Consider the following 57,671-nt stretch of genomic DNA (forward strand, 5'->3'; position numbering starts at 1 on the left):
TGTATTGAATCCTTTCATTCTATTATCAAACGTGAATGGCTCAATCGTTTTAAAATTCGCGATTATAAGCAGGCATACCAGTTGATTTTTGAATATCTGGAAGCTTTCTACAATACGAAACGAATTCATAGCCATTGCAACTATATGTCGCCAAACGAATTCGAACGAGTGTATGAAAGAACACACACTGAGGCTGAGCTTCTGGCAGGTTAAAATGGGGAGAATTTTCTCATTTTAACTTGTACTAAATCTTGACATAGGACCAGGCGTATTCAATTTGATTCCGTGATGGTATGGGAACTGTAGAAGCGATTTTCTACAGTTCCTTTTATGAAAGGAGAAAAGTCAGATGGCAAAAAGATACGATTCGAAGCATCGTCTGCTTCGTACAGGAGAATCTGAGAGAGCAGATGGATATTATACATACCGCTGGACTTCCAGATCGGGGAAAAGAAACAGTGTAACAGCAGGAACATTGGAAGAATTACGTGAGAAAGAAAACGAAATCCAAAGGGACGTATCAGATGGGATTCGGGCAGATGCTAAGAATGTGACATTAAATAATTTGTATGAGCTGTGGAGAGGGTTGAAGAGAAATCTTAAGGAGAATACTTTCTCCAATTACTGTTATATGTATGAACAGTTTGTCGCTGATAATATTGGAATGCTTCCGGTGACGAAATTAAAACGATCTGATATAAAGGCTTTTTATAATATGCTTGCAGATACAAGAGGGTTAAAGATAGCTACCATTGATAATATCCATTACGACGAATTATAAGAGATTGTAATGATAAACAGTTTCTGAAAGAGAAAAAGAATCTCGTCTTACTTCCAAATTTTACTTGTCACTCACTCAGACATACGTTTACAACACGCCTGGTAGAAGCAGGAGTAAATATTAAAGTGATCCAGAACCTGTGCGGTCATAGCAGAAGCGATGTGACACTGGATATATATACGACGGTAACAAAAGAACTGAAACAGGCAGAGTTTGATGATTTCCAGAAAAAACTGAAAGAAAAGAAGCAGGAATGGAAAAACAGGCAGGAAGAGGATGCGTAATCCTCTTCTTTGGTTTGTCGAAAAATTCTCATTGCGTATTTATGGACAATACGATTATAATGAATGTATAGGAAAAAGGCGGAATATTTTCATAAAAATAGGAGTAATAAAAGAATGAGCGTGCAGACAGATTGTGAAATGTTAGCTGTTCAGGCAATGGAAGCATATGCCAGAAAATACCACGTTTCAGGAAATGATGTGGTTGAGTTATTTCATGAAAATCAAGTTTTTGAAAAGATGATGATTCAGCATGAATACCTTCATCAAATAAGTTTTGAAGAAGTATTTGAGTATGTAGAGAAAATTATCATGGAAGGTTCAAAGGAATTGGTAGTTTATCATGGAAGCTGCTATGAATTTGAAAATATAGATCTTAATAAGTCTCATAATAGAAGAGATTTTGGAAAAGGTTTTTATACTACGATTTTACAATCACAGTCAAAAGAATGGGGATATAGACTTTCATTAAGAGAAAAAAAGAAGAAGTATTTCGTTTATGAATATTTGTTTGAAGAAAATTCTGTATTAAATGTGAAAAGATTTGATGCCTTGAGTGAAGAGTGGCTGGAATTTATTAAAGAAAATAGAAGTAAAGGTGGATTACAGCACAATTATGATGTAGTAATTGGTCCAGTTGCAGATGATAATACAATGGAGACTGTTCAGTTGTATATAGCAAATATTTTGACAGCATCAGAAGCAGTGGAAAGATTACGGTATAATAAAGTAAATAATCAGGTGTCATTTCATACAGAAAAAGCATTACAGTATTTACAGTTGATAAGGAGGACTTCCTATGCCAGAAATGATTTATAGTTTTAATGGAAAAGATATCACTATGAATGTGTGTATACAAATCAGGGATGTATTAAAATTATTGCAACAACATTTTCATATCAGCTTTGAAGAGGCAGCATTGAAATTTTATAAGTCCGAAACGTATAAGACATTGCAGGAAACAGAAAATGGATTGTGGGCAGAATCGGCAGAATATATAGCTGACAGGTATTATGAGGAAGCCGAAAGTAATCCAGTTGCCGTTTAAGGAGAGACTGATATGTGCAAGACGATGCAGGTAATTGTAGATAGAGAACGTGATGATGCAGAAGTAGCCAGAAGTAAAAAAATTGCATGGAATATGTGGAAGAACGGAGAGCATGAGCTGGATAAAATTGCAGAAACCACATTGCTGTCTGCTGAGCAGGTACGAGAGGCTATTACACGAAAATAGGTGAAGTGGTCTTGTACCAATCATGTACCAATTTTGTACCAATCCATAAAAAATATTATAGAAATATAAAGAAGTGTGTAAGCTTGACAAATTTAAAAAGTACAGAAAAACAGGCATTTGTGGGAGCGAGTAGGGATATATAAAGAGATATTCTGACAATCCCTACAATGAAGTCCCTGGATGCTGATAAGAAAGCTTCTAAGGCAACAAACAGCACTTCTGAAGCAGCACCGGAGAAAGAAGAAGTGATCGATTTCTCCAAGGTAAAAGTTGAGCCTTTATTCGAAGAATTTGTAGATTTCGATACTTTCAGCAAGTCTGATTTCAGAGCTGTAAAGGTAAAAGCATGTGAAGCTGTTAAGAAATCCAAGAAGCTTCTTCAGTTTACTCTGGATGACGGAACAGGCACAGATCGTACCATTTTAAGCGGTATTCACGCTTATTACGAGCCAGAAGAACTGGTAGGCAAAACACTGGTCGCTATCACAAACCTGCCGTCAAGAGCTATGATGGGAATTGATTCCTGTGGTATGCTGTTATCTGCAATCCATGAGGAAGAGGGAGAAGAAAAACTTCATCTTCTGATGGTTGATAACCACATTCCGGCTGGTGCGAAGTTATACCGCTGATTAACCAAAAGGTCAAATGAATTGAGCCGATACGATTGGAACTTTAAAGAAAAGTTCTGAAATGTGTCGGCTTTTTTATTTTCACAAAATTCGGTTCAGAGGATTTTTGAAAAACAGACGGAACGGAAAGCATCCCGGAAAGAGTTTTTCGGAAAGAATTTCGGAAAACTGTTCTTTTATTATATTGGGAAAATATTTTGGATAATAAGATGGTTTTATAGGGATAAAAGTAAGGGTATAATTATTGCACAAAAAAGCAAAGTAAAATATATGCAATATATACAAAATAATTATAATGAAAAAAGAATAAATATACAATATAAACAAGATGTCCTTATGTGACAGATGTGTTATCTTTATATGACAGGGAATAAAGCATTAAAATGCTATACTGATTCCTGTAATCGGGGAAAACGTAAAGGAGAAAAAATGAGCTCATACATTTTCGAAACAGTAGATTATGATAAGAAATATCCGGCTAATGTTTTTGTTACACATATAGGAAACAGCCAGTTTCACTGGCACTATGAATATGAAATCTGCCTTGTTCTGAAAGGCAGTATTAAGATCATTTATGATTCTGAACCTACAGTATATCATGAAAATGAAATTGTACTTATCAATTCAAGGGTGGTTCATAGTGTGCAGAGTGAAGAAGATAATTTGTGTGTATTCATACAGCTGGATCCTGTGCTATTTCAGGAGAATGGAAAAGATACAGGGAGCATCCGGTACTTTTATCTGGACAGTGTACGAAATGAGTTAGAACCATATAAACCCTATGAGGAGTTTGCAGAAAGAGTTGCAATGATTGCATACGAAACGCTGGATGATCAGGAAAATGGGTATTTTCGTGGCAGAGCAGAAATTTATACATTGATAGCTGATCTGATTGAATATGTGGAATATGTTATTCACTCGAATGTACAGGCTTCAGAAAATGAAATGGATCTGGTAATGAAATTCTTCGATTATATTAAGGAGCATCTTCAAATGGAAGAGGTTCTTCAAAATGCGGTAAAAGAATTAGGCGTAAGTCAGAAAACAATGCTCCGATATTTAAAAAAGCATATAGGAATATCTGCAAAAGAAGTTCTGGATATACAGAGAGTAACTATGGCAAAACATTATTTATCGGAAACAGATAAGCCGGTTGATTATATTATTGACTGTTGCGGATTTGGCTCAGAAAAAACATTTTATCGTATATTTAAAAAAGAGACAATGATGACTCCGGCTGAATACAGAAATAAAATTTCCAGACAGCGTGGAGATAAAAAGAAAAAGCAGGGGTATCTTTCATTTGACAGACAGGAAACACAGAGACTGTTAAGAGGGCTGCTTAATAAGAATTAGACAGGCAGGAGGAATGAAAATGCCAGGAAGCACGAAAACACAGCGAATGCAATATACGGAAAAGGCCCAATCCATAGTGGAGTCACTTACTTTGGAAGAAAAGGTGTCTTTGATGAGTGGAACAATGACATTCGAAGAAGTTCGTGGAGCAATAAAGAAAAGAACACAGGAACATTATAATCAGTTTCCGTATCCGGCAGGAGGAATTGCAAAAAAGCATGTTTCTCCGGTTTTGTTTGTTGATGGACCGAGAGGTGTGGTTTGTGGCAATGGAAGAAGTACTGCATTTCCGGTGTCGATGTTAAGAGGCGCAACATTTGATACAGAACTGGAAGAAAGAATTGGAGAAGCAATTGGAGAAGAGGTACTTGCCTATGGCGGTAATCTTTTTGGAGGTGTGTGTATAAACCTTCCATATAATCCAGGTTGGGGACGAAGCCAGGAAACATATGGGGAAGACTCTTTTCAGCTGGGAGAAATGGGAGCTGCACTTGTAAGGGGCGTACAGAAAAAGGGCGTAATGGCATGTGTGAAGCATTTTGCCTTTAATCAGATGGAAAATGCAAGGTTCACGGTTGATATTACAGCAGATAAAAGGACAGAAAGAGAAGTTTTTCTTCCACATTTTAAGAAGGCTGTTGATGCGGGGGCTGCGTGCGTTATGAGCGCGTATAATTCCTATCAGGGTAAGATCTGTGGACATAATGAATACCTTCTGAATCAGATTCTGAAAAAAGAGTGGGATTTTGATGGATTCATAATGAGCGATTTTGTGTGGGGTGTAAAAGATACAGTCGAGTCGGTGAATGGTGGACAGACAATGGAAATGCCGAATACAAAATATTTTGGAGAAAATCTTGTGAAAGCCGTGAAAGCAGGAAAAGTATCGGAATCTGTGATTGATGATGCTGCATTGAGAATCGTAAGAACTGTGTTGGCTTTTACTGACGGACAAAGTAAAGCAGACAGAAGAAAAATTGGATGCAGAGAACATGTAGAACTGGCACTGGAAGCGGCAAGAGAGGGAATTACACTTATAAAAAATAATGAAAATGTATTGCCTTTAAACAAAAAGGATACACATAAACTTCTGGTTTTAGGAAGACTTGCAAATAAAGAAAATACTGGTGACAGAGGAACCAGTCAGGTCTATCCGAAGCATGTTGTGACAATACTTGAGGGGCTTATTAAAAATTGTCCTGACACAGAAGTAATTTATTACCCCGGAAAAAATATTAAGCACAGTAAAAAAATGGCGAGAGAGGCAGATGCAGTAATATTTGTTGCCGGATATGATTATCGTGATGAAGGGGAATTCGTAGCACAGGATAAGGAAGATGTTTTTACCGGAGGTGTTGGAGGCGACAGAAGAAATGGTTTGAGCATTCACAGCGAAGAACAGGAGCTGATTACAGAGGTTGGACCGGAAAATATAAGGTCAGCAGTTGTTCTGATCGGAGGAAATACGATTATGCTGGATTCCTGGAGTGATAAAGTAAATGCGATTCTTTTTGGATATTATCCGGGAATGAAGGGCGGACAGGCTGTAGCTGAAATTTTGTTCGGAGATATAAATCCCGGTGGAAAACTTCCGTTTACAATTCCACAGAAAGAAGAACATCTGACAGAAATAGACTGGAATACGGAGCATCAGAAATATGATTATTTTCATGGATACAGAAAACTGGAAAAGGAAAACCATATTCCGGCAGTACCATTTGGGTTTGGATTAAGCTATACACAGTTTGAAGTAGAAAAACCACAGGTTTGGAAAGAAAAAGACCAGATCTGTGTGTGTGCGGAGATAAAAAACAGTGGACACAGAGCAGGAAGTGAGGTACTTCAACTCTATGTTGGATTTAAAAATTCAAAAATAAAAAGAGACATCAAAGCATTAAAAGGCTTTAAAAGAGTATGGCTGGAACCGGGTGAGAGAAGAATTGTAACGATATCCTGCCCGATAGAAGAACTAAAATGGTACAATGAAAACACTGGAGAATTTGAACTGGAACATATGAATTATGAGATTTATATCGGAACCAGCAGTGCAGACAAAGATTTATGCAAAACGTCAATTGATGTGTGACGATTTACATATAAAAACGAAAGAGAGGGATTGAGAATGAAATCATCGACAAACGTACAGGAAACACCTTTGTATCAGCGGTCGAAATATCGTAAGATCATGCTTCTTACGGCGATTCTGCTTTTAGGTGTACTGGACCAGGCACCATCCGTAGTCAACTCAACAATACCGGCTATGACAGAAGCATTTAGCGGGCATGCGCTTTCACTGATTGAATCTATAACAACGATTGTAAATCTGTTTGTTACGATTTTTGTATTAGTCAGTGGATTTCTTGTAAACAAAATTGGACAGAAACAGACTGCATTACTTGGTATTATAATTGCAGCTGTATCTTCAATCGTACCTGTATTTTCAACTAATTTTTATGTAGTACTGGGATCACGTGCAGTACTTGGAGTTGGTATCGGACTTTCCAATGCTCTTGCAGCAAGTCTTCTGAGTGCATTCTTTAAAGGTAATGAGCTGGCAAAATATATGGGCTGGAGAACAGCTGCCGGCGGAATCGGAACTTCTCTTATGACAATGGCAGCAGGTCAGCTTCTTAAGATCAGCTGGCATATGTCCTATCTTGTATATATACTGTTTATACCTACTTTATTACTGTTCATTTTCTTTGTTCCTGAACCGGAAAAATATGGAATTTTTGTTCAGAAAGAAGAAAAGAAAGCAACAGCAAAAGAAGCAGATGGAACCGGCAAATTTGCAGGACTTGGTACGGTGCTTGCACTGGCAGTATTATTCTTCTTTTTCCTTGTAGGCGCAACTATTTTTGGTACAAAGCTTGCACAGATCTTTGTTGCAAAAAATATCGGAACTGCATCAGAGGCAAGTGTTGTTGCCAGTATCTTCACATTATCCCAGATGTTCGGTGGAATGCTTTTTGGATATTGCTATAAACATTTCGGAACAAAAATGCTTCCTGTAACAATCTTATTGAGAGGTCTTCCTCTGCTGGTAATCGGTGTAGTGAGCAGCAAAATGCTGATTGGTTTGATGGCCGTTGTATTTGGACTTGCTGGTGGAATGACAGTTTCTTTGATCTTTATGACAGTAAGTACTGTTATCACACCTAAAAATGCGACATTATATAATGCAATTCCAATGGTAGGCTCTAACCTTGGTGCGTTCTGTGCACCATTTATTGCAGGATATATGGGAAGTGCACCGGATACAGCTATGAGAAATGCAGGATGGATGTATGTTGTAATGTCCATAATCGTTATCATAGTTCTTACTGTTGTATCAGCAAAGAGAAAGGATAAATAAGTATGTTTCAGGTGAAAAATGACAGGATCTATAAAGATGGAAAACCATTCTTCTATTTCGCAGATACCTGCTGGAGCGCATTTACCAATATTTCCATGGATGACTGGAGATATTATGTGGATTACCGGAATAAGCAGGGATTTAACTGTATTCAGATTAATATTCTGAAACAGTGGGATTCGAGTGGTGATGAACTGAACCTGTATCCATTTCCGATAAAAAAAGAAGGGGAATGGAGAGGTGCACATTTTGAATTTGACTATTCTACGATCAATGAAAAATATTTTGATGCAGCAGAAGAAAAACTGAAGGTGCTTAAAGAGTATGGAATGACACCGGTTCTTGTACTGTTATGGGGAAATTATGTACCTGGTACATGGGAATCCAAGTTTACGAATAACAATCTTTTTCCGTATGAGTATCTTGAAAATTATACAGCATATGCAGTAAAAAGATTTAAGAAGTATGAGCCGATTTATTTCATAAGTGGCGATACGGATTTTCCGGAAGAAGAAACAGTGAAATATTATAAAAAAGTATTTGATGTAGCCAAATCAGTGGATCAGGATGCATTATATACATTTCATATCTGTGGTGAAAGCAGGGAAATTCCGGAGGAGCTTAAAGAAAAAGCAGATTTCTTTACATACCAGTCCGGACATTTTATTCCGGGACAGCATTTTGCATATGATATTCCGAAAGCAATGCGTGGGGAAGGATACTCAAAGCCAATAATCAACACAGAACCTTGCTATGAGCAGATTGCAGCACCGGGAAAAATCCGTTTCACGAACCGTGATGTAAGAAGAGCGGCATGGCAGTCTGTACTTTCCGGAGCAACTGCAGGAGTGACCTACGGAGCACATGGAGTGTGGAGCTGGCACCATCATGGTCAGAGTTTTGATTCTTTTATCCGAAAAGGAGCAGGCTTTGCGTTACCATTTGACTGGCATAATGCATTGCATTTTAAAGGTGCTGATGATATGCATTACCTGAAAGAGAGCTTTGAGGAATTTTTTCCGGAAGACTGCATTCCAGATTATGATGTGATATTAAATGATATGGAAGAAATCCGCTGTGCACATGATGCTGATAAATATGTGATTTATGTGCCTACGAATGTAGAACTGGATGTATCTGTGCTGGGAATTGATAAAGAAAAATATACGGTAGAAGTAATAGATCTTCAGACAAGGAAAAAATACCAGGGACAGTGGAAGGAAGATACAACAAAACTTCGGCTTCTTTCCTGCTATGAGGATGCTTTGGTCGTTTTGCGAAAACAGCAATAAAAATGAGGGATAAATAATGAAGCATTTTACAGAAAAGATAGGTGAAAATGGTGCTGAAGCAGTATTTTATCTGCATGAACCAAGTGATGAGATGGCACCGGATAAGAAATACCCTGCAATGGTTATTATACCTGGAGGAGCTTATATGTGGGTTTCCGACAGAATTGGTATTATTGGTTTTTCAGCTGGTGGAAATCTGGCCGGTCAGCTTTCTGTATTCTGGAAAAAAAGAATGGCTTGAAAAGGAAACGGGATATTCAGCAGAAATGATGAAACCGAACATTGCAGTTCTGGCATATCCTATGCTTAACTGTGTAAAAGCTTCAGAAAGATCTGCAATTAATACCTGGGTGAATCGCGCCATGCTTGGAAACGAGGTAACAGAAGAACGTCTGAAGACAGTTTCACCTGTGTATCAGGTAAACAAGGATGTTCCACAGACGTTTATCTGGCATACAACAGAAGATACTTTTGTTCCGGTTGAAAATTTGCTGAAGTATGTAACGGAACTCCAGAAATATCATGTTCCATATGAGCTGCACATTTATCAGAAAGGAGAGCATGGATTTGCTTTAGGTGATGAGCGGACAGATTCCATGCCAGATCATAGTCAGGTGAATGAACAGGGAGCAACGTGGTTGAATCTGTCTTTGGGATGGATGAAGCAGATTGGTTTTATGAAATAAATAAAAGTTTATCAGGACATTTCTCTACAGAGACAGGACGCTGGAGAAATGTCCTTTTTGATTTGTAAATCTGCTGGAGAGATAGCCTTGCTTTTACTGTCTTATCACGTTATACTAATGGGACATATATTTAATAAATGGGAGGATTTTACAAATGAAAATTGCAGCAACATACGATAACGGAAGTATTTTCCAGCACTTTGGAAAAACAGAGTTTTTCAAGGTTTACGAAGTGAAGGACAATAAGATTGTTTCCAGCGAAGTGATCGGATCTAATGGAACAGGTCATGGAGCATTGGCCGGGCTTCTTGCAGAGCGGGGGATTCAGGTTCTTATCTGTGGTGGAATCGGCGGAGGTGCACAGGCGGCACTTGCAGAGGCCGGAATTGAATTATGCTCCGGTGCACAGGGCGATGCAGACGCAGCAGTAGAGGCCTATCTTAAGGGCGAACTGGAATCTACAGGAGTAAACTGTGATCATCATCACGAAGAAGGTCATTCCTGCGGAAACCACGAGGAAGGTCACTCCTGCGGAGGACATGAAGAGGGTCATTCCTGTGGCAGCGGTTGTGGCGGATGCGGCTCAAAACCTGCGATCACAGGACCAAATGTTGGAAAAACATGCCGCACTCATTACAGAGGAACCTTCAATGATGGAACACAGTTTGATTCTTCCTATGACCGTGGACAGCCACTGGAATTCATCTGTGGAGCAGGACAGATGATCAAAGGCTTTGATGCTGCAGTTGCAAACATGGAAGTCGGTCAGGTAGTAGATGTACATCTGATGCCGGAGGAGGCTTATGGTATGCCGGATCCGACCGCAATCTTTACGCTTGACATTGAGCAGCTTCCGGGCTCTGAGGATCTTACAGTAGGACAGCAGGTATATCTGTCCAACCAGTATGGTCAGCCGTTCCCTGTAAAAGTAGCAGCCAAGGATGAAAAAACGATCACCTTTGATGCCAACCATGAGATGGCTGGTAAAGAGCTGAATTTCCGTATTGAATTAGTAGAAGTAAAATAAAAAATGACAGATCATAGAGCGCAGCATGAGATCATATCCAGCAATAAAGACATTGATATCCGCTTTTATCTTTCCGTAGATGAAGGTGGTTACGTAGGACCGCACTGGCACAGCAGTCTTGAGATCATTTACATGCTGGAAGGAGATATGCAGGTAAAATGTGAGGAGACAGAAGAAGAGGTACGGGCGGGAGATATCAGCATTATCAACTCCGGAGAGATTCATTCTTTCCGTAGCAAAAAAAATAAAGCTCTGGTTCTGCAGATTCCGGACCCGCTTCTGGAGAAATTTATTCCGGAGTATGCGTCCATACGTTTCCGTGCAGACTCACATCCTGTGAGAGAAGCAGAGATAACGAGGCTGGACAGACTGAAAAAAATCTGTTATGACATGTACATTGTATATGAGATCCAGCCGGAGGGGTATCTTCTGAAATTTAACAGTCTTCTGTATGATCTTCTCTACATGCTGCTTCATTCCTATTCTGAGAAGACACCGGGAAAGGAAGCAGTCCGAAATAACAAAAACAGAGAACAGATCAAAAGCATTCTGCGTTATCTGGATCAAAATCATGACCGGCATGTGACTGTACAGGAAACAGCCGGTCATTTTGGATATAATGCCGATTATCTTTCAAGGATGCTGAAAAAGCAGATCGGTTTTACTGCAACGGAATATCTTTATGAGATACGGATGGATCATATTTACAGGGATCTGCTGAACACAGAGGACTATGTGAACGAGATATTTCTGCGCCATGGATGCAGCAATTATAAGGTCGCAATGCGCTGGTTCAGAGAACGGTATCAGTGTACGCCGACCCAGGCTCGAAAGAACGCAGCCGATAAAAAACTCATGATAAAGACCCGCAAACTTATCTGAAAACTGCCGGCGAAGAAGCGAGAATGCCTGTATTGATAAAAAGTCGGAAATATACCTATAATTTGTAGATTTAACGCCTGATCAGATAAAAAAATATCTGATATAATAAAGCTCACGATGAATAATGTAAATCATGAAACCGATTAAAAGCTATAAAACATAAAAAAGGAGCAGGGCGATGAAATTTACAGAAGGATACTGGGAAAAAAGCGAACGTGCAAATGCTTCTCATGCAATGCAGGCATTTACTGTAGAAAAAATTCCTCACGGAATGCGTATGGTATCACCATTTCATATGATAACAGATCGTGCAGGTGCATTGGACGTAGGAACGATCACAACAGAATTTACAGCGATCCGCAAAGATGTGATCAGCGTGAGAAGCTGGCATTTCGAAGGCTATGAAAAAAAAGAGCCACGTTTTGATCTGAACAGGGATATGCAGGATGTTGATGTGCAGATCAATGAAAAAGAAGCAGTTATGACTGCAGGAAGAATGCAGGTATGCATAGACAGAGAGCATTTTCTTATCACTTATAAGGCAGACGGTAAAGTCCTGACAACCTGTGGATACCGCAATCTGGGCTATATGCAGTATGATAAAAAGTATCAGACCAAATTCCCGTTGGAGAATTATATGGCAGCAGATTTCACACCATATATGGCAACAGAGCTGTCCCTGGATCCGGGCGAATGTGTTTACGGACTTGGTGAAAGATTTTCTGCATTTGTAAAAAACGGTCAGGTCGTAGACTGCTGGAACGAGGATGGAGGAACAGCTTCCCAGATTTCCTACAAAAACATTCCGTTTTATATGACAAACAAGAATTATGGTGTTCTGGTAGATCATACAGATAATGTATCCTTTGAGGTTGCAAGTGAAAAAGTCGAGTATGTCGGATTTTCAGTAAAAGGTGAAGAAATCCGCTATGAAGTGATCTGCGGAGATACTATGAAAGATGTGATCCGTACTTATACAGACCTTACCGGAAAACCGGCACTTCCGCCGAAATGGTCCTTTGGTCTGTGGCTGACAACTTCCTTTAAGACCAACTATGATGAAGAGACAACGAGCTCCTTTATCAATGGAATGGCAGAAAGAGATCTTCCTCTGGAAGTATTCCATTTTGACTGCTTCTGGATGAAAGAATTCCATTGGTGCGATTTTGAGTGGGATGACCGTATTTTTCCGGATGTAAAAGGAATGCTAAAGCGTTATAAAGAAAAAGGACTGAAGATCTGTGTATGGATCAATCCGTATATTGCACAGGGAACTGCATTTTTCCGTGAAGGAGTGGAGAAGGGCTATCTTCTTAAACGTGCAGACGGAATGGGCGTGAAACAGGTCGACAACTGGCAGCCGGGAATGGGACTGGTAGATTTTACCAATCCGGAGGCAAAAAGCTGGTATGTTGCAAAGCTGAAAACCCTTCTTGATATGGGGGTTGACTGCTTTAAGACAGATTTCGGTGAGAGAATTCCTGTAGATGTAGTTTATCATGACGGATCAGATCCATGGTGCATGCATAACTATTACACGAAGCTTTACAATGAGGCTGTGTTCAATCTTCTGAAAGAAGAAAGAGGAGAGGGAGAGGCAGTTCTTTTTGCAAGAAGTGCAACAGTAGGCGGTCAGCAGTTCCCGGTACACTGGGGCGGTGACAGCTCTGCATCTTATATTTCCATGGCAGAAAGCCTGCGAGGTGGCCTGTCCTTTACTATGTCCGGTTTTTCATTCTGGAGCCATGATATCGGAGGTTTTGAAAAAACAGCAAGTCCGGATGTATATAAGAGATGGCTGCAGTTTGGTCTTCTGTCCACACACAGCAGGCTTCATGGATCCGAGAGCTATCGTGTACCGTGGGTATTTGATGAGGAAGCCGTAGATGTATGCCGTAAATTTACAAAACTGAAGCTGCGTCTGATGCCATATATCTATCAGATGGCTGTGAAATCTCACAAAACCGGAATTCCGTCTATGCGTTCCATGGTAATGGAATTTGAGACGGATCCGGCAGTAAAATATCTGGATATGCAGTATATGCTTGGAGACAGTATTCTGGTGGCACCGATCTTTTCGGCGGATGGAACCGTAGAGTATTATCTGCCGGATGGAACCTGGACTCATCTTCTGAGCGGAGAGGTAAAACAGGGCGGACGCTGGTATAAAGAGACATATGATTTCATGTCCCTGCCAGTATATGTAAGAGAAAATACGCTTCTTGCGATCGGTTCAAATGAAAAGACTGCAGATTATGACTATGCAGATGGCGTACAGATCCAGGTTTATGAACTGAAAGAGGGCGCAGAAGCACAGTGCAGTGTTCCGGAGAAGGACGGCGAAGCAGCACTGGAGATCAGGGCAGCACGTAAAGATGGAAAACTGGTTCTGGAAAGCACCGGAAAGAATACGAATATGACATATCTTCTCAGAAATGTACATACTGCAGAGAAGATTGAAGGCGCGGAGATCGCAGAAGATGCAGAGGCAGGAATCGTGCTTCGTCCGACCGCTGATCGTGTAGTAATTGGATAAAAAGCAGGCTGTAAAGCTATAAAGTAAAAATGGTGATCATGTCCGGAAAGGTCTGGACGGTCACCATTTTTTTACATATAAAAAACAGACTTGTGTAACTGGGAAAAAATACGCATAATGGAAGACAGCAGAATGAACATCGCAGAGGAGACAATTTTTTAATGAAGATATCCATGATACCTTATGGATTGCTGTCCGGTTTTATGGACAGTAAGGAAATACGGATAATAGAGATTGGCGAAGATGGATTTGTATTTCGGATAGCAGAAGAATGTCCTGAGCCGGAGCAATTTCGGATCTGTTTTTATGATATGAAGAATTCCTGTTATCGGAAAGTGGAGATTCGGGAATTTAAGCTTGAGGAAGTTGATGGAAAGAACGGTTGTGGGTATGGGAAAGAGTCGAATATATTTTACAGGGAATACCTGGTGAAGGTGGAACAGAAGGATTATGCAAATGAGGTTCTGCGTCTGGCCGGAGAATACAGCCGTTATATCCGTCTGAAGCTGACCGGAGATGACGGCGAGCTTTCCAAAGCCCTGACAGGTTATCCGTCTGAGCTGGATGAGATACATTGTGAGAGTCTTGAGCAACAGAAGAAGCTGTGGTTTTCGCAGGGTGGAAATGTTGAAAATCTCTCTGAGCCAGAGGGCAGACGGGAATGTGCAGGAAACGATGCAAAGAACAGTAATCCATGTGGACCAGAAGCTGACCCGAAGAAAAAAGAACTGGAATTTGCCGTAGAACTGAACGGTACTTTCATGTATGAGCAGTATTTAACGAATTCTCTTACAGATTTCATGGCATTTTACCGTCAGCAGAATCATCTTGAGCACGGCTGGATTTCCGACTGGATGCCGGGACGGCTTTACATTGGAAATCAGTTTTGTCATAATCTGTTTCCGGAAGAAAAACAGCTTTTTTGCATTATGGATAAGATGTATTCGGAAGGTCTGGCTATTACGCTGGCGTTTTCGTATATCCGGGAATTTATGATTCCTTCTGTTGAAAAGCTTCTGGAAAAAGTGGATAACTGGTGTCAGAATCATGGGGAAGATGTGGAAATCGTGGTTAATGACTGGGCGATGGCTCAGATAATTCATGGAAAATATCAATATCTCTGTCCGACTTTTGGGACACTTCTCAATAAGCGAAAAAAAGATCCGCGGATAAAGTACAAATCTGGGGACACTGGTCTGTTTGAAAATAACAGTCTCAATGCAGGTTTCTATCGGGAATTTCTGGCAAAAGAGTTCAATATCCACAGGTATGAATGGGAAGCTTGCGGTTATCCACAGGAATTTCCACCAGGAAAAAATAGTCTTCATCTGCCCTTTTATCAGACCAATACCTCACAGTATTGTCCTCTATATGCTCTGTGTACAACTGGGGATCGTGGAAAACAGCACCTTGCAGATCACTGTCCGGGTTTCTGTGAAAAATATGCGCTGCTGTATCCGGAGCATCTGAAGATGGCTGGCAGGTATAACTCGCTGATGAGTGTGGATAAGACTTTGTTGGAAGCACCGGAGATGTGGAAAAATATAAAAGGTGTAAAACCGGACAGAATCGTGATAAATTTGTAAGAGGCGGTGTTGACGTGAAATGCAAAGCAGAATATATATTAAGGCAAATGCAATCGATTGTGTTGAGTGATTTTTAAAGTGACATAATATAATCGAAAGAAAGAAGAGAGAAATATATGAAGATTACAGCAGGCCTGGGTTCCATAGATGAATATGAGCGTTTTGTCCGGGCAGGGGCAGATGAATTTTTCTGCGGGTATGTGCCGTTTTTCTGGGCAGAAAAATATGGAACAGTGATGCCGCTGAACCGCAGGGAAGTGCTCTGCTACAATGTGCAGCTCGGTGCTTACAGTGAACTTGAGATTCTTTCCCGGATGGTTGAAAAATATAAAAAACCGGTACATCTGACCTTTAATTCATTGTATTATCTTCCTGAACAGTATCCGGAAATTGCTTCGATCATAGAGCGGTGCATGAAGCTGGGATTCCAAAGTTATATTATTGCGGATCCAGCTTTACTTGTTTATCTGAAAAAAATAGGAATTTTCTGTGAAATTCATCTGAGTGGTGAGACTGGGGAAGTGAACAGTCAGATGGTAAAAGCATTCCAGCGTTTTCCGCTGAAAAGAGTGATTTTTCACCGGAAAAATACGTTTGCTGATATGCAGTCCGTTATTGCGGAACAGAGAGCCAATGAGAGAAAAAATGGGATCAGTCCGGAAATGGGAATGGAATTCGAAGCTTTTGTGCTGAATGAAATGTGCCAGTTTACAGGTGCTTTCTGCAATTCCCTGCACTGTGATGAGATGGGCTATCTTTGCAGAGTTCCGTACTGGCTGGGGACGGTACATGAAAAGGATTCTGTTCCGGAGAATATGAAACGTTTGCAGGAAGAAACATGGGAAAAAGAGACGGATCCGTCAGCGTATGATGAGGACGGATATCTCTGCGGAGAGAGCGGTTGCGGTTTATGTGCACTGTATCAGCTGAAAAAAGCGGGAATTACGCATCTTAAATTAGTTGGCCGTGGAAATTATACGGAGCATATGGAAAAGGATATCCGGAATCTGAGGAAGGCACTGGATATTCTGGACGCAGCGGAAGATGAGCGGGATTTTCAGTGTACGATAAAGCGGACATTGTTTCCGAATGGATGTAGTGGACAGTGCTATTATCCGATGTGATGTAAATATAAAAAGGAAAAGAGAGAAAAAATGAGATTTGAACATGTAAAAAGAGAAGAGGCGGACACAGTCCTTAAATTATACCGGTCATTACTGGGAACACCCTACTGTGTATGGACAACTGATTATCCGTCAGAAAAAGAAGTAGAATTTGATCTTTCCAGAGATGCATTATTTTGTATGAGAGATGATGACGGAACGATTGCCGGAGTGATTTCCATAGATGATGATCCTAACGTGGAATGTCTGACATGCTGGTCTGAAACGCTGGTTCCGTCAGCGGAAGTCTCCCGGGTAGGTGTCAGCGGAGATTATCAGAATCGGGGAATTGCAAGAGCCCTGCTTACCGGTGTGATGGCAGAGCTGAAATGCCAGGGGTATAAAGCTGTACACCTTTTAGTTGCAAAAGATAATGTAAAGGCTTTGCGCTCCTATGATAAGCTGCATTTCAATAATGTAGGGGAATGTGAATTATGGGGGCATATGTACTGGTGCTATGAAAAAGCACTGGTTAAATTCTCCGGCAGCTGTCCCGTTCAATCAGATGATGCGGCACAATGATCTTCGTAGCCGGAAGATTCGGGTTTTCGATATGGCTGATCATCTGTGTGGCTGCTTCCGTTCCCAGCTGTGCAGAATTGATATCAATAGAAGTCAGCTGCGGAGACGTCAGTCTGGCAAACAGCGAGTTATTAAAGGAAATGATAGACAGATCTTCCGGTATGGAAATTCCGGCTTCCATACAGATCCGTTCCAGGGAAAGTGCCAGGATGTCATCACTTACCAGCATGGCGGTAGGACGGTCATCGCCGGAAAGCAGTGTTCGAAGCTGCTGAAATTCCCGCTGGGAGGCATCGGGCACTTCGATGCAGTATTCAAGCCGGATAGTCAGTCCGTGACCTGCCAGTGCTGCCAGATAACCGGTTTTTCGATCTGCGGAAAAGACCAGAGAATCCTCAACGCCAAGGTAGGCGATCTTTCTGTGACCAAGTGCATAAAGATATTCCGTTGCCTCCTGGCCTGCCAGAAAGTTATCGTTATCAATATAGATCGTATGATTGGTGTACTGCGCTGGTTTTCCGATCAGAATGTAAAGCAGCCCTTTATTAAAAAGAAAATCGATCACAGGATCGTCGACGCGGGAATACAGCACGATAAATCCGTCAGCCTTGCCGCTTCTGGACATGGAACGAACTGCATTCAGGATCTCATCCTCATTCTGACCGGTAACAATGGTGCTGATATACTGATGTGCGTTGCAGTAATGACTGATTCCACGGATGGCCTCCAGGTAAAAAGAATTCTCATAGGTTTCCTTTGGTGAGGGAGGCAGAATAATACCGATAGAACGGGAATTCTGTGTCGCCAGGTTGCTGGCCTGGAAATTCGGTTCATAGCCAAGCTCTGCCATGGCACGGCGTACACGTTCCTTAGTCTCTTCACTGATAGATGGATTGTTCTTGCAGGTTCTGGAAACGGTGGAAGGTGATACTCCCGCCAGTGCTGCAACGTCCTTGATTGTTACTGCCATAAAGCTGCCTCCTGTAGATTATGTGGAGAAAATATCCGCGAGTGTCTCTGCTAATGAGAATATTGTAGTTCATAACTGCAAGCCTGTCAAACATATTGCGTAAATTGTTGCATGAATTTATACGAAGCTGATTGGATCAACAGGTAGAATATCTGCATAATCAACAGTAAAAATGCACAAAAACCGTATGCTGAAATTGTGATAAAAGTAGAAATACAAAAAATCAATTGCGTTTTACGCAAAATAAACATATAATTCATGCAAACGGTTGCATTAAGAATGCACAGAAATTGCAGCAAAGATGAAAAAGAAAATGGAGGATTTGTAATGAGCAGCGAAAAAGAAAAAAGCCCGTCAGTTGTATACGCACCGCTGACAGGAAAAGCAGTGCCGCTCGATCAGGTTCCGGATCCGGTATTTTCCGGGAAGGTTCTTGGTGACGGAATTGCGATCATTCCGGAGGACGGCAGGATCGTAAGCCCTGTGGATGGACAGATAGAATCTGTTGCAGAGACAGGACATGCCTATGGCTTTTCCACGGAAGATGGTCTGGAACTGCTGGTACACGTAGGACTGGAGACCGTATCTCTGAAAGGAGAATGCTTCAAGGTTCATGTGAAAGAAGGCGACCAGGTAAAAAAAGGTGATCTGGTAGCAGAAGTGGATCTTGTATATCTAGCAGAGAAAAATATCAATCCGATCACACCGGTTCTGATCTGTTCCGATCTGGACGATCAGGAGATGAAATGTGCGGAAGGCGCAGTGGAAGCTGGAAAAACAGCTGTGCTTATGCTTACTGGGAAATCTGAGAGTGCAGCAGCCAAAACAGCAGCTTCTGCAGCTGAAACAGAAGCTCCGGCAGCAGAAAAAACACAGTCAGTCAAAGCATCCGACACCGCAGTTTCTTCCGGCGAAACGAAGAAAGAAAAGAAAAAATTTAGTTTCAACTTCGATTTTCTTCAGAAACTTGGAAAAGTACTGATGACAGTTATCGCAGTTATGCCGGCAGCAGGACTGATGATCAGTATCGGTAAGCTGGTACAGATGGCAGGCGCAGATGTTTCCATGATCCTGACCGTAGGAACAACCATGGAAAACATCGGATGGGCGATCATCAATAACCTGCATATCCTGTTTGCGATCGCGATTGGTGGTTCCTGGGCGAAGGAACGTGCAGGTGGTGCTTTTGCAGCATTGATCACCTTTATTCTGATCAACCAGATCACAGGATCTGTTTTTGGAGTTACCTCTGCAATGCTGAATGATGCAGATGCTGTAACCCATACACTTTTTGGAAAAGAGATTCTTGTAAACGGCTACTTTACTTCTGTATTAGGAATGCCAGCCCTGAATATGGGTGTTTTTGTCGGTATCATCTCCGGTTTTGTCGGCGGTGTGATCTACAATAAATATTATAATTACCGTAAACTTCCAGATGCGTTATCTTTCTTTAACGGAAAACGTTTTGTACCGATGGTATGTATTCTCTGGTCTGTGATCATTTCCCTGATCCTGGCAGTTGTATGGCCGGTCGTACAGTCCGGAATCAATGCTTTTGGTGTGTGGATCGCCAATTCTTCTGATACATCACCGATCCTTGCACCGTTTGTATATGGAACCCTGGAGCGTCTGCTGCTTCCGTTCGGACTGCACCACATGCTTACGATTCCGATGAACTATACATCTTTTGGCGGAACTTATACGATCGCAACAGGAATCAATGCAGGAAAAGAAGTATTCGGACAGGATCCGCTGTGGCTTGCATGGGTAACAGACCTTATCAATTACAAAGATGCAGGAAATATGGCAGCATATAAAAACTTGCTCACAACAGTAACACCGGCACGTTTCAAGGTTGGTCAGATGATCGGTGCGACAGGACTTCTTCTTGGTATCGCACTTGCCATGTACCGCAGAGTTAATGCAGACAAAAAGAGCAAATACCGTTCCATGTTTTTCTCAACAGTACTTGCTGTATTCCTTACAGGCGTAACTGAGCCGCTGGAATTCATGTTCATGTTCTGTGCCCTGCCGCTTTATATTGTATATGCGATCCTTCAGGGATGTGCATTCGCAATGGCAGGAATCATTCATCTGCGAGTACACTCTTTCGGAAATCTGGAGTTTATCACACGAATTCCGATGAGTCTGAAAGCAGGCCTTGCAGGAGATGTGATCAATTTTGTGATCTGCGTGATCGCGTTCTTTATCATCGGATATTTTGTGGCATATTTCATGATCGGAAAATTCAAGTTCGCAACACCTGGAAGACTTGGAAATTATACAGACGGCAATGATGATGACGGAGATACCACTTCAACAGCTTCCGGGGATACAAAAACATCCGGTGGAAATTCACAGGCAGAGCGCATTATCGCACTTCTCGGCGGAAGAGAAAACATTGTTCTCGTAGATGCCTGCATGACAAGACTTCGTGTAACAGTCAAAGATCTGGACAAGGTTGCGGAGCTTCCGGCATGGAAAGCAGAAGGCGCACTTGGCCTGATTAAAAAGGACAACGGAATCCAGGCGGTATACGGACCGAAAGCCGATGTACTGAAATCAGATATCAACGATATTTTATAAAAGAAAAGCAGGGACTTGATTGAGCAGCCTGATTTTGATTTGCAATAGTTGGAGGCGCAAACATAAATGAAACTTATGACATTAAATACTCACAGCCTGGTAGAGCCGGACTATGCGAGCAAAACAAGAAAATTTGCACAGGTGATCCAGAAAGAACTTCCGGATATTGTGGCACTTCAGGAGGTCAATCAGAGCCAGAGTGCCAGTGTACTTCCGGATGTGATGCTTCCGGGGTATGTACGCTGCATAGGATTTGACCGCCAGATCCGAAGTGACAATTACGCCATGATCCTGGCGGAAATCCTCCGGGGAATGGATTGCTATTATTACTGGACCTGGATTTCCGCAAAAACAGGCTACGGTAAATATGATGAGGGAATGGCTCTCCTCACCAGAAAGCCGATCGAGCGAATCCGTCAGCATCTCATTAGCAGAACGGATGATTACGAAAACTGGAAAACAAGAAAGATGCTGGGTGTTCAGGTCCAGGGCTGTCCGGACTGGTTTTTCACGGTTCACATGGGATGGTGGAACGATGAGGAAGAACCGTTCAGAGGTCAGTGGGATTCTATGGAAGAGTTTTTCCGGAGCTATCGCAAAAAGGATTCGACGATCTGGCTCATGGGTGATTTCAACAGCCCGGATAACGTGAAAGGTCAGGGCTACGAGCTTGTATGTAACAGTGGCTGGCAGGATTCCTGGAAAGCTGCGGAAACAAAGGACGAAGGATTTACCGTGGAAAAAGAGATTGATGGATGGCGTGACAGTGACACAGGTAAAGCAGAGCAGAAGACCGACAGGATGAGACTTGATTATATTTTCAGCAGTGAAAAACGAAAGATTCTCACTTCGGAAGTAATCTGTAACGGAAAAAAATATCCGGTGGTTTCCGACCATTGTGGAGTTATGATCACAACAGGGCAGAAAATGCCAGATAAACAGAACTAATATTTAAAAAGCATGCAGAGCAGTATAAGGAGACAATAATTATGAATGAAAGAGCAGCTGGCATATTGATGCCGATCACAAGCCTGCCGTCAGAGTATGGCATCGGATGTTTTTCCCAGAGTGCATATGATTTTGTGGACTGGTTGAAAGCAGCAGGACAGAGCTACTGGCAGATCCTTCCACTTGGACCGACAAGTTATGGAGATTCACCGTATCAGTCATTTTCCACATTTGCAGGAAATCCGTATTTTATCAGCCTGAAAGCACTGGTGGAAGAAGGCGTTCTTGACAAAGCTGACTGCGATAAGGTCAACTGGGGAAAAAGAGCGGACAGTGTAGATTACGAGAAGATCTACAAAGGACGCTACAAGCTTCTTCGAAAAGCCTATGAAAACAGCAACATCAGCGAGAATCCGGACTATCAGAGATTTGTTGCGGAAAACAGCTGGTGGCTTTCTGACTACGCGCTTTTTATGGCAGTAAAGGATCAGTTCGGCGGTGTTGAGTGGACAAAATGGGCAGAGGATATCCGCCTTCGCTGGGCAAATGCCATGGACTACTATCGCAGAGAATTATATTTTGATATTGAATTCCAGCAGTATATGCAGTTTAAATTCTATGAGCAGTGGATGAAACTGAAAAAATATGCCAATGAAAAAGGCATCCAGATCATCGGAGATATCCCGATCTATGTAGCTATGGACAGCGCAGATACCTGGGCGCATCCGGAGCTTTTCCAGCTGGATGAAGAGAACGTGCCGGTTGCAGTAGCCGGTTGTCCGCCAGACGGATTTTCTGCAACAGGACAGCTGTGGGGAAATCCTTTGTATCGCTGGGATTATCACAGAAACACAGGATATCAGTGGTGGCTTTCCAGACTGAGCTATGTGTTCCGGCTTTATGATGTAGTAAGAATTGACCACTTCCGTGGCTTTGATGAATATTTTTCTATTCCGTATGGTGCAGAGAACGCCATTGGCGGTCACTGGGAAAAAGGTCCGGGAATCGATCTGTTCCGCAAGGTAGAGCAGGCGCTTGGCTGGAAACAGGTTATTGCGGAGGATCTTGGTTACGTGACAGATTCTGTCCGCCAGCTTGTTCATGACAGTGGCTTTCCGGGAATGAAGGTTCTGGAGTTTGCTTTTGACTCCAGGGATTCCGGATGTGCGAATGATTACCTTCCACACAACTATCCGGAAAACAGTGTAGCTTATACCGGAACGCATGACAATGAGACGATCGTCGGATGGTGGAAGAGCATTACGGCAAAAGAGCGTAAGCTTGCCAGAGATTATCTCTGCGATAACTGTACACCGGATAAGGATCTGTATAAATGCTTTATCAGCCTGGTTATGCGAAGCAGCGCAAAGCTTTGTGTGATCCCGATGCAGGATTACATGGGGCTGGATAACAGCTGCCGGATGAACCAGCCGTCCACAGTAGGAAAGAACTGGAAATGGCGTATCCGCAGGAGGGAGCTTACCATGAAGCTCCAGAAAGAAATTCACGGTATGGCACTTCGTTACGGACGTATGAACTGGTCTGAATAAAGGAATTGTCTGCGAGGGATATTCCGTTTAAACGGGACGTGGAAGAGAGTGGAAAGATTAAGGATAGAATCGCACTTTTTTGTGTGATATAATGCTGTTCTGTAAAGGCAGCTGTCAGTAAAAGGGGAGGCTGACAGCTGCCTTTTTCGTGCAAAAGTTTTTTTATACAAAGGGGAAAATTATGACAGGTAAAACACACGCAGCAGTGGGACTTGGAACGGTGCTGGCCATAACACAGCCGTCTACAGTTTCCGGGATGATACTCGCAGCCGGAACAGGAATGCTGGGGGCACTGATCAGTGATATTGATGTGGGAACATCGAAATCGCATAAAGATGCAGACAGGATCACATTGATCGCGGTTCTGCTTGTAGCGGCTGAGATCGCACTGAATTATTTTTATGGTTTTTCCGTGTGGGAAAAGATACGGAATGACCAGTCTATGGCACCGGTAGCTATGGGAATCATTATTTTCATAGCTGTATGCGCCTTCGGCAAAAATCAGCCGCACAGATCCTTTATGCATTCGATCATGGCTATGGCGATTTTGAGTGCGGCGATATCCATGATATCTGTGAAGCTGGTGCTTTATTTTGTGATCGGTTTTGCATCGCATCTTGTACTGGACTGTTTCAACCGAAAAAGAGTCCGGCTTCTGTATCCGCTGCCGGGCGGGATCGCTCTGGATCTCTGCAAGGCAGGAGGTTTCGTGGATTCCATGCTTTTTAAGCTGGGATCGGTAGCTGTGATCTTTGAGATCGTATATCTGGCGGTCAGAATGGGAGAGAGCTGGAAGATATTCCAGATGTAGAAAAGAATACGGGATAAATAAAAAATGAGGCAGAAATTCCAAAGAGCAGGAATTCTGTCTCATTTTTTAACCGAATATCAGATTAACTTATTTATTTCTGCGGATCTTGCAGGCGCATGCTGTGTAAAGAACATCGGTAGAAGAGTTCAGTGCTGTTTCGCAGGAATCCTGGATCACACCTACGATGAAGCCTACACCAACAACCTGCATGGCAACGTCATTCGGAATTCCGAAAAGGCTGCATGCCATTGGAATCAGAAGAAGAGAACCACCGGCAACTCCGGAAGCACCTGCCGCACTTGCAGCAGCCAGGATGCAGAGAATCAGAGCTGTAGGGAAATCTACACTGATGCCAAGTGTGTTTGCAGCGGCCAGAGCCATGATGGAAATGGTGATTGCTGCACCACCCATGTTGATGGTGGCACCAAGTGGAATGGAGATGGAGTAAGTATCTTCGTCAAGTCCGAGATTTTTACAGAGCTCCATGTTTACCGGGATGTTGGCAGCAGAGCTTCTTGTGAAGAACGCTGTCAGTCCGCTGTCCTTCAGGCAGCGCAGAACCAGTGGATATGGATTCTGGCGTGTGCAGAGGAAGGTAACGATCGGGTTCAGCACAAGGGCTACAAACAGCATGGTTCCAACCAGTACGCAGATCAGACGGCCATAGCTTAACAGTACGCTAAGTCCCTGCTCGGAAATGGTTGTAAAGATCAGACCCATGATACCGAACGGAGCAAGATTGATGATCCATCTAACTGCGGTTGAGGTTGCATCGGAAATATTTTCGATAACTGTTTTTGTGGTTCCGCTTGCAGCTTTCAGTGCGATACCGAAGATGATCGCCCATGCAAGGATACCGATATAGTTGGCGTTTACAAGTGCGTCAACCGGGTTTGAAACGATGTTCATAAGGAGGTTTTTGAGAACCTCGGAAACACCGCTTGGCGGAGTGATGTCGGAAGTGTTAGTATTCTCGGAAAAAGTCAGCATGATCGGGAACAGACGGCTGGAAAGAACCGCTGCCAGTGCTGAAAGTACATTTCCCAGAAGGTACAGTACAACGACGAATTTCATGTTTGTTTTCTGGCCTTTTCCCATGTGGCACAGAGAACTCATTACCAGGAAGAACACCAGAAGCGGAGCAATTCCACGGAGAGCACCGACAAACAGATCACCGAGAATGGAGATCACAGAAGCCTGTGGAATCGCAAGTCCGAGGATGATACCAACGATCAGTCCGCAGATGATACGCTTGATCAGGTTGATGCTGTTCCATTTTTGAATCAGGTTTTTCATAAACTTTTTCCTCTTTCCTATTGTATGGGAGTGCTTTTTCTGGGGTAGTAATACTGCATCACGGAAAAGCACAGTATAATCATTATATACATTTGTGTCCGCCTTGTAAAGACAAATGTACATATATGTGAAAATTTATGAAAGATTTTCCATAAAATAACAGCCCAGAGTGGATTTTGATATTCCTCAATGGGCTGTATATCTGTAAATGTAACTGTGCTGTTATCCGGATCACGCTGACACTTTAAGCTTCTTAAAGCTGACAGCGAAGAATAATACTTCTGCAAATCCGGTAATTCCCCAGGAAAAGATGTAGAGAAGATACAGGGCAGATATGGTCTGGAAATGCGCGAACACTGTATAGATCCAGATAATACGGAACACGCAGGAGCCGAGGATAACGATAATGGTCGGCGGGATGCTTTTTCCGATACCACGGGAAGCTGCAATACTGCCATCCATGAAACAGCTGAATGCATAGCTGAATCCCATGATCCCGATCCTCTGCATTCCGGCATCGATAACTGCAGGTTCTGTGGCAAAAAGTGACAGGAACTGCCGGCCGAAAACAAGAAGCAGCCCGCCTAAGGCTGCACCGGCGATAAAAGCGTATGTAAGGCTGATTCCATAGGATTTGAGCATTCGTTTTTTGTTTCCGGCACCCCAGTTCTGACCGATAAAGCTTGCACAGGCTGTATAAAAGGCAAACATCACATTATAGATCAGAGAATCTGCGTTGGCAGCAGCGGCATTTCCGGAAACCGTGACTGCATCGAAGGAATTGACACCGGCCTGCACGAACAGGTTGGCGATGGCAAAAATTCCGTTCTGCAGGCCTGTCGGGATACCAAGCATCAGCACGGCTTTGCAGGCGTTTGGGTGAAAACGGAGCTTGCTCAGGGATACCTTGCAGTCGTCTTTTCGCCGGAACAGATGGAGCATGACCAGAGTGGCAGATACATAAAGAGAAATCGCACTGGCAGTTGCCACACCTGCGGCAGCCATATGACAGACGATAACGAAAAACAGGTTCAGAAGAACATTGATCACTCCGGCAATGGAAAGATAGATCAGTGGTCGTTTTGTATCTCCGCGGGCACTTAATACGCCGTTACCGAAATTGTATACGGCCATGGCCGGCATACCAAGTGAGTAGATCTTCATATATAAAATAGCCTGGTCGATCAGTTCCGGCTTGGTATTCATCATGGACAGCATCTGTCCGGAAAACAGAAGACAGACGACACAGACCAGAAGTCCTGCGATGGCACAGAGAAGAAGAGATGTATGGATCGTTTCTTCGGTACCTTTTCTGTTTTCGGCACCAAGCTCGTGGGCTACACGAACATTGACTCCTGCACCCATTCCGATCAGGATTCCGGTAAATAAAGTGACCAGCAGAGTTGTGGAACCCACAGCTCCAAGTGCCATGTAATCTGCAAATCGCCCCACAACCGCAACATCACTTAAGTTAAAAAGAACCTCCAATACCTGGGACCCCATCAGGGGAAGGCTGAAGAGGAGGATATTTTTCCAGAGAGAGCCGGAGGTCATCTCAATGGAAGACGTTTTCTTTTTTTTATTTTCACACATAGTTTACCTCATAAAAATTATAAAAAATTCCTTCATCCAAGGTATACAATACTATGTTGGAATAGGTTTGTAAAGAGGGGAAAATAGCTCTTTTACCAGGCGCAGAGGTTTGTTTTTATTTATAGATTCTACATTGATTTCAGTACGAACAATGATATAATAAATGAGAGCAATAAGAAAGTATTTTCAGAAATATTGGAAATATAAAATACAGCAGACTAAGGAGGAACTCAATACAATGAAAATCGGAAATGATATTTATTATGTAGGAGTAAACGACCATCAGGTAGATCTGTTCGAGGGACAGTATGTAGTGCCAAACGGAATGTCCTATAATTCCTACGTGATCAAAGATGAGAAGATCGCAGTTATGGATACCGTAGATGCCAACTTCGCAGAAGAGTGGCTTGGAAAAGTAGCAGAAGTTCTGGATGGCGCGAAACCGGATTATCTTGTAGTTCAGCATATGGAGCCGGACCATGCCGCAAACATTGAGAATTTCATGAAAGCATACCCGGATACAACTGTTGTTGCCAACACAAAAACCTTCACCATGATGGAGAATTTCTTCCGTGGAATGGATCTGGAAGGAAAGAAACATATTGTAGCAAATGGTGACACCCTGACACTTGGAAAACATGTCCTTACTTTCGTATTTGCACCGATGGTTCACTGGCCGGAGGTTATGGTTACATATGACAGCACAGATAAGGTTCTGTTTTCAGCAGACGGCTTCGGCAAATTTGGAGCTCTTGATGTAGAAGAGGACTGGGACTGCGAAGCACGCCGCTATTACATCGGAATCGTCGGAAAATATGGTCCGCAGGTACAGAAGCTTCTCAAAGCAGCAGCAACTCTGGATATCCAGACTATCTGCCCGCTCCACGGACCGGTCCTTACCGAGAATCTTGGACATTATCTGGAGAAATATGATATCTGGTCTTCTTATAAAGTAGAGAGTGAAGGTGTAATGATCGCCTACACATCTGTATACGGACATACAAAGAAAGCAGCAGAGCTTCTTGCACAGAAGCTGGAAGAAAAGGGCTGCCCGAAGGTTGTTGTCTGCGATCTTGCAAGAGAAGACATGGCAGAGGCAGTGGAGGACGCTTTCCGCTACGGAAAGCTGGTACTGGCCAGCATTACATACAACGGAGAAGCATTCCCGTTTATGCGTACATTTATCGAGAACCTGACAGAACGTAATTACCAGAACCGCACCATCGGCCTCATTGAGAACGGAAGCTGGGCACCGACAGCAGCCAAAGTCATGAAAGGAATGTTCGAGAAGAGCAAAAATATCACATGGCTTGAGAACAATGTAAAGATCATGTCCTCTCTCAGCGATGAGAATGTGGCAGAGATCGATGCAATGGCAGAGGAGCTCTGCAAGTAATTTCTGAATGTCAGAACAGCTTATAAAAAATAAAGATATAACATAATAAAAAGACGTGGACCCGGGTCGATATGTTCGTTCATTTACTGAGTTGTTAATGAAAGAAATATATCGATCCGTAAGGTCACGTCTTTTTTATTTACCGAGCAACAGTTACATCCTCTTACACCACATAAATCCATAAGCCGGAAGCTCCACGTCCTTAAGCTCCAGAGTCTGGTCTGTGATCAGATCGCGGAAAGTTCCCTCCTCCTGCATCCAGGCAGTTTTTTTACTGTCACTGAAGTTGAAGATTCCGATAAAGCGGTCATCTCCCTTCTGACGGAGGATACAGAGAATACTGTCATCATGAACATCGTATGTATATACATCACAGTCTTTATCAAAAACAGATTCCTGGCTGCGGATCTGCTCCATGCGGTCCAGAGTCTGGAAGATCTGTCCTTCAACGGAGGATTTGGATTTTCTTTTTCCGGCAAGCTCCCACTGGAAAGCACCACGGTGGATATAGCGGGAATCTGCAGCCTTATCAGGATCCTCTTTATAGGAATAATCATTGAGACGGCCAATTTCATCGGAGCTGTAAAGCATCGGGATTCCGGACTGGGTAAGCATATATGCGTGAAGCATCAGATCCTCACGGATACCTCTGTTCAGTTTCTCGTCATCTTTTTCAAAAAGAGCAGCCTCGATTCCGCACATGGAAGCAGTGGTTCCGCAGAAGCGGGCATCCTGAGTTACCGGGTCATCATTATAGAGCTCTCCGCGGCTGTCGCTTCCCGGATGCTTTCCTGTAAAGAAATCATTCAGGTAACGCTTATGAGATGGCTCATCCATGCCCCATTCTTTCAGAGTGGCAAAATCAAGTCCCCAGCCGATATCGTCATGGCAGCGGAGATAATTCAGGAAGGTGTACTGCTTCGGAAGGCTGTTTACAATATCCATCTGTTTTTTCAGAAGGCGGATATCACGGGTGGCGATGCTGTTCCAGGTAGTGGCCATAGTTGTTACGTTGTAGAGCATATGGCATTCCGGTTTTTCTACGGTACCAAAATACGGAACAACTTTTTCAGGCTCCATAACAACCTCCCCAAGAAGAACAACACTTGGGCAGACGATCTCGGCGATCATACGCATCATACGGACGATGGTGTGAACCTGTTTCAGGTTACGGCAGGGAGTTCCCAGTTCCTTCCAGATGTACGGAACCGCATCAATACGGATCACATCCATTCCCTGGTTTGCGAGGAACAGGAAGTTGTACATCATCTCATTGAATACACGCGGATTTCTGTAGTTCAGATCCCACTGGTACGGATAAAAGGTAGTCATGACATAGTGGCCGATGTCCGGAAGCCAGGTAAAGTTTCCCGGAGCAGTGGTTGGGAATACCTGTGGTACGGTTTTTTCGTACTTGTCCGGGATCTCACGGTTATTGTAGAAGAAGTAGCGGCTCATATATTCGCCGTCACCCTGGCGTGCTTTTTTGGCCCACTCATGATCCTCGGAAGTGTGGTTCATAACAAAATCCATACACAGGTTCATTCCGTTTTTGTGGCATTTATCTGCAAGTGCAGCCAGATCCTCCATGGTACCAAGGTCCGGGCGGACTTTGCGGAAGTCGGCTACTGCGTAACCACCGTCGGAACGACCCTTCGGGGTATCAAGGAACGGCATCAGATGAAGACAGTTCACGTTGCATTCCTTAAGATATGGAAGCTTGGCAGAAACTCCCTTGATGTTGCCGGCAAAATTGTCAATATAGAGCATCATGCCAAGCATATCCTTCTGGCGAAACCAGTCCGGATTTTTTTCTCTTTCCAGGTCGCGGTTTTTGAGCGCGCGGCGACGTGCTGTAAAATACTGATACATCTGGTCGCAGAGCTCTGCAAACATATCGTCATTGTGATAAAGCTCTGTGTACAGCCATCGAAGCTCGTCGTGATGATGGTTTAAACGTTCCTGAAAAATTTCCTGATCTTTTTTCATGATTTCCTCCCTGAATAGATATTTATAGATGCCGGGAAACCTGTAAAATATTTCCCGGCGGTAATGGTTATCTGACATTTTTCCACAGAATTATAGCATGAAGTTTCCGGTACATGAATATACGGGTTGTTATGGAATATGGAAAAATGTTGTAAGTATTTTCAGTCTCCTGTTGTCTGTCGTCGTATCAGAACCGGAGTGATCTTTTTGTGGATCGGTTTTTGAAGCGGTGCCGGTTTTCTTTTCTTCATTTCGTTCATCTGTTCCACAAGCAGTTCCATGGTAGTCTGTGCGATCACATCAATCTGCTGTCCAATAGTAGTGATCGGGATGATGGACTCCGCAGCAATGGGTGAATTATCGAATCCGATGATCTGATATTCATCCGGCAGACAGTTGTATTTCTGGAAGATCAGATTGAGAAATATATTTGCGTAAGTATCATTGGATAAAAATATGCCTTTTTTCTGACCGGAATATTTACTGTCAATATCCTGAAAGATCACACGCATCTGTTCAAAAAGCTCCTGATAGGAATCACCGGAAACATTAAGGTTCAGTTCATAAGGAACATGATATTCCCGGCATGTTTCCTCAAAGGCACGGATACGGTCGTAAGCCGGAATATTCTCAGGTACATGGACATTGATGTGGATCAGTACATCACACTGATTACGTATCAGCAGAGAAGTAGCCTGCATGCTGCCCATGTAATTGTCTGTTGTAACGCTGCATATATGTTCTGCTTCACGTTCAATGGCGATCACAGGAATATTATAGGAAGCCAGTTTTTCAGAGGAAAGAGTATGGCTGAGAACAATAAGTCCTTCAATCTTATAAGCCATCAGCTCGTCCAGATACTGCATTTCTTTCTCCGGGCCGCCATCACTGACAAAAACCAGAAATTTGTAATGATAATCGGAGTAACTTCGAAGAAGCTGTGTCAGCATTTCGGAATAATAATGAAGATAAAGGTTTGGGACAATGATCCCTACAAATTCGCTTTTTCCATTGGCAAGAACCCTGGCAAGCTTGTTTTTTCTGTAGCCGAGCTCATCAAGGGCTTTTGCGATCTTTTCCTGATTTTCCAGGGTCAGAGAATCCGGATGATTGAAATATCTGGAGATCGTAGTCTTGGAAAAACCAGTGTATTCTGCAATATCGGCAAATGTTACCTGTTTTTTAGCCATAAAAAAATAGTCTCCTTTTAACAGCAGAAAGTTATGATACGGAATGCAGATGTGATCATATAAGAGAAATCTGCAGACCGTACAGGATAATTGGATTGATGTAATTAAGTATAACAATACAGACGTTAAATAGCAATAAAAAAATAACCAGTTAAGTTACCGGTAACTTTTCTTGAATAAATTAACAAAAAAGGTTGACAGAAGCTATGTCATATAGTAGTATCAAATTATAAAGTAACCGGTTACTTTACCGGTTACTAAACAAGAACGAAAGAACAAAAACGGGAGGAAAAGAGAATGAAAAAAGGTTCTGCGAAAGCTGTTCCGGCAGGAAAAAGAACTGCTGCAGAAAAGCTTCAGTATGTGAAAAAGAACTGGCAGCTGTATGTGTTTTTTCTGCTGCCTGCACTTCTTCTGACGATCATCTTCAAATACGTGCCCATGGGTGGCGTACTGATCGCTTTTGAGGATTACAATGTCATTGATGGTGTATTTGGAAGCAAATGGGTAGGACTGGAATACTTCCGGAGATTTCTGGCATCACCGGATTTTATGAATTATCTTGTGAACACTCTGAAACTGAGTATTTACGGACTACTGTGGGGATTTCCGATTCCGATCATCCTGGCACTTCTTCTGAATCAGATCCGGAGAGCCGGGATCAGGAAAAAAATTCAGCTTCTGATCTATGCGCCGAATTTTATTTCCGTTATCGTACTCTGTGGTATGGTTCGTATGTTTCTTTCACCGGTAGGTCCGCTGAATAAACTGATCGGTTCCGATGCCAACTGGATGACTATGCCGGCAGCATTTCGTACCATTTACATAGCCAGCGGAATCTGGCAGACAGCCGGATGGGCATCCATTATGTATACTGCAGCACTTGCCAATGCAAGTAAGGATCTGGAAGAGGCAGCAGTGGTGGATGGAGCAAATATCCTGCAGCAGATCTGGTATGTACAGCTTCCGGCTATTAAAAACATCATTGTGATCCAGTTTATCCTTCAGGCCGGAAATATTATGAGCATTGGTTTTGAAAAAGCATATGCACTGCAGACAGATATGAACCTTCCTGCATCTGAGATTCTTTCTACTTATGTATACAGAATCGGTCTTCTGAATGGAGACTATGGATATTCTACAGCAGTGGGGCTGTTTAATTCAGTGATCAATGTAATTCTTTTGATCTTTGTAAACTGGGTAGTCAAGAAACTGAATGACGGAGAGGGATTATAGGAGGTGCTGTTATGGCAAAAGCAAAGAAAAAGAAATATTCGGCATCTGACAAAGCCATTTTAGGAATCGGATACGTACTTCTGGGTGCATTTGTACTTTCCATTCTGGTTCCGCTTTTATATGTTGTGATCGCATCCTTTATGGATCCGAATGTGCTGAACAGCCAGGGAATCAGCTTTGATGTGCGGAAGTGGACGATCGATGCGTACCGCAGAGTTCTTGAAAATAATATGATCTGGAGAGGCTTTGCAAACTCATTTTTTTATTCCCTGGTGTTTACCATTATTTCAGTTCTGGTAACTCTGCTGGCAGCATATCCAATGTCCAAGAAAGAATTTGTGGGAAGAAATTTCTTCAATGTTATTTTTCTCATTACCATGTTTTTCGGTGGAGGAATGATCCCGACTTTTATCCTGATCAATCAGCTGCATCTGGTAAATACAATCTGGGCAATCCTGCTTCCGGGTGCGTTTAATGTCTGGAACATGATCCTTGCCAGAACCTATTATCAGTCTATCCCTAAGGAACTCAGAGAGGCATCTGCCATTGACGGTGCCACGGAAATCGAGCATTTTTTCAAGATTATGATGCCGGTATGCAAACCGATCATCGCAGTGCTTGCACTGTGGTCCTTTGTAGGAATGTGGAACAGTTATTTTGACGCTATGATTTATTTGAATGATGCGAAACTGCAGCCATTGCAGCTGGTACTTCGTTCCATTCTTGTACAGAATACACCGCAGCCCGGAATGATCGCAGATATCCAGAGTACTGCACAGATGGCAAAGGTAGCGGAACTTCTGAAATATGCTACGATCATTGTATCAAGTTTACCGCTTCTGATCATGTATCCATTCTTCCAGAAATATTTTGACCAGGGCATTATGGTTGGTTCTGTAAAAGGCTGATGACAGGAGGTTGATAATGATGAAAAAAAGAATGAAGGCATTATTGGCAATCGGGCTTTCTGCAATTATAATGGTATGCAGTGCCGGATGTGGAAATGGAAAAGAACACATGAAAGCAGAAATAGATCCGGATATCCCGGTGGAAGATGTGTCATTTCCTCTGAAAGAAAAAGCAGAGCTGTCTTTTATTACCAGTGCACCTGCAACATCTACACAGGAACCTAATGAAAGAACGATTTTTAAAAGACTGGAAAAGCAGACCAATGTCCACATTGACTGGACCTGTTTTGTATCGGATCAGTTTAATGACAAAAAAAATCTGGCACTGGCACAGTTCGGAAATCTTCCGGATGGACTTTTTAACGCAGGGATGAGTGATTATGATCTTCTTCGTTATGCCAAACAGGGAATCATTATTCCGGTAGAAAATCTCATTGATAAATACATGCCGAATCTTAAGGCTGTATTTGAAAAATACCCGGAATACAGAACAATGTGTACAGCACCGGACGGACATATTTATTCTTTCCCATGGATCGAGCAGCTTGGTGCGGGGAAAGAAGCCATTCAGGCAATTGGAGATATTCCCTACATTAATAAAAAATGGCTGGATTATCTGAAGCTGGACGTTCCGACTACAACTGAGGAACTGGAACAGGTTCTGATCGCTTTCCGCGACAATGCAGATAAACTGGAAAAGAAATTCAACATTGAGGGTGGTGTGATCCCGATGTCCTTTATCATCAATAATGGTGATCAGGATCCTGCAATTCTCATCAACGGATTCGGAGAAGGATATGGTGACACCGGTGATCATTTTGCAGTAAAAGATGATGGAACCGTTATTTATACAACTGTACAGGAAGGCTATAAAGAAGGTATTCAGTGGCTCCATCAGCTGGTAGAAGAAAAGCTGGTGGATCCGGAGGCTTTTACCCAGGAATGGTCAACTTATGTTGCAAAAGGTAAGAACCACAGATATGGTCTGTGTTTCACCTGGGATATTGCAAATATTGATAACAATGAAGATTATGTAATGCTCCCGGCGCTGGCCGGTCCGGATGGTCTTGTAAATATCACAAGACAGAATAACAGTGAAACCAGCGGCTTTGACAGAGGACGCTGCGTTCTGACTACAAGCTGTCGGAATACGGCACTGGCAGCAGCATGGATCGATCAGATGTATGCACCGATCCAGTCTCCGCAGAATAACTGGGGTACTTACGGGGAAAAAGATTCATTTAATATCTTTGAGATGTCCGAGAATACAGAAGGTGGTCAGATGCTGAAGCATATGGATCTGGGAGATACATCTCCGGTAGAGGTTCGTGAAGCACAGTCTGTAAACGGACCGTTGGCAATACTTAACGAGTATTACGATGTATATGTAACAGAGCCGGCAGATGCAAAATGGCGTCTCGACAATATGCACGAAACATATCTTAAGGATATGAACAGTAAATATGTGTATCCGAATGTATTTATGAGTATTGATGATACCAATAAGGTATCTCAGTACGACACAGATATCAAGAAGTATGCGGAACAGAAAAAAGCAGACTGGATCCTGAATGGCGGCATCGAAAAAGAATGGGATTCCTATCTGAAAAAGATGGAGAAGTATGGACTGTCTGATTATCTGGCGATCAAACAGAAATATTTTGACCAGTATCAGAAGTCTCTTAGTGAGACAGAGAAATAAAAACAGAAAAAGATACCGGTCAGAAACATAAAAAAGAAAGAGAGAGCAGAGTATGAGTGAAAAACTTGAAAAAGCACGTCTTTATGAAATAGAGGAAGCAAAAAATATCCCGCAGGAAGAGAAACCGGCCTTTCATGTATCTGCACCGGTTGGCTGGATCAATGATCCCAATGGATTTTCTGTTTTTAAAGGAAAGGTACATCTTTTTTACCAGTATCATCCTTACAGCCGTGACTGGGGCCCTATGCACTGGGGCCACAGTGTGACGGAGGATATGATCAGATGGGAGCAGCTTCCTACAGCGCTTGCACCGGATCAGGAATATGATCGAGAGGGATGCTTTTCCGGAAGTGCTATTGAAGCGGATGGAAAACAGGCTTTGATCTACACAGGAGTTACAACAGAAAAGCTGCCTGATGGAAAAGAAGAAGTCCGGCAGAATCAGTGCCTTGCCTGGGGTGACGGAAAAGATTATGTAAAGGCAGAGAAAAATCCGATAGTCACCGGGGATATGCTTCCGGAGAAATGCAGCAGAGTTGATTTCCGTGATCCGAAGGTATGGGAAGATAACGGAACATACCATATGCTCGTAGGATGCCGCAGCGAAGAAATTCCTGGACAGGTAGTTCTGTTTTCCAGTAAAGATCTGAAAGAATGGAAATTTGAAACAATTCTTGCGGAGAACTCCACAGGAGAAATCGGTGTTATGTGGGAATGCCCCGATTTCTTTCCGCTCGGGGATAAACATGTGCTGATCTGTTCTCCGCAGCATATGCGGGCAAAAGGGTATGAGTTTCATAATGGACATAATTCCCTGTATTTTACGGGAGATTATGACAGCGAAAAACATACATTTGAAAAAGACGCACCGGTAAGTCTGGACTACGGACTTGATTTTTATGCGCCGCAGACAACCCTTCTTCCAGATGGAAGAAGAGTGATGATCGCCTGGATGAAATCCTGGGATAGCTGTGTGATCAAGGAAAAGCAGAGATGGCAGGGAATGATGACTCTTCCGAGAGAGCTAGAATATCGTGACGGAAAAATCTGGCAGAAGCCGGTCCGGGAAATTGAGAATTATCGGAAAAACCGTTGCTGTTATGAGAATGTAAAAGTGGGTGAGAGCTTAAGCCTTGAAGGCGTCCGTGGCCGAATGATCGATCTGACTGTGGAACTGCAGAACGCAGATGGCATCATGGATGGAAGCAGGAACTCCGGAAATCCAAATCAGGAAGCATTGGATGTGTACAATGAGTTCCGGATCGAGCTTGCACGCAATGAAGAATATACAACGGTCTTTACCTATGATCGAAAAAGACAGATACTGGAGATCGACAGAACCTGGAGCGGGGTGCAGCGTGATGTTATATGTACAAGAAAGTTCCAGATCACAGATGACAGACAAAATCTGAAGCTGCGTTTTATCCTGGATCGAAGTTCCATAGAGCTTTTTATCAATGATGGAAGCAAAACTGCGACTACCGTGATCCCAACACCAGTGGAAGCAGATGAGATTCTGTTTCACAGTGACGGAAATGCTGTGATCCAGGTTGAGAAATATGATATTGTGTTGTAGAAGCCTCTCAAATATTGACAATTTCTCTATTTTTGTATAACATAGGGGAAGTTGCTTACGCCGGGTCAGGAGCTGTGTATGTCTCCTGATCCGGCATATATTTACAGGAGAGGAACACAGGAATGTTTTATCAGTTAAAAATCACAAGAAAAGGAACGAAACCGCCGGTATGGAGACGCTGTACTGTTGCGGCTGACGTTACATTTGCAAGAATGGCAGCCATGCTTGAGAAACTGGTTCAGTATCCGGCAGGCAGCCTATATGAGATTGAATTTTTTCAGAAAAAAGTACAGATCCGTGAGAATGGTGACGGAGAAGCAAAGAATAATTTCACATTATTAAATGCAGGCGAGACAGAGACTGCGGAGCTTATGGATTCCGAGAAATGGTTTACTTTCCGTCAGTATGGTGCGGATAAGGAAGCCCCGGAATACAGAGTTGACATTGAGAAGAAAGATGAGGGAACAGCAGAAGCTCCTTCTATTGTAAAAGAAGTAAAGGGTGAGGATGATCCGTACTGGACAGAGACACCGGAGCTGGAATGCACTGCAGCAGTTGAAACTGAGGCGGAAACAGTCAAAGCATCGGAAGACATTGCTGCAACAGTAGCAGCAGTAGAGGCAGCAGCCAGAGCTGCAAAAGCAGATGAGGCAGCCACAGGCAGCAGAAGAAATCCTACAGTAAAAGATTTCCTTATGTCCTATCGTAAAGAAGACCTTCTCAGCATTGCAGGCGAGCTTGGACTTCACTGCAAGGGAATGGAACAGGAAGAGATTGCCGCAAAGGTTGCCGCAGAGGTTCTTAAACCGGAGGTTATGAAAGCAAACTTCCTCGTAGCAGACGATCAGGAGGTACTGGCTTTTGAGGCAGCTATTCAGAGAAAATGCTTCCATGTTGCAGAGGATGAGTGGAATACGTTAGAATGGCTGAACGATATGGGCTACCTTGTTTCCTACAGTGATGATTACGCAGAAGTTCCGGCAGAGGTTGTAGCTGTTTACGATCAGATCAATACACCGGAGTTCCAGACACTTCGCAGCCAGGTAAACTGGCTGAAGGATTGCCTTATTATGGTAAGCTATCTGTATGTATCTGCACCGGCGAAGACAGTATATGAGATGTTTAAGCAGAGAAAAGGCTTTGACATCGGATATGACAGCTTCATCGAGCTGTATCATACCATTCCGGAGAAGGCCTGTATCTGTGAGCTTGCGGAGGATCAGCTGATCCTGAAATCCGCACTGGTCAATAACATCTACAAGGATATCGAGAGACGTCAGGGTGGACGGAAATTCTATATTCCGTCTGTAGATGAGATCCTAGATTATTCCGAAAACGGGTATCCGACAAAATCTGCTTCTTACCAGAGACTGGGCAGATTCCTGCTGGATGAGATGAAGGTTTCCGATGCAGTGAAGGATCAGGTACTGTTCTTTATTTACAAAGAATGCTCCATGGATGGCAGAATGTCAGCGATCATGGAAAACCTGAACCAGAAGGGGATCCAGTTTAACGATGAGCAGCTTGAGAAATTTACAAAGCTGATCATGGAGGCAAACAATAACACAAGAATGCTGGAATTCCGCGGTTACACACCGAATGAGATCTCAGGAGCAGTATGGCCGTTTGCCACAGGCAAGCCGCACACTGCAATGCCGAACAGCTTTGTGCCGACAGCAATGCCGATGCAGCCGGCATCTGCAAGAAAAATCTACCCGAACGATCCGTGTCCGTGCGGAAGCGGTAAGAAATATAAGAAGTGCTGTGGAAGAAGATAATTCTGCAGAAAATTTACAGTGGTTCCGGAGCTGATACAGCTGAGTTTTTGAGATAGTATCGCCGGGATATCATACGAATTAATATAAGACAGTTCGTTTGTACCATCCTGTCTATAAATAAAACCAGGGCTGAAGAAGATGTGAGAATCAGGGCAGACTCGTGGCGGGTCTGCCTTTTTTTACTTTAACCGAATCACGGCCGGTAATACCGGCTTTTTTATGTTATAGGAAATTACTCCGTAATGTTCCTATAACATAAAAAAGCCCTCCGGGCAGGATCGCACTGCGACGGAGAGGAATAATGTCGCTGAAGCGACCCGTCGCAGGCGGAGAATCCTGCAAGCAGGATTCTTTCTTATTTATGGAATATCGGGATGGTGTGACAGATCCAGAAGGAGGAAAAAAATTATGTATCAGTTAAAAACAGAAGCAGATTTTGATTCTGCACATTTTCTGTCCGGTTACACCGGCAAATGTTCCAACATCCATGGCCATCGCTGGCATGTGGAGATTGAGATCGAAAGCCGGAAGCTGGAGAAAAACGGCCAGGAGCGAGGGATGCTGTTAGACTTCGGAGATCTGAAAAAGGATCTTCGAGAGCTGGCAGATTCCATGGATCACACGCTGATCTATGAAGAAAATACATTACGTCCGAAAACGCTGGAAGCACTGGATGAGGAAGGCTTTCATCTGGTGAAGGTTCCCTTTCGCCCTACAGCAGAGAATTTTTCAGAGTATTTTTTCAGGAAAATGGAAGAAAAGGGCTATCCTGTAAAAAGAGCTGTTGTTTACGAAACACCAAATAACTGTGCAGCTTACCGGGAAACGGAAGAAGAAACGGAGGCGGTATGGCTATGAGTACCTATCAGGTTGTAGAGAAATTTGTCAGCATCAACGGAGAGGGCAGACGGGCAGGAGAGCTTGCCGCTTTTATCCGGTTTAAGGGCTGCAATCTTCAGTGTAGCTATTGTGATACCAGCTGGGCAAATGAGCCGGGGTGTGAAAGTGAAAGGCTGACAAAAGAAGAGATTCTTTCCTGGATCCGCGAGGCAGGTGTAAAAAATGTGACACTTACAGGTGGGGAACCACTTTTGCGGAAAGGGATGGAGGAGCTGATCGAGGCAATCCTGGAGGATCCATCCCAGCGGGTGGAGATTGAGACCAATGGAAGCGTAGATCTGAAGCCTTATCATATATTAAAAAAACGTCCGTCCTTTACCATGGATTATAAAACACCGGACAGCGGCATGGAAAAAGAGATGCTCCTTTCCAATCTGGAGCTTCTGGGCAGTGAGGATACGCTGAAATTCGTGGTCAGCAGCCGCAGAGATATGGAAAAAGCCCTGGAAATCCTGGAAAAGTACAGGCTGGTCGGAAAAACGGCAGTTTATTTCAGCCCTGTATTTGGCAGGATCCAGCCGGTGGAGATCGTGGATTTCCTTATGGAAAAAAAGCTCAACGATGTAAAGCTTCAGATCCAGCTTCATAAGGTGATCTGGGACCCGCAGAAACGGGGAGTATGACAGGAAAACATATCACAATATAACAAGAAATACCGCAGAAAAGGAGAACGCTATGAAAGCACTTGTACTTGCAAGCGGCGGTGTGGATTCCACCACCTGCCTGGGGCTTGCCGTAAACAAATATGGAAAAGAGAATGTAATTGCATTAACAGTAGCTTACGGACAGAAGCACACAAAAGAAATCGAGGCTGCCAGAAAAACAGCAGAATATTACGGAGTGGAGCATCTTTATCTGGATCTGGAGCCAATCTTCCGGTACAGTGACTGCTCGCTGCTGAAGCATTCAGACAGAGAGATCCCGCACGAAAGCTATGCAGAGCAGCTGAAGGAAACCGATGGCTCACCGGTTTCAACCTATGTGCCGTTCCGGAACGGATTGTTTCTTTCCTCGGCAGCAAGTATTGCGCTGTCAAAAAACTGCAGTGTGATCTATTACGGAGCACATGCGGATGATGCAGCCGGAAATGCATATCCGGACTGCAGCAGTGCGTTTCACAATGCGATCAACGAGGCGATCTATCAGGGAAGCGGCGGCCAGCTGAAGGTTGAGGCGCCTTTTGTCAGCTGCACAAAGGCAGAGGTCGTAAAAACCGGCCTGGAGCTGAATGTTCCTTATGAACTGACCTGGAGCTGTTACGAAGGCGGCGAAAAGCCCTGCGGTGTGTGTGGAACCTGTATTGACAGAGCAGAGGCATTCCGTCTCAATGGAGTGAAGGACCCGGCACTTGACAGATAGATCGGATCAAAAATATCCGTTTGACCATAGAAAGGGAAAAAATATGAGCAGAGAAAACCTGGAAAAAGAAGGGATCACCCTTCTCGGAAATCAGAAAGTAAAATATCCGGACAATTATGCTCCGGAGGTACTGGAAACATTTTTGAACAAGCACCCGGACAACGATTACTTTGTAAAATTTAACTGCCCGGAATTTACAAGCCTTTGTCCCATTACCGGACAGCCGGATTTCGCGACGATCACGATATCTTACGTACCCGGTGAAAAAATGGTGGAGAGCAAATCTCTGAAGCTGTATCTTTTCAGCTTCCGCAATCACGGAGATTTTCATGAGGATTGCGTGAACATCATTATGAAGGATCTGATCCGTCTTATGGATCCGAAATACATTGAGGTCTGGGGAAAATTTACGCCGAGAGGCGGCATTTCCATTGATCCCTACTGCAATTACGGAAAGGCCGGAACCAGATGGGAGGAGATTGCCTGGAAACGCCTTGCAGAGCATGACATGTACCCGGAAAAGATCGATAACCGGTAGAAAAACAAAAAGTCCCTGTTTTCACTGCGAAAAGCAATGAAAGCAGGGACTTTTTGTTTAGTGTGCCTGACAGCGTAGGTTTATCTTTATGACAGCCGGATGCACTCCGATTCTGTGTCAAACAGATCAGCGATCACATCGTGCACGGTTTCGATCTTATCTGCCATATAGGCCTTTGCTCCGCAGAACAGCAGGCCGTTTTCCACGTCGCCCTTTACGGCGGCGATCAGCTTGTCTGTAATGCAGTAAGGGATCTCGCCGGGGGAACATTTGGCAAGGCAGCGGTGGCATGGGCTGTGTGGGATTTTTTCACCGGCCATGACGTGCTGCATGAAGGGATTCATAATGGCACGTCCCGGCATACCTACCGGGCTTTTTACAATGGCAATGTCGTCCTTTGCGGCGTGGATCAGGGATTCTTTCAGCCGGATGTCTGCGTCACATTCTTCCGTTGGGATAAAACGGGTGGCGACCTGAACGCCGTCCACACCAAGATCAAGGACATGCTTTACATCCTCGTGCGTGGCGATGCCGCCGGCAGCTACTACAGGAATTTCCGTGCCGAATTTTGCGGCATAGCTTTTTACAGTCTGGACGATCTTTCGGATCTCATTGTCGTAGGCTTCCGGTGTATAGGAATCCAGCTCTTCTTTGTGGAAGCCCAGATGACCGCCTGCCTGGGGACCTTCGATCACCACAAGGTCTGCAGTGCGCTTGTACTTTCTTTCCCAGTATTTCAGGATAACCTTTGCAGATTTGTCTGTTGAGACAATGGGGGCGATCTTTGTTTTGCTTCCGCTGACAAGAGCAGGGAGCTCTGTAGGAAGTCCTGCACCGGAGATGATCAGGTCAGCGCCGGCATGGACAGCGGCTTTTACATGAGATGCGTACTCCTTCAGCGCAACCATGATGTTGTAGCCGATGATACCGTCAGGAGAAATCCTGCGTGCTTTTTTCATCTCGGACAGGATAGCCCGCTGGTTGGCTTCCTCGGTATTCTGGTCGAAATCTTTTTCCCGGTAGCCGATCTGAGCGGTGGAAATGATTCCGATCCCGCCTTCCTTTGCAACGGTGCCTGCCAGACGGCCAAGGCTGATGCCTACACCCATTCCACCCTGGATCAGGGGAAATCTCGTAAGTTTATCACCGATTTTAAAATTCTTCATAATGATCAGATCCTCACATTCATTTGCGTTCTTTAAATGATTTTAATGTAAAATAGTTTTGTTATCAAAGTATATCATAACAGGGGAATTTGTCAATGTATATGTAGGAAGGTTGGCTCAGGGAGATGTGGTGATTTGTCGGTATAGCTTTTCGGAATAAGAAAAGGGTGAGCTGGCAGCATTACGCTGTGTAGTCTCACCCTTTTTATGTGTGATGAAATCTTAAACTGTAAAGCAGTAAACTGTAGCTGAACTCCGTTTGGCAAAATCAGAATTTAAACAGATTCAGACCGATCTCTTCGCTGAACTCACGACCGATTTCTCCGTCGATCACCTGGATCTGGATCTCGGCGGTAGCACTGATGATGGCACGGTTCAGATGACCGCCGTGTACAAGACCTTCTTCGTCACCGGCTGCGATATGGAGATGAAGATAAACGTCACTGTCTTTGCGGGTAACGGTACCGGTAAGAGAAACAATCTCATAAGCTCCCTGAAACTGAATAGAGTGGTATTCCTTTGTTACGGTGTTGTATACACCTGCAGTGAAATCATTGATGGCACCAAGGCCTGTTACCTGTGCAAGGCGGATGTTCTCTTTCTCTGCAACCTTGCCGATCTCCTCCAGGATCTCTTCCTTCGGATCAAGTCGAAGATAGATCGTGTTTCCAAAACGTCTGTATTCCATGATAAAAAACCTCCCTGTAAATTTTTTGATTTTCCCATTGTCTGAGTATGATTCCAGTATAATACATTCCTGTTTTTATTCAATAGTTACATTAATCAGATCACAGCACTTACAGAAATTACTGCATCATGCTCAGTCCAACTTCTTTTTAATTTATAAATTCTGGAATTGCTATAGGTGTATTTTTCACATGTTCAGATTTTTTACATGAAAAAAAGGACTAAACCGATGAAAATATTGAATTCATATTTTCAGCGGCTTTTTTTATAATGATTTCCATAAAGAACGGAATGTAAGAAACTGAAAACTGTCAGCAGGGAAAGGGTGAAGGTATGAAAAAAAGATTCGGACAGATGATCAAGGTAAAACCGGAAAAGCTTGCCGAGTACAAGAAATGGCATGCGAATCCGATGCCTGGTGTAAATGAGATGATCAAAGAATGCAATCTCAAGAATTATTCGATTTACAGCAGGGGCGATTATCTTTTTACATATTTTGAGTATGATGGCGAGGACTTTGATGCAGATATGGCGAAGATGGCAGCAGATCCGGCGACACAGAGATGGTGGGACGTTGTAAAACCTCTGATGGAACCTCTTGCTGACAGAGCAGAAGGTGATTTCTGGTCAGATATGGAAGAAATTTATCACTTAGATTGACAAGCAAAAGCAGTAAATATGGAGGAAAAAAAGACATGAACAGTAGAGAGAGATTTATCGCGACAGTAGAGAGAAAACCGGTAGACAGACCAGCCTGCTGGCTTGGAGATCCTACACCGGAGGCTGTTCCGGCACTTTGCGATTACTATCATGTAGATAATATCAAAGAACTGAAAAAAGTATGCGGAGATGATTTCTATGCTGTAGAGATCCCGTACAAATCACCGACATGCTCTGCGATCTTTGCAGCATTCGACTGGTACATGAATGGAAGTAATGTAGATACCGAGCACAGAACACTGACAGCAGACGGATGCTTTGCACAGTGCGAGGATCTTGAGGATGTGGAAGCAGTAAACTTCCCATGGCCGGATCCGGAGCTTTATATTGATCCGGAAGAGTGCCGCCGCCTTGTTGATGAGGCCCCGGATGATAAAGTTGTTATGGGTATGCTCTGGGCATGCCACTTCCAGGATACCTGCGCTGCATTCGGAATGCAGACCTGTCTTATGAACATGGTAGCAGAGCCTGAGATGGTACATTATGTAGATGATCATATTGTAGATTTTTATCTGAAAGCTCTTAAGATTTTCCTTGAGGCAACAAAAGGTAAAGTACAGGCAATCCTCATCGGTGATGATGTAGGAAGTCAGAGAGGCCTGATGATCAGCCCGGCTCTTATCAGCGAGTTCGTTATTCCCGGAGCAAAGAAACTTATCGATCTGGCACACAGCTATGGCGTAAAAGTTGTATATCATTCCTGCGGATCTATTGTTGAAGCTATACCGCTTCTCATTGAGGCTGGCGTTGACGTTATTCATCCGATCCAGGCACTTGCAGCAGGTATGGATCCTGCAAATCTGAAAGATAAATTCGAAGGAAAAATCTCCTTCTGCGGCGGTGTTGATACACAGGATCTTCTTCCAAACGGCACACCGGAGCAGGTAGCAGCAAAGGTTAAAGAACTTCGTACCTACTTCCCGACAGGGCTTATCGTTTCCCCGAGCCATGAGGGATTACAGCCGGACGTTCCGCCAAGCAATATCAAGGCACTGTTTGACGAAGCAACCAAGATCTACGAATAGGGAGGAAGAAAAATATGATCATTATCGGAGAAAAAATCAACGGTTCCATTCCTTCTGTTGCAGAGGCTATTGCAAAAAGAGATGCGGAGTTTATCAAAGACCGTGCAAGAAAACAGGCAGAAGCCGGAGCGACTTTTATTGACTGCTGTGCATCCGTACCGGAGGAAGAGGAAGTAGAAACACTGAAATGGATGATCGACTGTATCCAGGAAGTTACGGATCTTCCGATATCTGTAGACAGTCCAAGTGCTGATGTACTGATCCAGGCTTATAAATTCTGTAAACGTCCGGGACTTTTCAATTCTGTATCCGGCGAGGGTGACAAGATCGACAAGATTTTCCCTGTTATGGCACAGGAAGAAAATAAAGGATGGGAAGTTATCGCTCTTCTCAGTGACGATACCGGAATTCCGAAAAATGCAGCAGACAGACTTCGCGTATTTGATAAGATCATGGCAAAAGCCAAAGAATACGGAATCGCTCCATCCAGGATCCACATTGATCCGCTGGTAGAGATGCTTTGTACATCTGAGAATGGAATTGAGACAAATATCGAAGTTATCACTTCTGTTCGTGAGCAGTATCCGTCCATTCACATTACAGCAGCGATCAGCAACATTTCTTTTAACCTGCCGGTTCGTAAGCTGATCAACCTTGGGTTTATGGTACTGGCTATGAATGCCGGACTGGACAGTGGAATCCTTGATCCGACAAACAGAGACATGCTTGGTCTTATTTATGCAACAGAAGCTCTTCTTGGAGAAGATGACTACTGTATGGAGTACATCGGAGCATACAGAGAGGGACTGATCGGTCCTGTAAAAAAATAACTGATCAATAATATAAGATCCCTTTAGGTGTGCAGAGCCTGCGGAGAACTCTGCACATGAATCCCATAAAAATATGCGGCAGAAGCTGGTATGAGTGCAGAGGAACAGCAGACTGACCGCAACGAATAAAAAAATATTTGGAGGTAGAAACAATGTCAAAAATCGAAGAAGTTGCAAAATTAGTAGAAATCGGTAAAGCGAAACTGGTAGGAAAAGCAGTGCAGGAAGCTCTTGATGAAGGCTGCGATCCACAGGAAATCTTAAATAAAGGTATGATCGATGCCATGGCTGTTGTAGGTGAGAAGTTCAAAAATAATGAGATCTTCGTACCTGAGATGCTGGTAGCAGCAAGAGCCATGAAAAAAGGTGTTGAAGTTCTGAAACCGCATCTTGCATCCGGAGCTACAGGCGTAAAGGGTAAACTTATCATTGCAACAGTAGCAGGAGACCTTCATGATATCGGCAAAAACCTTGTTGCCATGATGATCGAGAGTGCAGGTTTCGAGGTTATCGACCTTGGTGTTGACGTTTCCAATGACAAGATCATCGAGTGCTACAGAGAGAACCCGGATACAAAGATCATCGCTCTTTCTGCCCTTCTTACAACAACAATGCCTGCACTTCGTGATGCCGTAGATGCACTGAATAAATCTGATTTCAGAAGCAATATCAAGGTTATGGTCGGTGGAGCACCGATCACCCAGGAGTTTGCAGATGAGATCGGAGCAGACGGATATTCCGAGGATGCTGCAAGTGCTGCAACACTGGCTAATCAGCTGATCGGAGCATAATGAAATCCGACAGGGCAATAAAAGTAATACATACTTAGTTATAACAACCAACCGCTTATGATAAACCTATGCCATCAGGGATACCGCATGATGCAGAAAGAGATTCTGCACGTGCGGCATCCCTTTTGGAGTTTCTGAAAGGGATCATCACATAGGAACAGGACGGCAGAGGTGACGGAGCTATATAAAAAACCGGTACAGGATAATTATCCTGCACCGGTATATCCAACAGATATGAAATTTAATTTTATCTTCTTGCATCTTCAACAGCTTTGTACATTGCCATGATGTTCTGTGGTGGAACATCGCCGAGGATGTTGTGCTCCTGGTTGAATACGAATCCGCCATCCTGGAAGAAGACATCGATCATGCGTCTGCAATAATCGTAAACCTCTTTTTCGGTTCCCATGTTCAGAATTTTCCTGGTGTTGCAGCCGCCACCCCAGAAGGTGATATCTTTGCCATATTCCTGTTTCAGTTTCGCAGGATCCATGTTAGCTGCAGAAGTCTGAACCGGATTAAGAATATCGAAGCCGGCTTCTGCCAGATCACCGATCACTGGGAAAATGGAACCACAGGAATGAAGGAAAGTCTTCATGCTGCTGTGTTTATGTACATACTCATTGATCTTGGTATGATACGGCTTGAATAAGGTGCGGTACTTTTCCAGGGACATGAACATGTTGTTGTTCATTCCAAGGTCATCACCGAAGCGGACGATATCTACGATGCCATCCAGATATTTGCAGGTGTTTTCCAGGTTTTTCAGGTGACGCTCAAGAAGCTGATCGTTCAGGGCGAGAACCTGTTCCGGTTCCTCATAGATATCCATGAGATAGTTTTCCATTCGGCGAAGGAAAGTTCCCCATTCAAAGAAGTTACATCCGCAGGTAATCATAAGTGCGCGGTCTGTACTGTTCTTTAATACAAGACATCTTTCGCGAAGCGTTTCCCAGAAATGCTTTTCATTGGAATGATCCCATGGGCTGTGCACCATGGCACTCCAGATGACTTTTCCCATTTCCTTATCCAGATCCTTATAGTTCTCCGGATAATCTTCTTTATATGGGAAGTACTGCTGGTCAAAGCACATGCCGCCGTTTGGCATCTTCGCGATGAGAGTACCCTCGCAGTCAAAATATTCATAGGAGCCGTCCTTGTTATGTCTCGGCCTGAACCAGCTTGGCCACTGTGCGGCAACTCCGTTGGAAAGAGTTACATCGTACCAGTCAGAGTCTTCTGTGTTGAACACACGACCAACATCAAGAACATCTGCTCCGATGATATCAAGTACCTGGATCTCAGGCTGTGCAACCTGCTGGACAACATCATAAATACGGTTGTGTCCGGTTTTGATTCCGAGATAATCTTTTAATTTCCCGTAAGCCATACCGCTGATTCCGGCGCTTACGTTGCTTCCCAGATCCATAGGAAGCGAATCTGGATTCTGATGATTGATCGATGCCATTACACGTTCTCTTGGTGTCATTTTCATATATATTACCTCCTGTTTTCTTTTAAGTATTCGCCTTTTATACGTACATTATGAGAAAAAAAAGAGCAGCTTTCAATAAGGATACCAGAATAAAAATCTAAACGTTTTACTACAAAATTTACTGAATTACGAAAGGCACACAATGATCACATTAAAAGATGTTGCACAGGAAGCAGGTGTATCCATAGCTACTGTTTCCTGTGCATTAAGCGGAAAAAAAGCAGTGCGTCCGGAAACCTACGCGCGGATTATGGATGCAGTGGAGAAGCTGAAATATATTCCAAATTATTCAGCCAGAAATCTGAAAAAGAAAGCCAGCAATATGGTGAGCGTACTTCTTCCGGGAATGCGGAGCCAGTTTTATGCAGGTCTTTTTGACGGGATTTCTTCCTGCCTGCAGTCACAGGGATATTCGATCAATATTGCTTTTTCCAATGATTCGGCGGATGTGGAGTGTACAAAGATCGATGAATTTATCACGCAGAATTCCGCAGGTCTTATCATAATGACGGCACAGCCCGGAAATACTGCTTTTTTTCAGAACCACATCATGGACTATCAGATTCCGACGGTTTTTGTTGAGAGAGAACCGGATTCGATCTGCTGTAATTATGTGGGATTCCGGCATTATGATACATTTTACGGTGTTGTCAGCCAGCTGCTGGAAAAGGGGTATCGGGATATTGGTATTGCATGCGGCCCGCTGGAATTTTCCTCCGAGAGAAGCTATGTTCAGGCATGCAGGGACATTATGGAAGCAGAAGGAGAAATACTGGCACCGGATCGGATCTGCGAGACGAATTTTACAAGGGAAGACGCTTTTAACAGTTTTATGAAATATTTTTCAAAAAATCCGCCGGAGGTATTGCTTTCTACAAGTCGTGAGATCACATATGGAATCCAGACAGCAATGGAATACTGTGGTCTTCGTACACCGGAGGATGTGGTCCTGATCAGCTGTTCCGAAGAATCCTGGATCAATATCAGCCAGAATGACGGCGTGCTCAAGCTTTCCAGAAACAGTACAAGTCTGGGAGAGGAGGCCGCAAAGATACTTCTGAAAAATATTCAGAATCCGGGACTGTATGAGCAGACGATCCGGGAGATTGATTTTTCTGAAAAAAGCAGAAAGCTGAATCTTCCACCGAAGATGAAAAAACAGAACAGTTCGCACAGGACAGCTTTTAAGGAAAAAATACGTTTTCTTGCAGTGGACAATCCTACGATCCGTGCGCTGCAGCTGCTGACCGGACATTTCGAAGAAGAAACAGGAATCGGAGTGGAGTTTCACTGTGTTCCGCAGGACCAGCTTTTTTCCATGATATCAGATTCTACAGATGCACTGACGCAGGCGTATGATTTTTATACGTATGACGTTCCCTGGCTGGAATATATGGTTCAGAATATGTGTCTTGCGGATATTTCTTCTTTTATAGAAAGTGATGATTTCCGGAAAGAGAAATTTTTTCAGACAGGTTTTCGGAACTGTCAGGTGAACGGACGATATTTCGGAATTCCGGTCATCGGAGGAATCCAGCTGCTTTTTTATCGGAAGGATCTGTTTGAAAGCAGAGAGCTTCAGGCAGAGTATCAGAAGCGAAGCCTGTTTTCTCTGCGTGCACCAAGAACGTGGAAGGAGTTTAATGATGTAGCTGCCTTTTTTACCAGGGAAAAAAATCCCTCCTCGCCGACAGTATATGGAGCTTCTTTTGCGGGAGCGATCGATGAGGAGCTGGCACCGGAGATCCTGATCCGTTTGTGGGCATGTGGCGGAAGTCTGTGGGATAATTATCACAGACCGACCTTTCATACAAAAGAGAACAGGATGGCTTTTGAGAGTATTCTGCAGACAATTGGTTACATACCACAGCAGGACATGAACCGGTCTATTACGCAGACAGTAGATGATTTCTGTGCGGGACGGACGGCTATGCTGATCACATATTCGGAGTTTGCCTATGGAATTAACCGTCGGGTGAAGGAGAATGTCTCCGGCCGTGTTGCCGCCAGTATGATTCCCGGAAAAACTCCGGCCAGTGTGGGCTGGAATCTGGGACTGAATCCCTTTTCCACACACAGAGATGCAGTGTTTCAGTTCTTTTCCTGGCTGTGCAGCAGTGACACGAACCTGTATCTGACGATCCTGAACGGAGCGTCTGCATCCATGGAACCGTATCATAACAGTGAGCTGTTGAAGCTGTATCCGTGGCTGTCCAGCACAGAAGAAAGTCTTCACCATTCAAGAAGACGGAACAGCCCGTACCGGAAAAACCGGCTGATCATTCCAGTGGAGCAGATCGAAAGAATTCTGTGCCAGGCACTGCGTAGCGTATATCAGGGAAACACTTCGATAGAAGAGGCCTTAAGAGAAGCCCAGAAAGAAGCAGATCATCTGTTTCGCATGTATGGGTATCCGACGGTCCATGAGATTTTTCGGAAATGACTGGCCTGAGCACTGGGATTTTTTTTGCACAGAAAAAACCAGAAAACAACAAAGCATATGGTAGAAATACATATACTAACGGACGAAATAATTGAACCATTTGTGAAAATATAGTATAATCAACGAAAAACCACGAAAATACACAGGAAAAACACACAAAAACCATATAAAACAAAAATGATAAAAGACACGATTCTGAACCTGTGCAGAAACGGAAGAGATTAAATGTTCCGGTACAGGGAGCGTGCATGGATGGGGAGGGGAAAATGTATACACTTCTGATAGCAGATGATGAACCGCTGATCCGCAACGGTGTAAAAAAAATCATCGACTGGGAATCATTAGGATTCTCAAAGATTTTTCTGGCGGAGGATGGTCAGGAGGCACTGGATATCATACGGAAAAACCATGTGGATCTTGTTCTTACAGATATTGTAATGCCATTTATGGACGGCCTGGAGCTGACCGAGATTCTTTCCAGGGAATATCCGCAGATACATGTTGTGATCCTCACCGGACATGAGGATTTTCAGTATGCACAGAAATCAGTGGGGCTTGGGGTAAAAAACTACATTCTCAAGCCAATCGGAGCAGAAAGCCTGTACAAAGAAATGAAGGAGATCTGCGAAAAGCTTCATATAGAAAACAGCCAGAGACAGTATGTGCAGTCCATGAAAAACCAGCTTCGACAGAGTCTGCCGGTATTACAGGAGCAGACCCTGAACAAGATCGTCTGTTCCGCAGACCGGAATCTGAAGCTTTATCTGGAACGGGCAAAAAGTCTTCAGCTTGATCTGAGCCAGGGACCTTATGAGATCGGGGTCATGGATCTTGATATGGAGGATATTTCAGGAACCGATTACGATCTTTATCTGTTCGCAGCCAGAAATATTGCGAAGGAATGTCTGGGAAACGATCATTATGTTTTTGAAGATGGAAAGGACAGAATCGTGATCCTGTGCCGGTGCAGAAAGCTGGATGTAGATACGCATGATCTCATTTACGATGTACTCTGCGTTATTCAGAAATCCATCTATAATACGGTTCGTCTGAAAACAACCTGTGCACTGGGAACAAGTGCCGAAAGCGTGGAGGAGCTGAATCAGGCATACCGGAATGCGAAGAAAGCGCTGGAGTGCAAATACTCGCTGGGAAGTAATAATGTTTATGATATTGAAGATCTGAATTATCTGGAGAGATCTTTTTATTATCCACACCAGGAGCTTCATCGCCTGACAAAAAGCATCATGATCGGAAACACGGAAGAGATCGAAAAGGCAGTACATGCTGTGTTTCACGTAAACGGAAAGGACGGTTCTCTTTCCGGAAAAAACGTTAAGGTTATCTATATGGAAGCAATGAACTCCCTTCTTCGGGAGCTGGCGGGTCTGAAGGAGGTTCCGGATGAAATGTGGAACAGAGGCTTTACCCTTTATCAGGAATTTGACAAGTACAGCTCACTGAAGGAGCTGGAGGACGGGCTGATCCGGTTTGCCTGCGATATCCGCGACCAGATGAATTCCGCACAGACAAACAGCGGAATGCAGGTAATTGACAAAGTAAAGGATTACGTAATGAAAAATTACAGAAATGCAGAGATATCCCTTACGTCAGCAGCAGAATTTGCATCTGTCAGCACTGGGTATTTAAGCGGGCTTTTTAAAAAAGAAGCAGGAACAAATTTTGTAAAATATCTCACAGATGTCCGAATGGAAAAATCCATGCAGCTGCTTCGTTCCACAGATATGAAAACCTACGAGATCGCTTATGAGACAGGCTTTTCCAATCCTCATTATTTCAGCGTTTCTTTCAAAAAATATACCGGAATGTCTCCTTCTGAATTCCGTGCAAAGGAGTAGACCATGAAAAAAAATCAGAAAAACAGCCTGAAGAACCGTGCGCTGATTCAGACCGCGATCCTGATCATTGCTACTATGTGCATTATGGTCACAGGTTTTTATATGATATTTCACTCCAGAGCCCTGAATGAAAGAGGAAATTATGAGGAAGAAAATCTGATAAACATGGAGGCGTATCTGAACAGCTATCTGGAAGAAGTAGATGCGATCGCAAAAAACGTAAACTATAATTATTATCTTCAGGATTATCTGGAAACAGTAATAAAAGAAGAGGATGATTACGAAGAGAGCGGAATCGGAAAAAATATGCGTTCTTATGAGATGAGTGCACAGGCTTTCAGCGACACGCTTCTTTCAAGAGCAGATATTTCTTCTATTATGATCTTCGGAAAGAAAAAAATGATCCTGAATCGATCCATGTACACCTATCAGAAAGTGGCTCAGGATTATTCCAAGCTGGACTGGTATGCAAGAGCCGTTGCGAACCCGCAGGATGCGATCATCACCGGACCTAACCGGCATGCTTTTTTTAATACAGATGACGAAGTGATCTCTCTTAGCAGAGAGGTGCAGAGTTATGAGAACGGAACGTTCAGAGGAGTGATCCTGATTAATCTGAACCTGAATAAGATCGCTGAGATCTGTAATACCTTTCAGGAGAAACAGGGAAATTTTCTCTGTATTTTAAATGAAAAGGGAGAGCTGGTCTATGAACAGCAGACGGGAAAAGACAGCTTCGCCTTTGATGAAAAGGAAAACCGGCAGGAGCTGAAGAATGCACTGGATAAGGCGAAGGAAAACAGTTTCAATCTGACTTATAAGGGCGAAAAATATCTGGTCACAAAGACAGGTATGGAAACGACCGGATGGACTCTGGTAAGCATGGTACCGTATAAATCTGTACTTGCAGAGACAATGGCGATCAGTGGTGTGATGATCGCAACGGTTGGCATCATACTGATCGTGACATTACTCCTTCTCAACCGGATACTTACAGGTGTAGTAAAGCCTTTGAAAAAACTGGAAAAGCATATAGCACAGGTCAGTCCGGATAATATGGATCAGCGAATGGAGATCCTTACAGATGACGAGATCGGACATCTGTCAAAAAAATTTAATCAGATGCTGGACCGAATCCAGAACCTTAAAGAGCAGGTCATTGAGGAACAGGAGGATAAGCGAAAATATGAGCTTCAGGCTCTGCAGGCGCAGATCAATCCGCATTTCCTGTATAATACGCTGGATTCCATCATATGGATGGCAGAGACTAATGATTCCAATATCGTAGCGATGACGGAAGCACTTGCCAAGCTTTTCCGGATTTCACTGAATAAAGGAAATGAGGAGATCACGCTGGAACGTGAGTTTGAGCATGTAAAAAATTATCTCATTATTCAGAGCATGCGCTATGCGGATAAATTCACATATGAGATCTCTGTGGAACCGGGTGTGGAAAAGTGCAGAACAATCAAGCTGATCCTTCAGCCGGTTGTGGAAAACTGTATCTATCACGGAATCAAAAAGAAACGTGGAAGTGGCAAGATCACCATCCGGGCGTTCCGCCGGGGAGATGACCTGATCATAGAGATCAGCGATGACGGATGCGGAATGCCGCCGGAGGTATGTCGGAAGATTCTGTCTGATGAAATAGAGCCTGAGAATATCAGCGGTTCCGGAATTGGCATAAAAAATGTCAACGAACGGATTCAGCTCCGTTTTGGAAAAAGATATGGGTTAAGCTATATGTCAGAAGAGGGTGTGGGAACAACTGTGACTTATATTCTTCCATATGATGAGGGAGGCAGCAGATGAAAACGATCCACAGAAAAAAGAAGATAGTTATTTTTGCGGCAGCAGCACTGCTGCTGATAACTGCGATAACCGTTCATTATAAAACAGAAGTCCGGTCAGAGACTGCAGAGAATACAGTACAGAAACAGACGAAGAAAAAAGTTATCGGAGCAACACTTGCATCCAGTCAGGCAAGCTATCAGTATGCGCTGGGAACCCTTCTTGTTGAGGTGGCAAAAAAAGATACAGACTGTACACTTGACATCCGGTATGCAGAGTGGAATGTAGAAGAGCAGGAAGAACAGATGCGGGAGTTTATCCGGAATAAGGTAGATGCGATCATTCTTTGTCCTGTAGATGCAAAATCCTATCTGAATGTGCTGAAAGAGGCCAGAAATGCAGGGATACCGGTGATCAATATGAACATGAAGATGGATGCGGTATCAACAGAATATATTACCACATATGTCGGCGCAAGCATGTCGGAGGAGGCAGATCTGGCAGGTCAGCTGGTGGTGGAATGCCTGAATGGAAAAAAAGGAAAAGTAGGGATCATTGAGGGAACCCAGGGTACAGATCCGCAGATCTACCGGACCCAGACATTCCTGGAGTATATTTCAAGTTATCCGGATATTGAGGTAGTAGGTATCGCAGAAGCCAACTGGTCAAAAGCCAAAGCAGGTCTTGCCGCGTCGAACCTGCTGGCGCAGAACCCGGATATCAATGTGTTCTACTGTCATGACAGCAATATGGCGATGGGAATATATGATATGCTTAAGGCAAGAGGGCTTGAAAATAAGATTCAGATAATCGGGATCGGAAATGAACAGCAGTATATGGATGCCGTGAGAGAGGGGAAAATTTACGGACTTGTCACCCAGCCGCCGGAATACGAGGCAGAATATGCCTGGAGCTGTGCAAAAAGAGCAGCTGACGGAGAGGTTCTGCGTCTCTGGTACAAAAACCTTGTGGTGAGCCTTACAAAGGAGAATGTAGACAGCTATTTCAGCCCTGTATTAGATTAAAAAATGAACAATATCTGATGTGAAAAATAAGACTAAACCGATGAAAAAATTGAATTTCAATTTTCATCGGTTTTTCTTATTATACTAATAAATACTTCGTAATGATCGGACTTATTACTCAGGAAGGTGAACTGACATTGGCGGAGGTGTCATTCATGGGAAAGGAGATAAATATGAGCAGTGGAGTAAACAGCACGGGACAGGCATATGCTCTGGATATGCAAAAAGTTTCAAAACGTTTTCCAGGTACACTGGCTGTTGATAAGGTAGATTTCCGTGTGAAAAAAGGGGAAGTGCATGCACTGATGGGCGAAAACGGTGCGGGAAAGTCCACCCTGATGAAAATGCTGAACGGTTTGTTTAACGATTATACGGGAGATATCTACATCAACGGAGAAAAGAAGCTTCTGCATTCACCGACAATGGCGAAGGAAGCCGGAATCGGAATGGTATATCAGGAACTTTCTCTTGCGAGAAGAATTTCTATTTATGAGAATCTTCTGGTAGGAAGACTTCCGAAGAAAGGTATTTTTGTAGATAAGAAGAAAGCAATCGAAGAATCAAAGAAGCTTCTCGCGAGAGTTGGACTGGATTATATTGATCCGACTATGGATGTTTCTGAGATCAGTCAGTGCGAAGCACAGCTTGTCGAGATTGCGAAAACTCTTGGTTTTAATCCATCCATTATTGTTATGGATGAGCCCACATCCGCTCTTTCCAGCGATGAGGTTGAACGCCTTTACAAGATCATCCGTCAGCTGAAGGCAGAGGGGCTTGCAGTGGTTTATATTTCCCATCATCTGGCAGAGATCTTTGAGATCGCAGACAATGTTACAGTTATGAGAGATGGTAAGCTGGTAGGCTCCTGTGCAGTATCTGATACGAATCCGGACAAGCTGGTTGAGATGATGGTAGGAACTCCGGTAAAGAATTTCTATGAGAATCATAAATCCATGGTACAGGATGAAGTTGTATTGAAGGTTGAAGATTATACACACTGGGGATTTTTCCACCACGTAAACTTCGAGCTTCATAAAGGTGAAGTACTTGCCATCTGCGGACTTGCCGGAGCAGGAAGAACCGAGATCGCCAGAGCTCTGATCGGAGTGGATAAGGCAGACGGCGGAAAAGTTTATATCCATGGAAAAGAAACACATTTCAAGAACTTTGGCGAAGCGATCGACGGAGGACTTGGATATCTGACAGAGGATCGTAAGGTTGTAGGTCTGGCACTGAACCAGACAGTCGGAGACAACGTAACCTCCTGTATCATTGATCAGAATTCCAATGGTATTTTTTATAACCAGAAAAAACTGAACGGACTTATTGATGAGAAGATCAATGAGATGAGTGTTTACCCGGCAGACAGAGACCGTCTGGTAAACAGCTTCTCCGGTGGAAATCAGCAGAAGGTGCTGATGGCCAAATGGCTGGCAGCAGGTGTTGATATCCTGATCCTGGATGAGCCGACACGAGGCGTTGATGTAAATGCCAAGCAGGTTATCCACAACGTTGTAAAAGACTACGTATCAAAAGGCAACTCTGTAATTCTTCTTTCTTCTGACCTTCCGGAGGTTGTAGGACTGGCAGACAGAGCCGTGATCTTAAGAGAAGGTCATACTATCGGAATGATCCAGAAAAAAGATATGACAGAAAATTCAATACTGATCGCAGCTAATGGGGAGGGAGAGTTCGTATCATGTCAGAAGTAAATAAAAATGGAAATACTGCCGCTCCAAAGGTAGATACAAGAAAAACAGAGATCAACAAAGCCAGCCTGATCTTTAATCAGCTGGGAATCTGGATCATCGTTGCAGGACTGATCGTTCTGGGAATGATCATTTCCAAAGGCCAGTTCTTCGGACGAAGCAATATCCAGTCTATCCTGGAAGCAGTTGCACTTACCGGTATGGTCTGTGCCGGACTCTTCTATGTTACATATTCCGGTAATATGACAGATATGTCTGTGCCGATCACCATGGCCTTCGGCGGTGTTATGGCAGTACAGTGTATCAATTTTGGATTTGTGGGATCTATCATCGCAGGACTTCTTGCAGGTGCACTGATCGGTCTGATCAATGGTTTCATGATCGGTAAGATGAGAGCCAATGCCATCATCTGGACCCTGGCGGTAAACCTTTTGATATCCGGTGTCATACGAGTGGTATGGCAGGGAAAAATGC

At 43.6% G+C, this 57,671-nt stretch carries 49 protein-coding genes and 2 pseudogenes (1 of these 51 running past the window's edge); 43 read left to right on the forward strand and 8 right to left on the reverse strand.

Going from position 1 to position 57,671, the window contains the following annotated elements:
* From WMO28_RS13460 to WMO28_RS13550, 19 genes and pseudogenes are all read left to right on the forward strand, one after another.
* Positions 1-213 (forward strand): IS3 family transposase (locus WMO28_RS13460; protein WP_349057296.1); only part of this gene is annotated, 213 nt, incomplete at its 5' end.
* A gap of 136 nt (positions 214-349) precedes the next feature.
* Positions 350-781, forward strand: a complete 432-nt coding sequence (locus WMO28_RS13465) for an integrase DNA-binding domain-containing protein (RefSeq protein ID WP_349057297.1) — start codon at positions 350-352, stop codon at positions 779-781.
* A 23-nt stretch (positions 782-804) separates the two neighbouring features.
* A complete protein-coding gene (locus tag WMO28_RS13470) occupies positions 805-1,065 on the forward strand; it encodes a tyrosine-type recombinase/integrase (protein WP_349057330.1) in 261 nt (86 codons plus the stop codon).
* Positions 1,066-1,179: 114 nt separating this feature from the next.
* Positions 1,180-1,881 carry a DUF3990 domain-containing protein gene (locus WMO28_RS13475; RefSeq protein WP_349057298.1) on the forward strand — a complete coding sequence of 234 codons (702 nt, stop codon included), beginning with the start codon at positions 1,180-1,182 and terminating at the stop codon, positions 1,879-1,881.
* A complete protein-coding gene (locus WMO28_RS13480) occupies positions 1,862-2,110 on the forward strand; it encodes a hypothetical protein (protein ID WP_349057299.1) in 249 nt (82 codons plus the stop codon). The genes WMO28_RS13475 and WMO28_RS13480 overlap by 20 nt, the downstream gene beginning before the upstream one ends.
* A 12-nt stretch (positions 2,111-2,122) precedes the next feature.
* Positions 2,123-2,296 carry a hypothetical protein gene (locus tag WMO28_RS13485; RefSeq protein ID WP_349057300.1) on the forward strand — a complete coding sequence of 58 codons (174 nt, stop codon included), beginning with the start codon at positions 2,123-2,125 and terminating at the stop codon, positions 2,294-2,296.
* A gap of 143 nt (positions 2,297-2,439) precedes the next feature.
* Positions 2,440-2,925 (forward strand): annotated as a pseudogene (locus WMO28_RS13490) (lysine--tRNA ligase); the annotation flags it as partial.
* Positions 2,926-3,354: 429 nt separating this feature from the next.
* The gene (locus WMO28_RS13495; RefSeq protein ID WP_178645154.1) at positions 3,355-4,281 is read left to right on the forward strand and encodes a helix-turn-helix domain-containing protein; all 927 of its coding nucleotides are present in this window, start codon (positions 3,355-3,357) and stop codon (positions 4,279-4,281) included.
* A 19-nt stretch (positions 4,282-4,300) separates the two neighbouring features.
* Complete coding sequence (locus WMO28_RS13500) at positions 4,301-6,367, forward strand: beta-glucosidase (protein ID WP_349057301.1); 2,067 nt, start codon at positions 4,301-4,303, stop codon at positions 6,365-6,367.
* A 36-nt stretch (positions 6,368-6,403) separates the two neighbouring features.
* Positions 6,404-7,636 (forward strand): MFS transporter, encoded by a 1,233-nt coding sequence (locus tag WMO28_RS13505; protein ID WP_178645152.1) that lies wholly within the window; start codon positions 6,404-6,406, stop codon positions 7,634-7,636.
* A 2-nt stretch (positions 7,637-7,638) separates the two neighbouring features.
* The gene (locus tag WMO28_RS13510) at positions 7,639-8,928 is read left to right on the forward strand and encodes a glycoside hydrolase family 140 protein (protein ID WP_349057303.1); all 1,290 of its coding nucleotides are present in this window, start codon (positions 7,639-7,641) and stop codon (positions 8,926-8,928) included.
* A 16-nt stretch (positions 8,929-8,944) separates the two neighbouring features.
* Positions 8,945-9,169 (forward strand): alpha/beta hydrolase family protein, encoded by a 225-nt coding sequence (locus WMO28_RS13515; protein ID WP_349057304.1) that lies wholly within the window; start codon positions 8,945-8,947, stop codon positions 9,167-9,169.
* Positions 9,170-9,194: 25 nt separating this feature from the next.
* Positions 9,195-9,614 carry an alpha/beta hydrolase gene (locus WMO28_RS13520; protein WP_349057305.1) on the forward strand — a complete coding sequence of 140 codons (420 nt, stop codon included), beginning with the start codon at positions 9,195-9,197 and terminating at the stop codon, positions 9,612-9,614.
* Positions 9,615-9,768: 154 nt separating this feature from the next.
* Complete coding sequence (locus tag WMO28_RS13525) at positions 9,769-10,641, forward strand: NifB/NifX family molybdenum-iron cluster-binding protein (protein ID WP_349057306.1); 873 nt, start codon at positions 9,769-9,771, stop codon at positions 10,639-10,641.
* 3 nt (positions 10,642-10,644) lie between these two features.
* Complete coding sequence (locus WMO28_RS13530; RefSeq protein ID WP_178645147.1) at positions 10,645-11,523, forward strand: helix-turn-helix domain-containing protein; 879 nt, start codon at positions 10,645-10,647, stop codon at positions 11,521-11,523.
* A 178-nt stretch (positions 11,524-11,701) separates the two neighbouring features.
* Positions 11,702-14,059 (forward strand): alpha-xylosidase, encoded by a 2,358-nt coding sequence (yicI, locus tag WMO28_RS13535; protein WP_349057307.1) that lies wholly within the window; start codon positions 11,702-11,704, stop codon positions 14,057-14,059.
* Positions 14,060-14,220: 161 nt separating this feature from the next.
* Positions 14,221-15,645 (forward strand): hypothetical protein, encoded by a 1,425-nt coding sequence (locus WMO28_RS13540; RefSeq protein ID WP_349057308.1) that lies wholly within the window; start codon positions 14,221-14,223, stop codon positions 15,643-15,645.
* 116 nt (positions 15,646-15,761) lie between these two features.
* On the forward strand, positions 15,762-16,769 hold the full coding sequence (locus tag WMO28_RS13545; RefSeq protein WP_349057309.1) for a U32 family peptidase: 1,008 nt from the start codon (positions 15,762-15,764) through the stop codon (positions 16,767-16,769).
* Positions 16,770-16,799: 30 nt separating this feature from the next.
* Entirely contained in the window at positions 16,800-17,330 is a 531-nt protein-coding gene (locus tag WMO28_RS13550) for a GNAT family N-acetyltransferase (RefSeq protein WP_349057310.1), read from the forward strand.
* Here the strand turns inward: WMO28_RS13550 and WMO28_RS13555 are convergent.
* Complete coding sequence (locus tag WMO28_RS13555) at positions 17,281-18,300, reverse strand: LacI family DNA-binding transcriptional regulator (RefSeq protein WP_349057311.1); 1,020 nt, start codon at positions 18,298-18,300, stop codon at positions 17,281-17,283. The two genes, WMO28_RS13550 and WMO28_RS13555, sit on opposite strands and share 50 nt — an antisense overlap.
* A 327-nt stretch (positions 18,301-18,627) precedes the next feature.
* Here WMO28_RS13555 and WMO28_RS13560 point away from each other — a divergent pair, with 327 nt between their 5' ends.
* The 4 genes from WMO28_RS13560 to WMO28_RS13575 all read left to right on the forward strand — a co-directional run bounded on the left by WMO28_RS13560 (position 18,628) and on the right by WMO28_RS13575 (position 24,195).
* On the forward strand, positions 18,628-20,886 hold the full coding sequence (locus WMO28_RS13560; RefSeq protein ID WP_349057313.1) for a PTS transporter subunit IIBC: 2,259 nt from the start codon (positions 18,628-18,630) through the stop codon (positions 20,884-20,886).
* Between the two features lie 66 nt (positions 20,887-20,952).
* Positions 20,953-21,834, forward strand: coding sequence for an endonuclease/exonuclease/phosphatase family protein (locus WMO28_RS13565; RefSeq protein ID WP_349057314.1), 882 nt, complete (start codon positions 20,953-20,955; stop codon positions 21,832-21,834).
* On the forward strand, positions 21,834-23,384 hold the full coding sequence (malQ, locus tag WMO28_RS13570; RefSeq protein WP_349057331.1) for a 4-alpha-glucanotransferase: 1,551 nt from the start codon (positions 21,834-21,836) through the stop codon (positions 23,382-23,384). Before WMO28_RS13565 ends, malQ begins: the two co-directional genes overlap by 1 nt.
* A gap of 181 nt (positions 23,385-23,565) precedes the next feature.
* Positions 23,566-24,195, forward strand: coding sequence for a metal-dependent hydrolase (locus WMO28_RS13575; protein ID WP_349057315.1), 630 nt, complete (start codon positions 23,566-23,568; stop codon positions 24,193-24,195).
* Positions 24,196-24,282: 87 nt separating this feature from the next.
* On the opposite strand, the gene sstT is transcribed toward WMO28_RS13575, so the two are convergent.
* On the reverse strand, positions 24,283-25,491 hold the full coding sequence (gene sstT, locus WMO28_RS13580) for a serine/threonine transporter SstT (RefSeq protein WP_349057316.1): 1,209 nt from the start codon (positions 25,489-25,491) through the stop codon (positions 24,283-24,285).
* Between the two features lie 231 nt (positions 25,492-25,722).
* Positions 25,723-27,084: an MATE family efflux transporter gene (locus WMO28_RS13585; protein WP_349057317.1), complete on the reverse strand. Its 1,362-nt coding sequence runs from the start codon at positions 27,082-27,084 to the stop codon at positions 25,723-25,725.
* Positions 27,085-27,322: 238 nt separating this feature from the next.
* Between WMO28_RS13585 and WMO28_RS13590 the strand changes: the two are divergent.
* Positions 27,323-28,477, forward strand: a pseudogene (locus WMO28_RS13590) (FprA family A-type flavoprotein); the annotation flags it as partial.
* Positions 28,478-28,633: 156 nt separating this feature from the next.
* Here the strand turns inward: WMO28_RS13590 and WMO28_RS13595 are convergent.
* A complete protein-coding gene (locus WMO28_RS13595) occupies positions 28,634-30,469 on the reverse strand; it encodes an amylosucrase (RefSeq protein ID WP_349057318.1) in 1,836 nt (611 codons plus the stop codon).
* Between the two features lie 161 nt (positions 30,470-30,630).
* Positions 30,631-31,659 carry a LacI family DNA-binding transcriptional regulator gene (locus WMO28_RS13600; protein WP_015526650.1) on the reverse strand — a complete coding sequence of 343 codons (1,029 nt, stop codon included), beginning with the start codon at positions 31,657-31,659 and terminating at the stop codon, positions 30,631-30,633.
* Between the two features lie 297 nt (positions 31,660-31,956).
* Between WMO28_RS13600 and WMO28_RS13605 the strand changes: the two genes are divergently transcribed.
* The 9 genes from WMO28_RS13605 to queF all read left to right on the forward strand — a co-directional run bounded on the left by WMO28_RS13605 (position 31,957) and on the right by queF (position 41,656).
* The gene (locus tag WMO28_RS13605; RefSeq protein ID WP_015526649.1) at positions 31,957-32,895 is read left to right on the forward strand and encodes an ABC transporter permease; all 939 of its coding nucleotides are present in this window, start codon (positions 31,957-31,959) and stop codon (positions 32,893-32,895) included.
* 11 nt (positions 32,896-32,906) lie between these two features.
* Positions 32,907-33,803 (forward strand): carbohydrate ABC transporter permease, encoded by an 897-nt coding sequence (locus WMO28_RS13610; RefSeq protein WP_015526648.1) that lies wholly within the window; start codon positions 32,907-32,909, stop codon positions 33,801-33,803.
* A gap of 70 nt (positions 33,804-33,873) precedes the next feature.
* Positions 33,874-35,505: a type 2 periplasmic-binding domain-containing protein gene (locus tag WMO28_RS13615; protein ID WP_435376551.1), complete on the forward strand. Its 1,632-nt coding sequence runs from the start codon at positions 33,874-33,876 to the stop codon at positions 35,503-35,505.
* Between the two features lie 52 nt (positions 35,506-35,557).
* A complete protein-coding gene (locus WMO28_RS13620) occupies positions 35,558-37,081 on the forward strand; it encodes a glycoside hydrolase family 32 protein (protein WP_349057319.1) in 1,524 nt (507 codons plus the stop codon).
* Positions 37,082-37,203: 122 nt separating this feature from the next.
* Positions 37,204-38,859 (forward strand): YecA family protein, encoded by a 1,656-nt coding sequence (locus WMO28_RS13625; RefSeq protein ID WP_349057320.1) that lies wholly within the window; start codon positions 37,204-37,206, stop codon positions 38,857-38,859.
* A 408-nt stretch (positions 38,860-39,267) separates the two neighbouring features.
* The gene (gene queD, locus WMO28_RS13630) at positions 39,268-39,717 is read left to right on the forward strand and encodes a 6-carboxytetrahydropterin synthase QueD (protein WP_349057321.1); all 450 of its coding nucleotides are present in this window, start codon (positions 39,268-39,270) and stop codon (positions 39,715-39,717) included.
* Positions 39,714-40,382 carry a putative 7-carboxy-7-deazaguanine synthase QueE gene (queE, locus tag WMO28_RS13635; RefSeq protein ID WP_173741559.1) on the forward strand — a complete coding sequence of 223 codons (669 nt, stop codon included), beginning with the start codon at positions 39,714-39,716 and terminating at the stop codon, positions 40,380-40,382. Before queD ends, queE begins: the two co-directional genes overlap by 4 nt.
* A 19-nt stretch (positions 40,383-40,401) precedes the next feature.
* Complete coding sequence (gene queC, locus WMO28_RS13640; protein ID WP_256164017.1) at positions 40,402-41,118, forward strand: 7-cyano-7-deazaguanine synthase QueC; 717 nt, start codon at positions 40,402-40,404, stop codon at positions 41,116-41,118.
* 43 nt (positions 41,119-41,161) lie between these two features.
* Positions 41,162-41,656 carry a preQ(1) synthase gene (gene queF / locus WMO28_RS13645; protein ID WP_059086405.1) on the forward strand — a complete coding sequence of 165 codons (495 nt, stop codon included), beginning with the start codon at positions 41,162-41,164 and terminating at the stop codon, positions 41,654-41,656.
* A gap of 86 nt (positions 41,657-41,742) precedes the next feature.
* Here queF and WMO28_RS13650 read toward each other — a convergent pair whose 3' ends face one another.
* Both WMO28_RS13650 and WMO28_RS13655 read right to left on the reverse strand, forming a co-directional pair.
* Complete coding sequence (locus WMO28_RS13650) at positions 41,743-42,822, reverse strand: NAD(P)H-dependent flavin oxidoreductase (RefSeq protein WP_349057322.1); 1,080 nt, start codon at positions 42,820-42,822, stop codon at positions 41,743-41,745.
* A gap of 268 nt (positions 42,823-43,090) precedes the next feature.
* Positions 43,091-43,510, reverse strand: a complete 420-nt coding sequence (locus WMO28_RS13655; protein WP_349057323.1) for a PPC domain-containing DNA-binding protein — start codon at positions 43,508-43,510, stop codon at positions 43,091-43,093.
* Between the two features lie 332 nt (positions 43,511-43,842).
* Here WMO28_RS13655 and WMO28_RS13660 point away from each other — a divergent pair, with 332 nt between their 5' ends.
* The 4 genes from WMO28_RS13660 to WMO28_RS13675 all read left to right on the forward strand — a co-directional run bounded on the left by WMO28_RS13660 (position 43,843) and on the right by WMO28_RS13675 (position 46,875).
* Positions 43,843-44,169, forward strand: a complete 327-nt coding sequence (locus tag WMO28_RS13660; protein ID WP_349057324.1) for an L-rhamnose mutarotase — start codon at positions 43,843-43,845, stop codon at positions 44,167-44,169.
* Between the two features lie 35 nt (positions 44,170-44,204).
* Positions 44,205-45,254, forward strand: coding sequence for a uroporphyrinogen decarboxylase family protein (locus tag WMO28_RS13665; RefSeq protein WP_178641954.1), 1,050 nt, complete (start codon positions 44,205-44,207; stop codon positions 45,252-45,254).
* Positions 45,255-45,268: 14 nt separating this feature from the next.
* On the forward strand, positions 45,269-46,084 hold the full coding sequence (locus WMO28_RS13670; RefSeq protein WP_015526634.1) for a methyltetrahydrofolate cobalamin methyltransferase: 816 nt from the start codon (positions 45,269-45,271) through the stop codon (positions 46,082-46,084).
* Between the two features lie 152 nt (positions 46,085-46,236).
* Positions 46,237-46,875, forward strand: coding sequence for a corrinoid protein (locus WMO28_RS13675; protein ID WP_015526633.1), 639 nt, complete (start codon positions 46,237-46,239; stop codon positions 46,873-46,875).
* 247 nt (positions 46,876-47,122) lie between these two features.
* Here the strand turns inward: WMO28_RS13675 and WMO28_RS13680 are convergent, their stop codons facing one another.
* Positions 47,123-48,370: a uroporphyrinogen decarboxylase family protein gene (locus tag WMO28_RS13680; RefSeq protein WP_349057325.1), complete on the reverse strand. Its 1,248-nt coding sequence runs from the start codon at positions 48,368-48,370 to the stop codon at positions 47,123-47,125.
* A 142-nt stretch (positions 48,371-48,512) separates the two neighbouring features.
* On the opposite strand from WMO28_RS13680, the gene WMO28_RS13685 reads away from it, so the two are divergent.
* The 6 genes from WMO28_RS13685 to WMO28_RS13710 form a co-directional block, all read left to right on the forward strand.
* The gene (locus WMO28_RS13685) at positions 48,513-50,813 is read left to right on the forward strand and encodes an extracellular solute-binding protein (RefSeq protein ID WP_349057326.1); all 2,301 of its coding nucleotides are present in this window, start codon (positions 48,513-48,515) and stop codon (positions 50,811-50,813) included.
* 266 nt (positions 50,814-51,079) lie between these two features.
* A complete protein-coding gene (locus WMO28_RS13690; protein WP_178641976.1) occupies positions 51,080-52,672 on the forward strand; it encodes a response regulator in 1,593 nt (530 codons plus the stop codon).
* A gap of 3 nt (positions 52,673-52,675) precedes the next feature.
* Positions 52,676-54,484, forward strand: coding sequence for a cache domain-containing sensor histidine kinase (locus WMO28_RS13695; protein ID WP_349057327.1), 1,809 nt, complete (start codon positions 52,676-52,678; stop codon positions 54,482-54,484).
* Positions 54,481-55,488 (forward strand): sugar ABC transporter substrate-binding protein, encoded by a 1,008-nt coding sequence (locus tag WMO28_RS13700; RefSeq protein ID WP_349057328.1) that lies wholly within the window; start codon positions 54,481-54,483, stop codon positions 55,486-55,488. The genes WMO28_RS13695 and WMO28_RS13700 overlap by 4 nt, the downstream gene beginning before the upstream one ends.
* A gap of 155 nt (positions 55,489-55,643) precedes the next feature.
* Positions 55,644-57,200, forward strand: coding sequence for a sugar ABC transporter ATP-binding protein (locus WMO28_RS13705; RefSeq protein ID WP_349057329.1), 1,557 nt, complete (start codon positions 55,644-55,646; stop codon positions 57,198-57,200).
* Positions 57,188-57,671: the 5' end (the start) of an ABC transporter permease gene (locus WMO28_RS13710; RefSeq protein ID WP_178641988.1), read on the forward strand. 557 nt of this gene lie beyond the right edge of the window; only the first 484 of its 1,041 coding nucleotides appear in the window; it begins with the start codon at positions 57,188-57,190; the stop codon falls past the right edge of the window. Before WMO28_RS13705 ends, WMO28_RS13710 begins: the two co-directional genes overlap by 13 nt.

The sequence above is a fragment of the Blautia aquisgranensis genome (genome assembly GCF_040096615.1).
In the GTDB taxonomy this organism is placed as follows: domain Bacteria; phylum Bacillota; class Clostridia; order Lachnospirales; family Lachnospiraceae; genus Blautia_A; species Blautia_A aquisgranensis.

Coding starts and splice junctions, on each gene's coding strand:
- WMO28_RS13465 (WP_349057297.1), top strand. CDS start 350: ATGGCAAAAAGATACGATTCGAAGCATCGTCTGCTTCGTACAGGAGAA.
- WMO28_RS13475 (WP_349057298.1), top strand. CDS start 1,180: ATGAGCGTGCAGACAGATTGTGAAATGTTAGCTGTTCAGGCAATGGAA.
- WMO28_RS13480 (WP_349057299.1), top strand. CDS start 1,862: ATGCCAGAAATGATTTATAGTTTTAATGGAAAAGATATCACTATGAAT.
- WMO28_RS13485 (WP_349057300.1), top strand. CDS start 2,123: ATGTGCAAGACGATGCAGGTAATTGTAGATAGAGAACGTGATGATGCA.
- WMO28_RS13495 (WP_178645154.1), top strand. CDS start 3,355: ATGAGCTCATACATTTTCGAAACAGTAGATTATGATAAGAAATATCCG.
- WMO28_RS13500 (WP_349057301.1), top strand. CDS start 4,301: ATGCCAGGAAGCACGAAAACACAGCGAATGCAATATACGGAAAAGGCC.
- WMO28_RS13505 (WP_178645152.1), top strand. CDS start 6,404: ATGAAATCATCGACAAACGTACAGGAAACACCTTTGTATCAGCGGTCG.
- WMO28_RS13510 (WP_349057303.1), top strand. CDS start 7,639: ATGTTTCAGGTGAAAAATGACAGGATCTATAAAGATGGAAAACCATTC.
- WMO28_RS13515 (WP_349057304.1), top strand. CDS start 8,945: ATGAAGCATTTTACAGAAAAGATAGGTGAAAATGGTGCTGAAGCAGTA.
- WMO28_RS13520 (WP_349057305.1), top strand. CDS start 9,195: ATGATGAAACCGAACATTGCAGTTCTGGCATATCCTATGCTTAACTGT.
- WMO28_RS13525 (WP_349057306.1), top strand. CDS start 9,769: ATGAAAATTGCAGCAACATACGATAACGGAAGTATTTTCCAGCACTTT.
- WMO28_RS13530 (WP_178645147.1), top strand. CDS start 10,645: ATGACAGATCATAGAGCGCAGCATGAGATCATATCCAGCAATAAAGAC.
- yicI (WP_349057307.1), top strand. CDS start 11,702: ATGAAATTTACAGAAGGATACTGGGAAAAAAGCGAACGTGCAAATGCT.
- WMO28_RS13540 (WP_349057308.1), top strand. CDS start 14,221: ATGAAGATATCCATGATACCTTATGGATTGCTGTCCGGTTTTATGGAC.
- WMO28_RS13545 (WP_349057309.1), top strand. CDS start 15,762: ATGAAGATTACAGCAGGCCTGGGTTCCATAGATGAATATGAGCGTTTT.
- WMO28_RS13550 (WP_349057310.1), top strand. CDS start 16,800: ATGAGATTTGAACATGTAAAAAGAGAAGAGGCGGACACAGTCCTTAAA.
- WMO28_RS13555 (WP_349057311.1), bottom strand. CDS start 18,300: ATGGCAGTAACAATCAAGGACGTTGCAGCACTGGCGGGAGTATCACCT.
- WMO28_RS13560 (WP_349057313.1), top strand. CDS start 18,628: ATGAGCAGCGAAAAAGAAAAAAGCCCGTCAGTTGTATACGCACCGCTG.
- WMO28_RS13565 (WP_349057314.1), top strand. CDS start 20,953: ATGAAACTTATGACATTAAATACTCACAGCCTGGTAGAGCCGGACTAT.
- WMO28_RS13575 (WP_349057315.1), top strand. CDS start 23,566: ATGACAGGTAAAACACACGCAGCAGTGGGACTTGGAACGGTGCTGGCC.
- sstT (WP_349057316.1), bottom strand. CDS start 25,491: ATGAAAAACCTGATTCAAAAATGGAACAGCATCAACCTGATCAAGCGT.
- WMO28_RS13585 (WP_349057317.1), bottom strand. CDS start 27,084: ATGTGTGAAAATAAAAAAAAGAAAACGTCTTCCATTGAGATGACCTCC.
- WMO28_RS13595 (WP_349057318.1), bottom strand. CDS start 30,469: ATGAAAAAAGATCAGGAAATTTTTCAGGAACGTTTAAACCATCATCAC.
- WMO28_RS13600 (WP_015526650.1), bottom strand. CDS start 31,659: ATGGCTAAAAAACAGGTAACATTTGCCGATATTGCAGAATACACTGGT.
- WMO28_RS13605 (WP_015526649.1), top strand. CDS start 31,957: ATGAAAAAAGGTTCTGCGAAAGCTGTTCCGGCAGGAAAAAGAACTGCT.
- WMO28_RS13610 (WP_015526648.1), top strand. CDS start 32,907: ATGGCAAAAGCAAAGAAAAAGAAATATTCGGCATCTGACAAAGCCATT.
- WMO28_RS13615 (WP_435376551.1), top strand. CDS start 33,874: ATGGTATGCAGTGCCGGATGTGGAAATGGAAAAGAACACATGAAAGCA.
- WMO28_RS13620 (WP_349057319.1), top strand. CDS start 35,558: ATGAGTGAAAAACTTGAAAAAGCACGTCTTTATGAAATAGAGGAAGCA.
- WMO28_RS13625 (WP_349057320.1), top strand. CDS start 37,204: ATGTTTTATCAGTTAAAAATCACAAGAAAAGGAACGAAACCGCCGGTA.
- queD (WP_349057321.1), top strand. CDS start 39,268: ATGTATCAGTTAAAAACAGAAGCAGATTTTGATTCTGCACATTTTCTG.
- queE (WP_173741559.1), top strand. CDS start 39,714: ATGAGTACCTATCAGGTTGTAGAGAAATTTGTCAGCATCAACGGAGAG.
- queF (WP_059086405.1), top strand. CDS start 41,162: ATGAGCAGAGAAAACCTGGAAAAAGAAGGGATCACCCTTCTCGGAAAT.
- WMO28_RS13650 (WP_349057322.1), bottom strand. CDS start 42,822: ATGAAGAATTTTAAAATCGGTGATAAACTTACGAGATTTCCCCTGATC.
- WMO28_RS13655 (WP_349057323.1), bottom strand. CDS start 43,510: ATGGAATACAGACGTTTTGGAAACACGATCTATCTTCGACTTGATCCG.
- WMO28_RS13660 (WP_349057324.1), top strand. CDS start 43,843: ATGAAAAAAAGATTCGGACAGATGATCAAGGTAAAACCGGAAAAGCTT.
- WMO28_RS13665 (WP_178641954.1), top strand. CDS start 44,205: ATGAACAGTAGAGAGAGATTTATCGCGACAGTAGAGAGAAAACCGGTA.
- WMO28_RS13670 (WP_015526634.1), top strand. CDS start 45,269: ATGATCATTATCGGAGAAAAAATCAACGGTTCCATTCCTTCTGTTGCA.
- WMO28_RS13675 (WP_015526633.1), top strand. CDS start 46,237: ATGTCAAAAATCGAAGAAGTTGCAAAATTAGTAGAAATCGGTAAAGCG.
- WMO28_RS13680 (WP_349057325.1), bottom strand. CDS start 48,370: ATGAAAATGACACCAAGAGAACGTGTAATGGCATCGATCAATCATCAG.
- WMO28_RS13685 (WP_349057326.1), top strand. CDS start 48,513: ATGATCACATTAAAAGATGTTGCACAGGAAGCAGGTGTATCCATAGCT.
- WMO28_RS13690 (WP_178641976.1), top strand. CDS start 51,080: ATGTATACACTTCTGATAGCAGATGATGAACCGCTGATCCGCAACGGT.
- WMO28_RS13695 (WP_349057327.1), top strand. CDS start 52,676: ATGAAAAAAAATCAGAAAAACAGCCTGAAGAACCGTGCGCTGATTCAG.
- WMO28_RS13700 (WP_349057328.1), top strand. CDS start 54,481: ATGAAAACGATCCACAGAAAAAAGAAGATAGTTATTTTTGCGGCAGCA.
- WMO28_RS13705 (WP_349057329.1), top strand. CDS start 55,644: ATGGGAAAGGAGATAAATATGAGCAGTGGAGTAAACAGCACGGGACAG.